This is a genomic window from Lacibacter cauensis (assembly GCF_007830055.1).
Lineage (GTDB): Bacteria > Bacteroidota > Bacteroidia > Chitinophagales > Chitinophagaceae > Lacibacter > Lacibacter cauensis.
The window spans coordinates 712668-770338 of record NZ_VLLE01000002.1 but is presented as its reverse complement, the minus strand read 5'-3'; the positions used below and the strand labels follow the sequence as shown (position 1 = coordinate 770338).

Here is a 57671-nt window from a genome sequence, read left to right as displayed (position 1 = left end):
TCCTGATCGATACCAAGGCTAGGTTTGGCGGCAATGTACCAACCACATTCGGACAGAAGAAATATATCAGAAATACATCGGTTTCTGCCAATGGCATTGCTGCGTTTAATCCCGGCGGACAGGACTTTATTGTAATTCGTTATGCAGATATTTTACTGATGCGTGCAGAAGCGTTGGTTGAACTGAATCAATTAACCGAAGTCTATTCACTGGTTAACCAGGTAAGGCAGCGGGTAAGCATGCCAACCGTACAAGCAGTAGAAGGCGCATCGTTAACACAGGCAGCATTGAGAGATATTGTACGACATGAAAGACGTGTGGAGCTGGCCTTTGAAGGTTTACGCTATTTCGATCTGAAACGTTGGGGCGATGTACAGAACGCTTTTAACAGAGCAAAAGCTGATAATGTTACAGGTTACTCACCAATTTATCTTACAGGTAAATCGGAAATATTCCCGATTCCTCTTGGTGAATTGAATGTAAACTCAAACCTTGTACAGAATCCTGTTTGGCAATAAAAAATATTTGATTAAAAAGGGGATAGGAATAGTTTCCGTACCCTTTTTAACTGTGAGAACTTAAAAGAAAGAACATGAGCTGGAGATTACTTTTACTTTTCGTTACACTTGCAGGTATCAGTTCGTGTAAAAAAGGCGCCGGGCCTGCAAACAATAGTCCCACGAATCCTCCCGTAGTGGATAATACTCCTTTTCAACCGGGTGCAACACTGGTTGTATCAAAAACAACTGCCATGGGTAACCCAAGAGTGGCATTGGGTGCAGATACGGTGTTTACAGATTCAAACAGAGGCATCAGTAAGTTTAAAGCGTTGCCTTCCGGTTTCGACAATGCAATTGTTTCGTTTTATTTACCCAAGGGCTTTATTGTGGTATTTGCCGAAAACAATGACGGCACAGGCGAGTCGGTTTGTTATGTGTCTGCAAAAGCATCTATTACAGCCAGTCTGCCCGATGCATTAAAAAACAGGGTTTCCTTTGTTCGCTACATACCGCTTGCAAACACTGCAAAAAAAGGATTTGCGGCAACTGACAGTAACGCCGTTAAATTATTCAATACATCGTGGTATTATGGATGGAGTATCGATCGTCCATCGTTTGGCGCACAACAATTTGTACCCATGACATGGGGAAAAGGAACTGCAACGGTTGATTATATGGCAAGTCTTGTTAATCGCAAAGATGTAGATCATTTGCTTTCGTTTAATGAGCCAGACAATATTGACCAATCAAATATTCCAATTATTGATACGGCTATTGCACGGTATAAAGTAATGATGCAATCGGGTTTGCGTTTGGGTTCGCCAGCCGTTACACAAGACCAGGCTTTTGGTGCCAACAAATGGCTTACGAAATTTATGGATGCCGCTAAACTGCAGAAAGTAAGGGTTGATTTTGTTGCACTGCATTGGTACGATTGGGGGAATCAAACCAACAACCAGGCAACCGATTCGCTTACTGCACAGGCGGTATTTAACCGTTTCAAAACATACATTGAGCGGGTGCACACCGATTATCCGAATCAGAAAATATGGATCACAGAATACAATGCCAACCGCAACAGGAGTTCGAATATTGTACACAAATATTTCATGAAGCTGTCTGTTGACTGGTTGAACACGGTTCCGTATGTTGAGCGGTTTGCTTATTTTTTCCCGCCCGATTTACCTGCTGTTGATACAAACGGTGCCCTGACCGACGCAGGTAGTTACTGGAACAGTCTTACTTCTACCGAAGCCTTTGCTGCTAATATTGAGTAGAACGTTGAACGAATAATGAATCCGTGCTCTAAAGTTTCATAGCATAGTTATACGTTTTATTGAAGCCCCGAACCATTGCAATTGCAACGGTTTGGGGCTTTCATTTTACAGAAACCCAACCAGGTAACAACCCATAGCCAAGCAAACCGACAGGGCAGGATGGTACAGCACGAATGTTCTTTCAGAAATGCATTGCTTCTATTGTTGAAATCAGGATATTTGAGAAACAACCAATCGTTGCTCTGCCATCATGCCATCTGTTTTAAGTAAAAAATATTGGGTGATTACCGCCGTTCTGGTGGTACTGATTTCTGTTGTTGCCTTCCTGTTTAAAGACAATCGTCGAATCGATTACAATGTTGATGTAAAACCCATCCTCAATAAAAAATGTATTTCCTGCCACGGTGGTGTAAAGAAGCAGGGCGGTTTCAGTTTACTCTTCAGGGAAGAAGCATTGGCCGAAACAAAAAGCGGTAAGCCGGCGATTATTCCCGGCGATCCGGATGCCAGTGAAATGATCAGGCGCTTGACATTGAAAGATGAAGAGGAGCGTATGCCGTATAAAGAACATCCGCTTGCAGAAGAAGAAATCAATGTGCTGCGTACATGGATTAAACAGGGAGCCAAGTGGGGAACGCATTGGGCTTATACTACGATTGAAGAACAGGAAGTACCAAAAGGCAAACGACGTTTCTTTGGTCTATTACCTGCTAAGAAAAACGAATGGGTGCGTAACGATGTTGATCATTTCGTTTACGATAAACTTACTCAGCAAAAGCTTCTACCGTCAACAGAAGCAGATAAAGCAACGTTACTTCGTCGTATAAGTTTAGATATTACAGGATTACCTCCATCAGCATCAATTGCACAACAATTTTTAAATGATAATACAGCCGGTGCGTATGAGCGCTTAGTGGATAGTTTATTGGCATCGCCACAATATGGCGAACGCTGGACAGCGATGTGGCTCGATATGGCACGTTATGCTGATACCAAAGGATATGAACGTGATGGCTATCGTTCCATCTGGCGTTACCGAGATTGGCTCATTCAATCGTTCAATGAAGACAAGCCGTACAATACATTTTTAGTTGAACAGGTGGCGGGTGATCTTTTGCCCGACCCAACCGATGCACAATACATTGCTACCGCTTTTCACCGTAACACCATGACGAATGATGAAGGTGGTACCGATAATGAAGAGTACCGCACTGCTGCAGTAATGGATCGGGTGAACACTACCTGGGAAACATTGATGGGTACAACGTTTGCCTGTGTGCAATGTCATAGTCATCCGTACGATCCGTTTAAGCATGAAGAGTATTACCAGTTTCTTGCGTTCTTCAACAACACACGTGATGAAGACACGTATGAAGAATATCCTGTGTTACGTGAATATAAAAATGCTGACAGTGTAAAATTTGAAAAGCTGAGTGCATGGCTGCAGCAACATGTATCGAAAGTGAAGAAAGCAGAGATCATCCGCTTTCTTAAAACAGGACAACCGGTGATCAACTCTGTAGTGTGCGATGCATTTACCAACAGTGCATTGGCCGATACGAAATGGCTTTCCTTAAGAAATAACGGAAGTACTCGCATTAAAAAAGTTGATCTGCAGACAAAAGATCAATTGCTGTTTCGTTATGCAACAGGTGTTGAAGGGGGAGTGTGGACAATTCATCTGGACAGCATTAATGGAAAAGAGTTAACGAGTATTCCGCTGAAAACAACCAAAGGTTGGGCTGTTGCAACAGCTTCTATTCCTGTTGTTGAAGGTGTGCATGATCTTTGGTTGACGTATAAAAATCCCAACCTGAAAAAGCCGGAAGATAACGGTGCAAACTTCAGCTGGTTTTATTTCACACAAACATTTCCCGGTAAAGAGCAACCCGGCTATGATTCTGCAAAGCAACAGTACATCGATCTGATCGGTTCAACGCAATACACTTCTACACCCATCATGGTTGATGGCACAAACAGTTTTGCACGAACAACACATGTATTTGAACGGGGCAATTGGATGGTGAAAGGAGCAGAAGTAAAACCCGGTGTACCACACACATTGAATGCAATGCCTGCCAATGCACCTGCAAACCGTTTAGGCTTAGCGATGTGGCTGACAGATAAAAAGAATCCGTTGGTATCACGCACCATAGTAAACCGCATCTGGGAACAGTTATTTGGTCATGGACTTGCAGAAACATTGGAAGATCTCGGTACGCAGGGTATTCCGCCCACACATCAGCAATTGCTCGATCATTTATCGTGGCAGTTGATGCACAAGTATAACTGGAGTTTAAAAACACTCATCAAAGAAATTGTTTTGTCTGCTACGTACAGGCAATCATCTGTTGCAACAAAAGAACAGATCGAAAAAGATCCAACGAATAAATGGTATGCAAGAGGTCCACGTGTGCGACTTTCTGCAGAACAATTACGAGATCAGGCATTGGCCGTAAGTGGTCTGTTAAGTACAAAAATGTTCGGCAGAAGTGTCATGCCTTATCAACCCGATGGCATCTGGCTTACCCCTTACAATGGAGAAAAATGGAAGATGAGCGATGGAGAAGATAAATACCGCCGTGCAGTATACACCTTCTGGAAACGCAGTGCACCTTATCCGTTTATGATGATGTTTGATGGTGCAGCCCGCAATGTTTGTGTGGCAAGACGTATCAATACCAATACCCCCTTACAGGCGCTCGTTACGTTGAACGATTCTTCTTATCTGGATATGGCAAGAAACTTTGCGTATGAGTTAAAGCAAAAAGGAGTGAGCGATGCAACGCAACAGATCAGAAAAGGATATGAACAGATGATGTACAAACCCATCAGCAAAGAAAAATTAAAAGCGTTAAATGATCTGTACACACAAGCATTGCAAACATTCAATAAAGATAAACTGAAGGCTTGTGAAGTGATTGGTATGGACAGTAAACATAATAATCCTGAAACAGCTGCATTGGTTGTGGTGATGAATGCCATGCTGAACCTGGATGAATGGATAACAAAAAACTAATGTGCTAATTTGAAAATGAGCAAATGTGCTGATGAATTATGACACAGAAAGAATTAAATAATGAACGTCTTGCTACCGAAGCAAAACAAAAAGAACTGCAGTTCTTTACCCGCAGGCATTTTTTAAAAGAAAGTGCCATGGGTTTTGGTGCTTTGGCGCTGGGATCATTGCTCGGCAGTTGTGGCAACAATATGGGTATGGCTTCATCGCCTGTGTTTGATGCGGCACATCCATTGGCTCCACGCATGCCGTTCTTTCCTGCAAAAGCAAGATCGGTTATTTACCTGCACATGGCAGGCGCACCATCGCAACTGGAGTTATTTGATTATAAACCGGAGCTGGCGAAACTGAACGGACAAGATTGTCCGCCTTCTTTACTCGAAGGAAAAAAGTTTGCGTTCATTCGTGGTGTACCAAAAATGTTAGGGCCGCAGGCAAACTTTAAACAGCATGGAAAAAGTGGATTGTGGGTGAGTGATTACTTACCTCATTTTTCTACCATTGTTGATGATGTGTCGATCATTAAATCAGTAACAACCGATCAGTTTAATCATGCACCTGCACAATTACTGATGCATACCGGCAGTGCACGTTTAGGCAGACCAAGTATTGGCAGTTGGGTGACGTATGGCTTAGGTACAGAAAATCAAAATCTGCCCGGCTTTGTGGTGTTGACTTCGGGCGGTAATAATCCTGATGCAGGCAAGAGTGTTTGGGGCAGTGGATTTTTGCCGAGTGTCTACCAAGGTGTACAATGCAGAAGCGAAGGTGATCCGGTTTTGTTCATTAACGATCCGCAAGGAATGGACAGAGATTTACGCAAAGCTTCTATTGATGCCATTAATAAAGTAAACCAGGAACAATACAAAGAGTTTAATGATCCGGAAATTCTCTCCCGTATTTCGCAATACGAAATGGCGTATAAGATGCAGATCTCTGTTCCGGAAGTGATGAATATTAATGATGAGCCGGAATACATTCGTGAAATGTATGGCGCACAACCCGGCAAAGGAAGTTTTGCCAACAATGTATTGCTTGCACGAAAACTTGTTGAGAAGGGAGTGCGTTTTGTGCAGTTGTTCGATTGGGGATGGGATACGCATGGAACAAGTGCCGATGGTGCTGTGGATATTGGTTTGATCAATAAATGCAGACAAGTAGATAAAGCCATGACAGCATTGATCCTTGATTTAAAACAACGGGGACTGTTAGACGAAACACTGGTGATCTGGGGAGGAGAATTTGGCCGCACACCCATGCAGGAAAACCGTGATGGAAAAGAAATGCCGTTTAAAGGAAGAGATCATCATGCAGAAGCATTTAGTATGTGGATGGCCGGTGGCGGCATTAAAGGCGGCACCACCTACGGCGAAACAGATGAGATCGGTTACAGTATTACAAGTGGTAAAACAGAAGCATTCGATATACAGGCAACGATCTTAAATCAACTTGGTTTCGACCATGAAAAATTTACGTATGATTTCCAAGGTCGGCCATTCCGCTTAACAGATGTGAGCGGAAAAGTCATCACCGATATTCTTGCTTAATCACATTCAAGACAACCCATTATTACAATGAATCAAGACCGACGCAACTTCATTAAATCAACTTCATCTGCAACTGCTGCAGCAATGCTGGCGCCTTTTGCAGCAATAGCTGAAACACAAAAGCCATTGTTCCCTGCAAACAATCAATTTAAATTACTGTTCATGCAAACAAGCTGGGGCTTTGCAGGTAATATTGAAGCATTTTGTGCAGCAACAAAAAAAGAAGGCTATAATGGCATAGAAGTATGGTGGCCTGCTGATGATCAAAAAGCACAGGATGAATTATTTGCCGCATTAAAGAAATACAATTTGGAAGTTGGATTTTTATGCGGTGGTTCACAAAGCAACTGGCAGGAACATCTGGCAACATTCAAAAAAAATCTGGATGCAGCAACAAGTAATACCATTCAAAAACCGGTGTATATCAACTGTCATTCGGGCAGAGATTATTTTACGTTCGATCAGAACCAGCAATTCATTAGTTATACCACGCTGAAGAATAAAGAAACGGGTATTCCCATTTATCATGAAACACATCGTGGCAGAATGCTGTTTGCTGCACACATCACAAGACAGTTCATTGAAAAGAATCCTGCGTTGCAGTTAACACTCGATATATCGCATTGGTGCAATGTACACGAAAGTTTATTGGCCGATCAGAAAGAGACAGTTGACCTGGCATTGAGCAGAGTGGGGCATATCCATTCACGTATTGGTCACCAGGAAGGGCCGCAGGTAAACGACCCACGTGCACCGGAATGGGAAGCAACCGTCAAACAACATCTGGCCTGGTGGGATGAAGTGATCAAACGCAAGAAAGCAAACGGCGAACAAATGACGATCCTGACAGAGTTTGGTCCGCCGAATTATATGCCAATATTAGCTTACACCCGACAGCCGCTGGCAGACCAATGGGCAATTAATGTGTACATGATGCAGATGCTGAAAAAGAGATATGAAGGATGAGTAATGCGTGGTGAATGATGAGTGCGCTTCGTCAGACGTCCTCGTCGGACGAATAATTTTAAAAATAAACGAATAAACAGCTTTAGTTAAAAAGCAACATACTTGCAGCTTAAAGCTACTAGCTTATCGCTTTATATGGTTCTAACAGTTTCAGAATTTCTTGGTCGCTTTCATCCGGTGCTGGTGCATTTACCAATCGGCATTTTATTGATGGCAGCTGTATTTTATGTACTGTCGTTACGTGAACAATACAAGGCATTGCACCAGGCAACAACAGTTGCATTGTTGCTGGGCATGTTGAGTGCAATTGGTTCCAGTATTAGTGGTTACCTGTTATCCATCAGCGGCGATTATGAAGCCGATATGGTGAGCACACATAAATGGATGGGCTTTGCTGTTGCTGCTGTTGCCGTTGTTTCTTATTTCCTTCATACAAAAAAGAACAATGCAGTAAAGTGGACGATCGGTTTAATGACACTGTTGATCTTTATTACAGGACATACAGGTGGCTCACTTACACATGGTTCCGATTATCTTACTAAATCAATCACCACTCCTGCAGCAAAAACCGAACGTAAACCCATTGCCAATGTACAAGAAGCCGTAGTGTACAAAGATGTGGTGCAACCAATTTTGGAAGAAAAATGTTACAGCTGTCACAATGCAGCCAAACAAAAAGGAAAGCTCCGGCTCGATGGTCCTGAATGGATCAGCAAAGGAGGGAAGCAGGGTGAAGTTGTTATCAGCCGTAATGCCGATGAAAGTGAGCTCATCAAACGGCTACTGCTGCCCAAGCAACACGAAGACCACATGCCGCCAAAAGAAAAACCACAGCTGAATGAAAAAGAAATAGCATTATTGCATTGGTGGATCAACTCCGGGTTATCATTCGATAAAAAAGTAAAAGACCTTGCACAACCAGAAAAAATAAAACCATTGCTGTTGAGTCTGCAATCTGCAGTAAGCAATGAAATAAAAACAAAACCACAAATCCCTGATGCAGCTGTTGAACAGGCCGATGCTGCAGCCATCAAAAAACTTACTGACAGGGGAGTGGTGGTATTACCTGTTGCACAAAACAGCAATTACCTGCTGGTGAATTTTGTAACAGTACAGGGATTAAGTGAAGGCGATATCAAACTATTGCTGTCAGTAAAAAAGCAACTTGTTTGGGTAAAGTTCGCTAACCAACCGGTGAACGATGCTATGCTGGCAATCCTTGCCGAATGCAAAGCGATTACCCGTTTAGATATCAGTTATACCAAAATCACCGATAAAGGATTTGTTCATCTGCAACAGCTGCCCAAGCTGCAAACACTTAACCTGGTTGGTACAGCCGTTACTACAAACGGATTGATGCAATTAAAGAATAATCAAAACTTACAGGCGGTGTATATTTATCAATCGGCAGTTCCTAAAAAAGACTATGCAGCCCTAAAGACTGCATTGCCTAAAACAACAATTGATACCGGTGGTTATACAGTGCCTATGCTGCAAAGCGATACAACCGTATTTACAAAACCGAAAGCATAAGCGTTGTCATCAATTGAAACCGAGCATCGTTTTATAAAACGTATATTTTCATTAATACGTAATTGTCAAACCTGCACCCAATCCCATATCACTGTCGTAATGTGTAGATAATGATACATACTTGGTGAGAATATAACGGAAGCCAGCCATGTATTCCTTGTCTGTATTTGCCATAAAGTTGAAACGCAGTCTGCTGCTTACAGGAATATCTTCCCTTCCTAACTGCACACGCAATTTTCCTTCTGTATCAATTCGTGCATCTGCACGTACCAACATCGGCAACGTATATTGAAAACCGAAACAAACAACGCCACGTTTATCTTTTGTATTCACCTGTCCGAACAGATTTTTCTCTGCTTCTCCATGTGTACGGTAACGCCAGTCGAAGCCAACGTAAGGCATCAGCCATTGATTAGGGCCAATCAACCGACCGATATGCAACTCATTTTCAAATCCTTTTTCTGCATTCAACCCAAGCCGCCATTCGTTCTGCAGCATCCACCGTGTATTGGAGTACATCAGTTCGCCATCGCTGCCGGTACTTTCTAGGCCGATCTGTGCAGCAAAGTAAAACCGGCGATCATCATGATATACTTTTCGTATTGCTTTCTGTGGATCGGGCAATTGCGGATTAGGAGGCGTGTTCTCATAGCTGAAAATACGTCCCATGCCACTCATCATGTGGTAAAGAATGTGACAATGAAAATACCAGTCACCATATTTTTCCGATGCATGAAACTCGATGGTATCAGTTTCCATGGGCATAATGTCGAGTACAGTTTTCAACGGAGAGTATTCGCCTTGTCCGTTTAAGGTGCGGAAGAAATGACCATGCAAATGCATCGGGTGGCGCATCATGGAATTATTGGTTAAAATAATCCGGATGTTCTCTCCCTGTTTAATCAATATCTTATCCGACTCAGAAATCGTTTTGTTATCCATCGTCCAAACATACCTGGTCATATTACCTGTCAATTCAAACTTCAATTCACGAACCGGCCCCTCGGGTAAGGTTGTTTTCCGTGGAGCTTTCAGCATGGCATAGTTGAGCGTGATAATGGATTTGTTACTGTCTACAATTTCAGGATACATCACTGTGTTCATATCCATCTGCTGCAGACTCATGTTCATACCCATATCGTTCATGCTGCCATCCATGTTCATCATGTCGTTCATCATCTTCATGCCTTCAAAATATTTCAGACGGGGCATGGCGCCTGCAGCATGTTTCGCTCCATCGCTTAGCCAAAGCGAAGTACTTCTTGTACGATCTTCGGAAGTTGATAATAATTCGTAACTACCATCACCGGGAATTGTAACCATCACATCATAGGTTTCTGATACACCGATAATAAAACGATCTACTTCAACAGGTTCTACTTCCGCACCATCATTTGCCACCACACTCATTTTACCACCTGCAAACTGCAGCCAGAAATACGTAGACGAACTTCCGTTGATGATCCGCAACCGCACTTTATCACCCGCTTTGTACTGTTTCTTTTCTTCAGCAATTTTTCCATTGGTAAAAAGCGCATCGTAATACACATCGCTTACGTCCATTGCCAGCATGCGTTTCCACTCGTTGGTCATTTTTACACCCAGTCTTTTTTCTTTTACTGCCTGCAGGTAATCCTGTGTCGCTTTCTTTTTAATCGCATACCAATCGGTAGCATAATGCAACGAGCGTTCTACCTGGTTGGGATTTTCATTCGTCCAATCACTGAGCAAAACAACTTCTTCGGCAACAGGTTGCTTATCTTTTTCATGAATAACTATAGCACCATACATACCGCTTTGTTCCTGTAACATCGTATGCGAATGATACCAGTAAGTACCATGCTGCACAATAGGAAAACGAAACACATGTGTGCTGTGTCCTTTTATAGGTGCAGTGGTTAAATACGGAACGCCGTCCTGTTCGTTCGGCAGGATCAATCCATGCCAATGGATTGAGGTTTCCATATGCATTGTATTATGTACATGAATTTCTGCGGTATCACCTTCCATAAAATACAGGGTAGGTGCCGGGATACTTCCATTAATGGCCACGCCCTTTGCTTTTTTACCGGTGTAGTTGACCGTTGTATCGGTAACATACAAGTGATACACAATTTTATTACCTGTTCTTGTAACAAACGGCTCTTTTACAGATATGCTTTTTTGCATGTTATGCTGAGCATACACCGGCAACGCACCTGCAAGAAACAGCAACACACTATAGATCAGCTTTATCCTATTCATTGTTTAATCGTTTCTTTTACGTTTCCGCAGGTGAGCATTTTGTTGCCGTAATATGGATTCTTGATTGCTTTTTCAGCGCTCAGCCAGGAAGCTTTTTTCATCGGGCAGTAATCAACATAAATCTCTTTATCCGATAAGGAGATTGATTTTGCAAGACTGATCATATTCGTTGACAGTGTACCAAAAAACTCTCTTTGTTTGTCGATATCATTTGCTCCGGTAATTGCTGCTGCATCTGTCTGCAGTTTTTGTTTTACCGGCTCAAACGCTTTTACTTCGGCAGCAGAAGCTGTTGAACTATTTACAGCCGCAACAGCTAATTTAAAATCAGCAGCAGCAGTAGATGCTGCTGAACTGTTACCGGCAACAAGTTCATTCTTCAGCTTATAATAGGTATTCAATACTGTACCAACAGATTTACTTTGAGCAGTTGCAGTAGAAAAAAGCAAAGTTGCAAGAGGAATAAATAATGCTTTCATGATCGTTTGATTTAACGTAAAAGAATAATGTATAGCCGGCAAGCGTACTTACCAGCTATACGTTTTACTGTTGAAGTGGTTCGGCTTTGTAACCGGCATCGGTTACGGCTTTAATAATATCACTGCTGCTCACCGCTTCATCCGTTTCAATACGAAGTATCTTATCGGGATTGGCTATATCAACTTCCCAGTTATCCTTACCGGCAACCTTGTCGAGAAAAGGAGTTGCTTTTGCAATACAGCCGGAGCACTTAATGTTTGTTTTGAATGTTAATGCGTCCATCTTTCTAAAATTTAATCGTTCAATCATTTCACCGGTTTCGTACCGGTTTGTTTACAATGTAAAATTAGAAAGGGCAGAAGGGATGAGTGTTATACAATAAGAATCGAAATGTATATAATTTCAGGTCCGGACGGGTTAGTCAATAATCTTATCAAGTGGCTTACGCTTATTTTCTTTCAGCTGTTTGAAATGTGACGGCGTTAACCCTGTTGTTTTTTTAAACTGTTGCGAAAGATGCTGTGTGCTGCTGTACCCCATTTCAAAAGCTATTTCGCTGAGGCTTTTTTCATCGTACATCAGCAATTCTTTCACTTTTTCAATACGCTGCAGAATAGCATATTTTTCAACAGTAATCCCTTCGACAGAAGAAAATAAGCTGCTGAGGTAATGATAATCCAATCCCAGTTTTTCTTCCAGCATCGCCGATAGCTTCAGGTTAAACTCATCCGCATCTTTACCATGTATCAGCGACACGATCGTGGTTTTGATGCGTTCTACAATCTTTGCTTTTTTATCATCCAGCAATTCAAAACCATGTTGCTCCAGCAGGTAACGCAATTGCTCCAGCTGTTCTAAACTTGGTTGCTCTTTCAGTTCTACCTGCCCTAACTGGATGTTGTTATAAGCCAGCTGCAGCTGATCGAACTGCTGACGAACAACCATCACACAACGGTCGCAAACCATGTTTTTAATATGCAGTATTTCCGCCATCGTACAACAAAGATACTTATATAAAAGTAAAAGCAATCGGCTTACATCTTCATCAAAACCGGAGATTATATACATTTTAATCGAAATGATATAACAGGGCAGCGATTACCCGGTATTTATTTTGTTGCACCAAATCAAATGCTATGCAACAATCTGTTTTTATTAAAGGAATGGTTTGCCATCGCTGTATTACAACCGTAACAAAGGAACTGCAGCAACTAGGTATCGAACTGGATGAAGTTTTGCTGGGCGAAGTAAGGTTTGCTGTGAATGCTCCATTTACCGATTTTGATGTATTGAACAAAACACTAGCGCCACTCGGATTTAGTGTAATTGAAAATAAACGCAGCAAACTTGTACGACAGGTAAAGCAAATTGTAGCAGATGTCTATTCCGGCGACTATGATTTTCCCTACCAGTTCAGGCTATCGGATCTGCTTGCACAAAAACTGGAAAAAGAACATGATTTTATCAGTCAGCAATTCTCTGCAGAGGAGGGCATTACCATCGAGAAGTTCGTAATTGATTTTCGTATTGAAAAAATTAAAGAAATGCTTGTTTACACAACACTTAGTCTTGCCGACATATCGTTTCAGCTTGGTTTCAGCAGTGTTGCACACTTATCCCGTCAGTTTAAACAACAAACCGGGCTCACACTTTCACATTTTAAAGTTCTGCGGCAAACCCATCATTAAGCAGCTGCCAAAGGAAATTATATACAACAACCAGCTAATTGTATAACAATAAAAGCAGTAACTGAAACTAGCTTTGTACAAAGAAATTTTATGAAACAGGAAGCATTACTAACAAAGCACAATGCAGACAACAGTAAAAAGCACAAGCTTATCAAAGAAACTTTTCCCGTGCTTGAAATGACCTGTGCTGCCTGCGCAGTAAGTGTAGAATCAATGTTGAAATCGGTAGAAGGTGTAAAAGATGCAGGTGTAAATTTTGCCAACCAGGATGCCTGGGTGGAGTATGACCCTGCAGTTGCAACGCCTGAACAGTTCCAGGAAACAGTACGCTCAATCGGGTACGATATTGTTATAGAAAAAGAAAATAAAGAAGAGATCAAAGAAGCTGCACAGCAAAAACAATACGAAGCAATAAAGCAACGCACTATCTGGTCGTCCTTTTTGTCGGTGCCCGTTGTTATCATTGGTATGTTTTTTATGGACATGCCGTTTGGCAATTACATCATGATGGCACTTGCAACACCGGTTGTGTTTTATTTTGGTCGCAGCTTTTTCATCAATGCATGGAAACAGGCCCGCCACCGGAAAGCAAACATGGACACGCTGGTTGCATTGAGTACCGGTATTGCCTGGCTATTCAGTGCTTTTAATACATTCTTTCCAGAATTCTGGCATGCTCGTGGTTTACATGCGCATGTATATTTTGAAGCTGCAGCAGTAGTGATAGCATTTATATCGTTGGGTAAAATGCTCGAAGAAAAGGCGAAATCAAATACCTCATCTGCCATTAAAAAATTAATGGGACTGCAGCCGAAAACCGTAACACTGATTTTGGAAAATGGACAATCACAGGAATTGCCGGTGAGCCAGGTAAAACAAAATTATGTTCTGCTTGTAAAACCGGGCGAGAAGATCCCTGTTGACGGAATGGTAACCGTAGGAGAATCGTTTGTGGATGAAAGTATGATTACCGGGGAACCCATACCCGTGGAAAAGAAAACAGGCGACAAAGTATTTGCAGGAACGATCAATCAAAAAGGAAGTTTCCGTTTTCGTGCAGAAAAAGTAGGCGCAGAAACCTTGCTTTCGCAAATTATAAAAATGGTGCAGGAAGCACAGGGCAGTAAAGCCCCGGTGCAAAAGCTGGTTGATAAAATTGCCGGCATCTTCGTACCAATCGTAATCGGCATTTCAATTCTCACTTTTATTGCCTGGATGTTGTTTGGCGGTGAGAACGCTTTTACTCATGCACTTTTAACAGCCGTTACAGTATTGGTTATTGCTTGTCCTTGCGCATTAGGCTTGGCTACACCAACAGCCATTATGGTTGGAGTAGGTAAAGGCGCCGAACATAACATTCTTATCAAAGATGCAGAAAGCCTGGAGCTGGCACATAAAGTGGATGCTGTAATTCTCGATAAAACCGGAACTATTACAGAAGGCAAACCGGAAGTAAGTGATATGCTGTTTGATGCTGCAGTTGATCAGGCAACATTGAAATCAATTTTATTGGCAATCGAAATGCAATCAGAACATCCGCTTGCAGAAGCAGTAGTACGTTCACTGCAAATCGAACAAATAAATCCTGCTGCTGTACAACAAATTAATAGTATTACGGGAAAAGGAATTGCAGCAAAGCATGAAGGCAGAGACTACCTTGTTGGTAATGCAAGACTTTTATCAGATAAAGGAATAAAAATCAGCAAAGAGTTTCTGCAGAAAACCAGTCAACTGCAGGAGCAGGCTAAAACAGTCATTGCCTTTGCAGAAGATAAGGCCGTTGTAGCTGTTATTGCAATCGCAGATAAAATTAAAGCAAGCTCAAAAGCTGCTATTGATAGTTTGCAGAAAAAGGGGATTGAAGTATACATGCTTACCGGCGACAATAAACAAACCGCAGCTGCAATTGCCAGAGAGGTTGGTTTAAAAGAATATCAAGCAGAGGTAATGCCGGCCGATAAAGCAGCATTTGTTCAACACTTACAACAGCAAGGAAAAGTAGTGGCGATGGTGGGCGATGGTATCAACGACAGTCATGCATTGGCCCAGGCCGATGTAAGTATTGCTATGGGTAAAGGCAGCGACATAGCAATGGATGTTGCTAAGATGACTTTGATTACATCCGATCTCAGCAGTATATCGAAAGCTTTGGATCTTTCAAAGAAAACAGTCAACACCATTAAGCAGAATTTATTCTGGGCCTTTATTTATAACCTCATCGGCATTCCGATCGCTGCAGGTGTATTATATCCAATTAATGGCTTCCTCCTTGATCCAATGATTGCAGGTGCAGCCATGGCACTGAGCAGTGTAAGCGTAGTAAGTAATAGTCTTCGTTTAAAATATTCATCGTTGAAATAAAGTAGAAGCAGGTTTAGAGCAGTTGATTTTTGGATGGTAACCCGGTATTCGTACCGGGTTTTCTTTTTTTACTGCCTGATCGAATTATGTACAAGAGCAGGCCTATAGTATAACAGCAACACGTTAATGCCATCGTAGCTTTGAATAGCCCCCTTAAACAAGGAAAAACTTAAGCCAGTTCATTTTTTTTGAGCAACTGCAGAACAAAATTTGTACAACAAAAATCGAAAGGCTGGGGCAGCAAGAATTTAAACAGCATTCTTCAGTTTATTTAGCCAGATAAGACAGACAGCTGAAAATCTTGGTAAACACCAAGAACCAGCTTCCGGGTAATTTCGATTTTTGTGTTCTGATAAAAATTGACTAGAGAGCTAAGGCGAGTAAATTTTGAGCAATTATTGGGTGAAGAGACAAAAACCAGCGTTTTAATTATCTAATAACGAATATATGGAGCTGATTACATTCAAAACAAACATCAACAATGCATCAGCATTGCAACGAGTTACGCCTTTGCTCAATGCAACAATCGGTTCAACCAACTGGCAACTCGATATTGCAGGAGCAGAGAATACACTAAAGGTATACGCACCAGGCATTGTTAACGAAACCCAGGTGCTCGATGCCATTCACAAAGCAGGTTTCATGGCCGTTAACATCGAAGACTTCTACGCAATTTATTAACATCATTAACTTATCATTATGTACACAACTATTACCGTTTCTCTGCTATTCATCTGTTCAGTTACATTAACTGCAATGGTTGTTCACACAAGTACAAACCGTTGGGTAAAACAGCAACAGGTACAGCGTGCACATATACGAACAGCTCCTGCTGCTTCAACAAAAACAGGCATCTATTCGGTTGCAGTTGAAGATTATTATCTCGTTCATTAACCAATTTAACCAATACACATTCATCATTAAACCTTATCACATGTATTTAAAGTACATTTCTTTTATCACTGTCGTTTACCTTATGCTTGCGACAGGATGCCGTAAAACGGTTGACACCGTTATGCCAAGCCCCGAGCCCATCGACACGACTTCGTACCTGCAACTGAACTTCGCCGGTATTCCATCATCGCAGGGCGGCATGTATGCCATTTTGAGCATTACGAACGAGAATGGTGACTCAATTATTACCAACCGGAAAGTAGCAATTACAACAAGCAACCAGCAATATATCAGCGAAAAGATTAAGCTGGAAAAGAAAAGTTATAAGCTGAGTAAACTGATCGTCGTAAAATCGACTGACACAGCATTGTTTGCAACACCTCAGGCCCAATCGGCCAAAGCTGTACTTGTAAATGCAACACTGCCTTTACCAGTATCCATTACAGCGAAAGGAACAAACCCGTTAACGGTTTCGGTATTGCCGGTTATTCAATCCGAATCACCAATATTATTTGGCTATACCGGCACCGATTTTGGTTTTGAAGCTTTTCTTACACTCAAAACACATCTGCAGGTTACAGTTGGAGCAGTTGTATACGACAGCTTACCGGGTACACTTAAACTGGAAGCAGTAAAAGCAAATGGCGAGCGCTGGTTACGTGAAATTAATCTGCGGCAAGGACTCACCAATGTACAGGTACCACAGGAATATGCTTCCTATACTTTTAGTATAAACAAATGGAATACCAGCATACAAAAACAATACACCCGTGCAGCGTTAAATGATAATATGCTGATTACATTCAGTAGTAGCAGACCTGCCAAACGTTTAATGGAAGAGTCGGTTTTTATTGACAATGCTTACGCCGTTACAGCGGAGAGTCGTTCAGAATATGTTTATAATCAACATAACAAACTGCAGACGATACGCTATTATCAAAAGTCGTTGCAGGTATCAGGATTGCCGCTCACATTTGTATACCAGTTTCATTATTCACAAATGGATGCATGGGATACTGTTTATCGCTACGATGCCGTTCAGGCGCTTACCGGCTATACAGCAATGACAAGAACGAATGGGGAAATTCGTTCGATCTACAACAAAAGCTACGATCAACAAACCGGTGCAGCTGTTAACTATGGCACTGCAAATGGCGACAAAGAAATTCGTGTAGATTATCTCTTTAGTAATAACAACAGCATGCTGTATACGATGAAAATTGTTAACGGTAACAGGGTAGAAGATCGGGCACAATCGTCAACCGGTGGTGCCGAAGCTGGAAGTTATGCCTATGATGTATTTATTAACCCTTACCATCAGTTAGGTTACGATGATTTGTATTTCAGTAACATCTCAAAAAACAATTTGCTGGTTACCTCGAAGAACTATGCAGGTGCAATTCCTTCAAATATACCTTACAAATACGAATATGTGTACGATGCAGATGGTTATCCGGCAGAAGCATATATCAGTTATAAAGGATATTCATCACAGCAACATCTGTTCAGAATAAAAAAAGTTTTCCGTTATCAGTAAGTTTTGGATTGATCGCTGATGTTTCATCGGCATGCAAAGGGATTGTTTTCAATCCCTTTTTTTATTTGCTGAAATGTTACACGTCATAGAATGTATCGGAAACTGGCAAAACAAAAGAATATGAGAATTATCAGGTGAAGCAAAATCATTGGATCATGTTTTGATTATTTTCACTTTGCCACGAATAATACAATCATTTGGCGGCTTAAAAGATATTACTCATTTGGAGGATAGTAGAAAAGTCATTGTGCATTACTATATTTAAGTCATGAATACAGATCTGCTGCTTTCAAACATCAAGCAATACGTTCATCTAACTGCAGAGGAGGAGCGGGAAATACTGCAGTATGTCATTAAACGTCCGTTTAAACGGGGAGATTTTATTAATACAGAAGGAGAAGTAAACCGGTATACCAATTTTATTGCTGAAGGAAGTGCCAGGGTTTATTTTATTGATGCAGAGGGATATGAACATGTGGTGCAACTGGGCATCAGCCGATGGTGGGTGGGCGATTTTCCCAGCTTTATTACACAAACACCCGCAACCATGTACACCGAAGCGCTGGAGAAAACAAACACACTCTCTTTTTCGTATGATGATCTGCAAACGCTGTATGATACAGTGCCCAAGATGGAGCGCTTTTTTCGTTTGCTGATTCAACGGGCCTATGCAGCATTTCATAAACGAACTCTGCAAACATTAAGCATGGATGCCGAGCAACGTTACCTTGCTTTTGCAACGGCTTATCCCAACATGGATCAACAGATTTCAGCCAAACACATTGCATCTTATATTGGTATTTCACCGGAGTTTCTGAGTACCATCAAAAAAAGAATTGTTCTGAAACAACGTGAGCAACGAAAAAATATTAACTGATATCCCTACGCAAGAAGATACCCGTGTTCACATGTACTTTTGTTTGCCTGCCATATTCATCAAGGTTCATTCCTACGCCAACCTGTGTTCCTTTAATTGTGATGCCTAACCGCACACGCTGGTAGCTGCGGTTATGATGATAAGGTCCAACATTGCTCATCGCCTGTATGCGGAAATATAGCTTTGTGTGTTCTTTTATTGCCGGCTGCAGTTCCAGCACGCTCATCAATTCTGCAGATCCCCCGTTCATAATATCTACTCTCGGCACCGTTACCCATAAACCATTTTTAAACGGAACAGCATATTGCAAACCGGCAGCAACCCTAATACCGGTAGCATTACTGTAAAAAATGCCTGTGAGTAGCGTTAAGGATTTGTTGAGCTTTGCAGTCAGGTATGCCTGGTTCATTACCTCGGGAGCTTTCGCTTCTTTGTTTTTATTGGATGTGTAAAAACTGCTGACATTCGCAATATGCATAACACCAAAAGCCGATTCAGCCGAAAAATTTTTAGCAATCAAATGTTGATAGAATAAATAGTGATCGCCAGCCAAACCTTCCAGAATCAAAGGCTGCGTTTTAGCTATAGCTGCTGCAAACATTACTGAAAGAGAAAGTAAAAATCGTTTCATAAAAGTCTGTAAAGCTTTTTTAATTATCCTGCGTGTACAACTTTTTGCATGAAAGAAAAATGCCTGATAGGTTATTCCCGACAGCGTCAAAACTTTACAGTACAAAAATGATCGCTGTTGCAAACCTGAAAAATAAACTGGTTTAAGAAATCAGATTTCTTCTTAAAAGAAAGGCAGTTCGTTTGCAAAAACTTAATCCAGTTAATTTTTATCGGTAATGGGACGTGCCAAATTTGTGATCTAAAAAATACAGGTATGAAATTTTTACAAACAATTACAAACACAAATGATCATGTGAGCGGTCTGCTGATGCGCCTTACATTAGGCGGTGTTATTTTACCACACGGTTTACAGTTATTGTTAGGCTGGTTTGGTGGTTATGGTTTTAACGGAAGTATGCAATATTTTAAAGGCGTTGCTGGTCTTCCCTGGATTGTAGCTTTCGCTGTTATTATGCTGCAATCTGTAGGAGCTGTATTATTACTTACAGGTACGGGAGCAAGATTGCTGGCAATTTCGTACATCATTATGTTTATCGGGATGATTGAAACGGCACATGCTGATTATGGTTTCTTTATGAACTGGAATGGCAACCAGAAAGGCGAAGGATTTGAATATCATTTACTGGTGATTGGGTTAGCATTGCTTTTAGTAATCAATGGTGCCGGAAAATTTTCTTTTGACTATGTTGCATCAAAATCATGGTTGAAACAACCAAAATAAAGAACAGCTTATGATAAAGGGTTTATATGAAACACATGTTTATGTAAAAGATCTGGCAAGGTCAATTGTATTTTATCAGCAATTACCCGGTTTGCAGTTATGCCATTATGAAAAGGAGCGGAAGATCGCTTTCTTTTGGATAGGTGCTCCGCAAAAATTTATGCTTGGGCTTTGGGAAAAGCCCGAAGCAGAATTTAGTCCCAGGCATTTTGCATTTGCATGTGACAAGAACTGGATACTGCATGAATCAGTATCATTCCTTCACGCAAACAATATTCGTTGTTATAATTTTTTAAATGATGGCACGGAACGGCCCATGGTGTTTTGCTGGATGCCTGCTGTTGCCATTTATTTTGATGACCCTGATGGTAACGTGCTTGAGTTTATCAGTATACTGGAAGGTGAAGCAAGACCCGAGGCCGGCGTATTGCCTTATGATGAGTGGCTCAGGATGGGTGACAAAGCATGATTAAGCTGTCAAAGGTAAATTATATACAAACCGGTGGTAAAAGTGTAACATCATCAATTTCATGAACGATTAGATTTGTTTAAAAAAAGTGAAACAACAGTATTTCTGGAAAACGGTCTGTATCATCAGGGAAACAGTACAGGCAGTTACCATCATCTTTGATACGCAGGGCGATTCGTTTTCTTTTAAAGCCGGACAGTTTATTAATCTTACGCTTTCTATAAATGGCGAAAGAATCAGCCGCTCATATTCGTTAAGCAGCGCCCCGGAACATGATGAACATCCTGCCATAACGGTGAAGGCTGTAGCGGGTGGAATTATGAGTAATTATATTCTCAGCCATGCGGAAGAAATTATGGAATGGGAAATAGATGGTCCGCATGGATTGTTTCATGTAACAACTGAAGCTGAAAGCGGAGAGTGGGTTGTGCTGATCGGAGGAGGAAGTGGGGTTACGCCACTTTACTCTATGTTGAAATATCTACTGCTATCAACAAAAGTGAATATCCTGCTCATTAATTCAAACAAAACAGCAGCAGATGTCATTTTCGGGAAAGCCCTGATGCATATTCGTCAAGCGTATCCACAACGTTTCCATCTTATAAACGTATTTACAAGAGAAATTTCTGCAAATGATTCTTTTGGGGAAAATAGTTTACAAGGTAGACTGAGCAGAATTCGTTTGAAAAAAATAATTAAACAGTTCGCAGGTGAAGCCTACCGTGATGCACAATACTTTATTTGCGGTCCGAACGGATTAATGCAGTTGGCTGTTGAGTCGTTACAATCGGCAGGAATCGAACAGGCACAAATTTTTACTGAAACATTCCATCCTATAAACGAAGAAAAGGCAGAGCTACCAACAATGATGCAGGAAGTATTACTGCATCATTACGAGCAAACCAATTTACTGCAAATAGAACCGGGTAAAACAATTCTGGAGGTTGCACTGGAAGATCATGTGCCGGTACAATACTCCTGTAAAAACGGAACGTGTGGAATTTGCATCGGCAAATTATTACAGGGCAATGTGTACATGCGGCAGAATTATGCATTGCAAGCAGAACAGGTAAGCAAAGGCTATATTCTGCTTTGCCAGAGTTATCCGTTAGATAGTGCTGTTACCGTCGAAGTAAACGAATCCATCTGAAAAAGCAGTCGAATCTTTAATAGCTAATAACGATATACAATTGGTGCGATTGGAATTTTTACAAAGAATCAGCAAGTTTCGGGTTTGTCAATGCAAAACTTCTCTCGACATTTACAGCAGCTAATTTTCAGGGTATGAAGCAGCAGCAAATCACATATGACCGGATTGCAGAAGCAATTGCATACATTCAGACAAACTTTAAAGCGCAACCCAATCTTGATGAAGTTGCTAAAAAAGTGCATTTAAGCCCGTTTCATTTTCAACGGCTGTTTAGTGAATGGGCAGGCACCAGTCCGAAAAAGTTTTTGCAGTACACCACATTGGAATATGCAAAATCACTTTTAAAAGAAAAGCAAGCCACATTATTTGATGCTGCCTACGAAACAGGTCTTTCAGGCACTGGAAGGTTGCATGATCTTTTTATAAACATAGAAGGAATGACGCCGGCTGAATTTAAACATGGGGGTAAAAATCTTGATATTAACTACAGCTTTGCTGAAAGTCCTTTCGGTCATATCCTGGTAGCATCAACACAAAAAGGCATTTGTCATATGGCCTTTGCAGATGATGAGCTGCTTGCATTTGATGCATTGAGGAACCATTTTCCCAACGCAAGGTTCAGGCAAATGGTTGATTTCATTCAGCAAAATGCATTACACATTTTCTCACAGGATTGGACAAAGCTCAATCAAATAAAATTGCATCTCAAAGGAACCGATTTCCAATTAAAGGTTTGGCAAACACTTTTAAAAATTCCAATGGGTAAGCTTACAACCTATGGAACAATTGCTGAACAAATTGAAAAACCCAATGCTTCAAGAGCAGTGGGTACAGCGATTGGCAGCAACCCGGTTGCATTCCTGATTCCCTGCCATCGTGTTATTCAATCCTCAGGATCAACAGGAGGCTACATGTGGGGAACTACGAGAAAAACGGCCATTATTGGTTGGGAGGGAGTGAAAACACATTTGGAACAATAACTCAGCAAGATTCGGGTTTTCTCACTTATCACGATCGAGGAATTTTGTACAGAATAAAAAACAAACGAATGAACACATTTATTCTGATACATGGCTCCTGGCATAGTTCATGGAACTGGCACAAAGTAATTCCCATTCTAGAAAAGTCTGGAAACAAAGTGTATGCAATTGATTTGCCCGGTATGGGCAGAGATAAAACACCCATCAGTGAGGTAAAGCTGCATTCCACTGTCCAAACAGTTATTGAATTAATCGATAGCATCGAAGGAAAAGTAATTCTCGTTGGACATAGCAAAAACGGAATTATCATTTCGCAGGTTGCAGAGCACCGTCCGCAGAAAATAGAAAAGCTGATTTACCTGGCAGCATATTTAATCCCAAACGGTAAAACACAGGCTGAATATTCCGCAATGGATGTAAATGGTGTTTTGAAACCGTATGTTACAAGGTATCCGGAGTTAAATGCCCATACGTTACAACCGGAAATTTATAAAGAAGGCTTGTATCATGATTGCGATGATTCGATTACTGAGTTGGCAAAACTACTGTTAAGTCACGAACCGATCGAATCGGCAGTTACGCATTTACAATTAACAGATGCAAACTTTGGATCGCTACGCAGGTTTTATATTGAATGTACCGAAGACCGTGCTGTAACGCCTTTCATTCAGCAGAAAATGTATACCGAAACTGTTTGCGAAAAAGTGTACCGGATGCAAACAAGTCACTCACCATTCTTCAGCAAACCGCAGGAGCTTTGTGCAATTTTTGAAGAAATAGCAGCGCTGTAGTGACAAAAGAACATCATATGAGTAATACGAAAAGCAGTTCGAATGAGCTGCTTTTTTATTTCCAAAAACCAAACAGGATGAAATTCATTCCATGAAAATGACGGCATTCCTTGAAACTTAGAATGAAAACTACGATCCTCGTCAAAATGACTATGGCGAATGCCTGCAACTGATCCCTTAAATTTGTGCAAACGATTGGTCTGGCTACATGCTTCAAAGTTTACTAGGTTTATTCAAGGTATGTACGTCAACAAAAGCTTCAAGCTTTTAGTTTTATAGACAGACTGATACCAATATGCAGTTTTAAGATAGCCGGTAACGTATAAAAAAATCATCAATGAAAAAGAGATTATTACCTGTACTTATTTTGCTAAATGTTGTGTTGCTTTTACAAGCACAAACTGCCGATTGGTTAGTAAAACCAATTGTACAGAAGGCCGATATAGCAATCAGTAAGAACGGGAAAGAAATCGCATTACAAAATGGTTTAGTCAAAAGAGTATTCACTGTATCGGCAAACCTGGTTTGCATTGATTACCGCAATCTTATTACCGGTCAGCAACTACTGCGTGCCGTTAGTCCGGAAGCCAAGCTGGTAATTAATGATATTGAATACAATGTAGGCGGTGTGTACGGGCAAAAAGAGAAAGCATACCTGTTATCCGAATGGCTGAACGGATTTACAACAAAAGATTCAGATTTTCAATACAAGGGTTTTCAAATTCAACCTATCTCAGCATTTGTTCGCTGGAGAGAAAAAATGACAACAGGAAATCTTGCACAGTGGGCAACCAATAAGCAGCAACCAAGGGGCAAGATGATCTCTTTTCAATACCAATCGGTACTACCTGCATTAAAAGATTTGAACGTGTATGTGCATTACGAAATATATGACGGGTTACCACTCATTACAAAATGGGTAACTGTACAAAATACAGGCAGTACCGTTTTTAAGTTAAACAGAGTGGTGAATGAATTATTGAGTGTGGTAGAAGAAGAAAGTGCTGTTGTCGGCAAACCTGAAGTAATGAAAAAGCCACAGGGAATTTATATTGAAACCAATTATGCATTTAATAATGCAATGCGTTACGACATCAGTGACCAGACATTACATTGGAAAACCGATAGAACCTATACATCACAGGTAAACTATAATTATGAAACGCCTTGTATCCTTGAAGTATATCCCGAGAAAGCACCGGGCATTGAATTAAAACAAAATGAGCTGTTCACGTCTGTACGATCGTATGAATTGCTCATGGATAGTTACGACCGTGAGCGACGTGGACTTGCAATCAGAAAAATGTACAGAGTTATTGCACCGTGGACAACAGCTAACCCCATTTTTATGCATTTAGTAAGCCGTAATGATGAGGAAGTGAAAACTGCCATTGATCAATGCGCTGCAACCGGATATGAAGCGTTGATACTAAGTTTTGGAAGCCACCTGAACATGGAAGATTCTTCTGCCGCAAATATTTACAAATGGAAAACACTGGCACAATATGCACACGAAAAGAATGTACAAATAGGAGGGTATTCCTTATTCAGTTCACGAAGGATAAGCGACGAAGATGATGTGATTGATCCGAAAACCGGAAAACCCGGCGGAGCATTTTTTGGAAATGCTCCTTGCTTTGGCAGTACATGGGGACTTGCTTATCGTGAGAAAATAAAATACTTCTTTACGCAAACAGGTTTTGACATTTGGGAAAATGATGGTCCATATCCCGGCGATGTATGCGCATCAACTGTACATCCCGGGCATAAGGGGCTCGACGATTCTCAATGGAAGCAGATGGAAATTCAAAAAGAATTATACCGCTGGTTAAATGAAAGAGGCGTATACATTAATGCTCCTGACTGGTACTTCCTTGATGGTACACATAAGATCGCAATAGGTTACAGAGAGGTGAATTTTTCGTTATCGAGAGCACAACAGAAAATTTTAAACCGGCAGAATATTTATGATGGAACATGGGAAAAAACGCCCTCGATGGGCTGGGGATTTGTACCATTAACGAAATACCAGGGAGGAGATGCAGAGGCAGTTCTTGAACCGCTGAACGATCATTTAGATGACTATGAACAATTGATGATGCAATACTATGGAGCAGGCGTGCAGGCTTGTTACAGAGGCCCGAGATTGTATGATACAGAAAAAACAAAGCACACTGTGATTGCCGTTATTAATTGGTATAAAAAATACAGGGAAATACTCAACAGCGATATTATTCATTTGCGACGTGCCGACGGAAGAGATTGGGATGGAATACTACACGTTAATCCACAATTAAAACAAAAAGGATTGATGATGCTGTACAACCCAGCTGTAACACCGGTGGTACGAACAATAAAAGTACCGCTTTACTATACAGGCTTAAGCAGCACCGCAAAAATCAGGGAGAAAGAAGGGGCTTTTAAAACCTATAATTTAGACAGAGGGTATAATGTAGAAATAAAGGTAACAATACCAGCAAACAGCTATACCTGGTTTGTTATTGAGTGATGATAGACGTTTGTTAACACTTACAGAAAAACAAATAATCGCTGACAGCGTTTTTTGTTTCTTATCATTTAAAATTATTCCTGTTATATCTTTAGTGTATGAACTGCCTGATCGTTGATGATAACATAATTGCAAGAACTACCATGGCGCAGCTGGCAACACAGGTGAAAGATCTTGTGGTAACTGCAGAATGTGCAACAGCAGTAGAAGCGTATAATTTTCTGCAGGAACAAACTGTTGATTTGTTATTACTGGATATTGAAATGCCCGGCATGAGCGGTTTGGAGCTAACACGCAATCTTGCAAAGAGCAGCCCGGTAATTATATTCACCACCTCTAAAAAGGAATATGCAGCCGAAGCATTTGAACTGAATGTTGCAGATTACCTGGTAAAGCCTGTAACAGTTTCCCGTTTTATACAGGCAATTGACAGAGCAAGAGAAGTAATTAACAGCAAGAAGGAAGATGTGAAGGTGGAGGATCAGGAATTTGTGTTTATCAGAGATTCTAATATTATCCGCCGGTTAAAAATTGATGATATTCTCTTTGCTGAAGCAATGGGCGACTATGTTAAACTTCACACAGCACAGAAATTTTATGCCGTTCACAGTACTTTAAAAACGGTGGAAGAACGGTTACCGGCTTCTAAATTTGTGCGTGTTCACCGTTCGTATATTGCTGCACTGAACAAGATTGACAGCATACAGGATGGTGCATTGGTCATTCAGGGAAAGCCTATACCCGTGGCCGATGCTTACCGGGCAGCCCTCAACAGGCGCATGAACATCCTGTAACCAACTGCCTTTTTTGCCCTTTCACCGATTCATTTTACGTTTCCGTCGTATCCTCTCTTCGTTTCCGGGCGCCCGGCAGTAGGTTTGCTTTTGAATACAGTATATGAATTTCAAAAAGCAAATAATCGTTCTTTTCTTGTTGAACAGTCTGTTCGAAGGACAGGTTGCTGCACAAACTGTATTACCGGCAACAACAGTTGAGGCCACTACAGAGCCGACTCATCTCCGGAAAATTCCCGCCGCTTACAAAACAGAAATTCTTGCAGCGTATGCGCATTTTCCGGAACTGAAAGATGTGCCTGTTTCGTTCAGGCTTCGCAAATCGGCCTGCACACTCAAAACAAAGCCTTCGTTTTTCAGCATGTTTCGTTCGAAAGAACACCGCAGTTATGTCATCATCATCAGTAACAAAACAGCAAAAGCAATTGAACCCATCAGTTTAAACAAACTTCCGGAGGAAGCACGAATTGGTGTACTAGGGCATGAGCTGAGCCATGTTGCAGACTTTTCAACAAAATCGTTTGCCCAATCGGCTCGTTGTTTAATTGGTCACTTGTCGCCCACATATCTTGATCGGTTTGAATTTCATACCGACGAGTTGTGCATCCGGCATGGACTTGGTAAAGAGCTTGAAGCATGGAGTGCATATGTGCGGCAAACAATGCATACGGCCAATTGGCGAGGGTCGAAGTATGCCAAAAAAGGGGAGAGTACTACCGAACGTTACATGAACCCCGAAACAATTGAAACATACATCAAACATGAAGCCGGGAACAATACGGTTAGCCAATAATGCTGCAGCCGAATAGTAAACGTTGCTTTTTGATTGAATAATACAGCATTGAAGAATGTTTAGTTTTTCTCACAACTAGGTTTTGGTTACAGGGCTGTATATCTATATGGCCCTTTTATTTTAACTATGAATGTAAAACAGATTATATTATTTGTACTTCTCACCATCCTGTTGGTGGTGCTGTCCTACCTGTTTCTAGACAGCATCGACAGGCATAAAGGCATTTGGCTAACCATCGTATCAGCCGTGCTTGTAATTGTTGATATCAAGTGGATGGCAAATCTTCTGCAACGAGTTATGCGTTCACATTCATCACATTGATGAATGATTTATTGTAATTTAGGATAACAGTTACATGAAGCACAGTTTCCGATATTTTTTATTGTCGATTTTCGTAGTAGCAATACTGCTGATTGTTTTTCTGCAATTCAATTCCAATCGCAGCATCGACCGTTTAATTAACGGAAACGAAAATATGCTCAACGGCTTTGAAGTAAAAGCGAATCTTCAACGCCTGCAAACAGATATAGCTGCATTGGAGAGCAAGGCCCGAGGCACCGTTATCAGTGATGCTGGAATATCTCCGGCTCATCTTGATACCGAAATAAAGGCAATTACAACTTCGCTTCAAAAAGTAACAACACTTACTGCAGACAGCTCTGTGCAGCCTTTGTTGAACAGGCTCAACCAGCTTGTAACATCCAGGATTCGATTCCATCGGTCACTTCTCGATACATTTCGTTTACAAGGCAAGATTGCTGCAGAACGCATGATCAACAACCAGGATAGCAAATTGATCACTGACGCTATCAAAAACACCTGTTCACAAATTGATGGTTTACACCAGCTGGCTATCACATCTTTTACCTTACAAGCCGATCGTAATGGCCGAAGAGCAAAAACACTTGGCGTAATCATTGCATTGATTGCCGTTGCTTCAGTATTCTTCATATTTACGTATATCACTTACAAGGTAAGACAGCAACAGGCGCTTATTGAGCGGTTGAATATATCGGAAAAAAAAGCAAGAGATGCAGCTGCAGTGAAAGAAAACTTTCTTGCAAACATGAGCCATGAAATACGAACGCCACTCAACGCAGTGCTTGGTTTTACGCATCTGCTGCAACGTAAACAACTCGATGCAGAATCGGCAGCTTATGTGCAAACCATTCAGCATTCAGGTGAAAATTTGCTGCATGTGGTCAACGATATTCTTGATTTGTCGAAAATTGAAGCGGGGATGTTACGAATTGAAGCTGCTCCGTTTAGTTTGCGATTGGTTGTGCATTCTGTTGAAGCTATGTTTCAGCCAAGGCTTGCAGAAAAAAATGTGCAGATGCATGTAACAATCGATGATCGATTGCCTGATTTACTCGAAGGAGATGCAACCAGGCTTACACAGGCATTGGTGAACCTTGCAGGCAATGCCGCTAAGTTTACAGAAAAAGGAATAATTACAATTGACGTAAGCGGAAAAGAAACATCACCTACTACTGTTAACGTGGTTATTACTGTGAAAGATACCGGTATTGGTATTGAAGAAGAAAAACTGAAAACAATTTTTGAACGTTTTGAGCAGGCTGAAGATTCAGTAACACGCAAATATGGAGGAACAGGATTAGGGCTGGCAATTGTGAAAGACCTGGTGGAACTTCAAAACGGCTCCATTACCGTTAAAAGTAAACCAGGCGAAGGCACCATGTTTACAATTGAACTTCCTTTCCGGATTGTTACAGACAACCGTTCTGCAACTGTTCTGCCTGAACAAAAACAGTTGTTACCGGATGAAATGAAACAGGTAAAACTACTGGTGGCAGAAGATAATGTAATGAACCAGCTATTACTGCGGTATTTGTTTGATGAAAAAAAGATTGCGTACGATGTAGCTGCAAACGGCAAAGAAGTAATTGAGCTATTGAAAAAGAACAGCTACGATCTTGTGCTGATGGACATACAAATGCCCGAAATGGATGGCTATACCACAACACAGGAAATACGAAACACATTGCACCTGCAGTTGCCGGTTATTGCAATGACTGCACACGCAATGACGGGTGAACGGGAGAAATGCCTGGAGTACGGAATGAACGAGTACATCTCCAAGCCAATCCGTGAAGAGCTGCTGTTTGATCTCATTAAAAAGTTTGTTCCAACAAACAATAACAATCCAACTGCACGCAATACGTTAACGGGTACTACCACAAATTATACGTACATTAATCTCGACTATCTGAAAGAAGTGGGGATGGGTAATCGTACGTACGAGAAAAAAATTACAGAACAGTTTATGAGCCTGTTACCCGATCAATTGCTGCAACTGGAAATGTTGTATAACCAAGGTAAAACAAATGAAGTACAGCAAACTGCGCATAGTTTGAAAACAACCATCGCCGCTATGGGCCTTAACCCGTTGCTCGACCCGCTACTCGACAAGCTGGAATATAATCTCCTCGATGAAAAAGAGTTTACCGAAACTTATACAGCCCTGCAATTAGTATGTAAGCATTCTCTGCAGGAGGTACAACTGTTTTACCAAAGTATAGCAAACAGCTGACCGACAGTTTCTGCCCGTTCAACGATTGAAAAAGTACATCCTGTTAAGCTGTAATAGCTTTATGGTTCAATGTACAGCAATGCAGAACTTCATCAGCGACATTTCGCACAAAACCTTTTCAGTAACGGAACGTGTATCCGGTAAATCGATCAGAAACGGGGTGCTAAAAGAAATCCAGAAAGATCATCCGGAGTTTAACGAGAGCCATTTTATAGCAGTTGCAGAACTCAATTACTACCGGCAATTGTATATTCAAAATCTTTTGGCAAAAGAAGTTGGCACCTTAACCGAACTGGAGCATACAGTTTTGGATAATATTAACCAAAACCACCTTATTGCCGACGAAGCAAGCGATGTAAAGAACGAAGCTACACGGGGTCAACGCTGGGCCGATCGTATTGCAAGTTTTGGCGGCAGCTGGCGGTTCATCGGTTTCTTCGGTTTATTTCTTATAAGCTGGATGATCCTGAACATTGTTGCACTTCACAACAAAGGATTTGATCCCTATCCGTTTATTCTGCTCAACTTACTTCTTTCCTGTCTTGCAGCTATCCAGGCTCCTGTAATTATGATGAGCCAAAACAGACAGGAGGAAAAAGACCGTGACCGTGCAAAAAACGATTACATGGTCAATCTTAAAAGTGAGCTGGAAATACGCATGCTACACGAAAAAATTGATCACCTCATTATTCATCAGCAGGAAAGTTTAATTGAAATTCAACAAATGCAGGCCGATGCAATGCGGGATTTTATAGATGAACTCAATGCACGCAGTAATGCCGCCTGATAATCAAACCATGTGTTTATGAGTCAGACTAAACAGGTATTCGAAACAAGATCAACATTCAGATGGAAAGCGGTTTTGTGGACATCACGTGGTGCGATGTTCATTGTATTGTTAATGATCTGCTCCTTGATCATTTCCTATCTATTGCAAAAAAAACCAGCACTACCGGAGCTTAGCAGTCAATCAGCAGAACATAAATTAATAAAACCGTCGGCTCCCGCCGGGCTTACAAAAAAAGAGCTTCAAAAATATAAAGGTTTCGACGCATTTCTGAAAGCGAAGGAATACAATGAACAACTGATGCGTGAACCTGCAGCAACATCACAGGAAAATATACGTGCCGCATTTTATGTAGACTGGGATCCGCAATCGTTTTACTCACTTCAGAAAAACATCAGCAACCTCAACATGGTTTTTCCGGAATGGTTTTTTATTGATCCGGTTACCGATACGCTTCGCCCATCAATTGACTACTCAGCTTTAAAACTGATGCAGCAAGCGCATGTAAAAATCATTCCGCTCATAAACAATACCAACGATCAAAAAGGAGAAGGCGTATTCGATGGCGATCTGCTCCACCGTATACTTACAGACAGGAAAAAAAGAGAACGCCTGATTAACGATATTGTTAAGTATTGCAGGCAGTATAACTTACAAGGTATCAATATTGATTTTGAAGAATACAAAGAAGTGTCAGATATGATCGCTGTATCGTTTCAGAAAGAACTGTACAGCAAACTGCACAAATTGGGTTTACTGGTAACGCAGGATATTATGCCGGATAACAATGATTTCAATCTTTCCCTCCTTGCAACATACAACGATTACCTGGTGTTGATGGCTTACGATGAGCATTACAGCAGCAGTGTACCCGGCGCAGTAAGCAGTCAGCGCTGGATTGAAAAAATGCTTGACAAAACAGCAGCAGAAGTATCGCCTCAAAAAATAATACTGGGCATAGCTGGTTATGGCTACGATTGGAAAGAGCAACAGGAAGCGGCTACCATCACCTATCAGCAGGCATTAGCTACAGCAAAACAATACAATGCAGTTATTGATTTTAATAACGACACGTATAATAATGAGTACAGCTATACCGATGCAGACAATCAACCGCATAAAGTTTATTTTACTGACGCTGCAACAAACTTTAATACACTACGGTTTGCAGATGAATATAAAACCGCAGGTACGGCGTTGTGGCGTTTAGGAAGTGAGGACGAAAGATTGTGGAAGTTTTATGGTCGCAACCTCGATGATGCAGCATTGAAACTTCATCCTTTCGATATAAAACAGTTGGCATTTGTTGCTGCGGCTACAGAACACCCCGACTATGTAGGCGATGGAGAAGTATTGAATGTGATTACTACACCACAGCCGGGAAAAATTAAACTTGAAGCAGACAGTGCAGAAGGAATTATTGCAGAGCAACAATATGTGCAGCTGCCAACAAGGTATGTGATACGAAAATATGGGAACGTTCATAACCAGGTTGTACTTACGTTTGATGACGGTCCTGATCCTTTATACACTCCGCAGATAATCGATATACTGAAAAAAGAAAAAGTACCTGCCGCCTTTTTTGTTGTAGGATTACAGGCCGAAAATAATTTGCCGTTATTAAAACAGTTAGCAGCCGATGGTTATGAAATCGGCAATCATACGTTCACACATCCCAATATTGCAGAAGTAAGTACAGAACGTGCGGTAGCCGAAATGGAAGCAACACGCTTATTGATTGAAGCTGTTACAGGCAGAAGTACCGTGCTTTTCAGACCGCCTTTTAATGCAGATGCAGAACCAACAAAGGAAGTAGAATTAAAGCCGATTGCAATAAGCAAACAAAAAAGTTATTACGCTGTAGGTGAAAGTATTGATCCGAATGATTGGGAAGATCATATTACAGCTGACAGTATTTACAACAGAGTTATCCATCAGTACGAAGCAAATCCGGAGAAAGGAATTATACTGCTGCACGATGCGGGCGGAAACAGACAGGCAACTGTAGATGCATTACCACGCATCATCCATTACTTTAAAAAACGAGGAGTCGCCTTCACCTCAATTGCTTCGCTGCTGCATACAAATCATGATCAATTGATGCCTTCTGTTCAAAGTGGGTTAATACAAATTGACAACCGTGTTGCAGGCGCAGGATATTGGCTGCAGCGGATACTGACAGGTGCATTCTGGCTGGCGATCATTCTCGGCATAGTTAAGATTGTGATGATGGGTGTAATGGCCATACTTAAAAGAAAGCAGGAAGAAAAAAGCCCTGTTGATGTTGACAGCAAACAATATCCTCCCGTAAGCATCATCGTACCTGCGTATAATGAGGAAGTAAATGCTGTACGCACAATCAATAATCTGCTGTTGCAGGATTATCCGCATTTCAAGATTGTGTTTATCGACGACGGATCGAAAGACAGTACACTGCAACGGGTTACAGAAGCATTTCAGCATAACGAAAAAGTTACAATTCTTACAAAAGAAAACGGCGGTAAAGCTTCGGCACTCAATAAAGGCATTCGTTTTGCTGAAAGTGAGTATGTTGTGTGTATTGATGCCGATACACAGTTAAAAACTGATGCATTGCTTCATTTGATGAAGCCTTTCACGACACAAAAAACGGTTGGTGCTGCAAAAACAATAGGAGCTGTAGCCGGAAATGTAAGAGTAGGCAACCAACATACGTTACTCACAAAATGGCAAAGCATTGAATACACTACTGCACAAAATTTCGACAGGAGAGCGCTTGATCTCATCAATGGTATTACAGTAGTACCTGGTGCTATAGGTGCGTTTAGCAAAGAAGCCATTGAGCTGGCAGGAGGTTTTACTACCGATACGTTGGCAGAAGATTGCGATCTTACTATCCGTATTCTGCGTAAAGGCTACCGTGTGGTCAATTGTACAACTGCCATCGCAATCACAGAAGCACCGGAAACATTAAACCAGTTTATGAAACAACGGTTTCGCTGGAGCTACGGCATTATGCAGGCTTTTTGGAAAAACAGGGATGCTTGTTTTCGCCCCAAATACAAAGGTTTAGGCTTAATGGCATTGCCCAACATTTTGCTGTTCCAGATATTGTTGCCGGTACTTGCGCCACTTGCAGACCTGATGTTGCTAATAAGTCTTATATGGAACAGGCATGATACAAATAGTCTTGGCAAAATTGGCACCTTTTATCTCTTGTTTTTGCTCATTGATGTAGTGGTAGGCGCCATCGCATTTGCATTTGAAAAGGAAAAAATGTCAAAGCTTGTTTGGCTTATTCCGCAACGGTTGGTATACCGGCAATTGATGTACATCATACTTTTCAGAGCAATAAAAAAAGCAATAAAAGGCGAGAGCCAACAGTGGGGTGTCTTAAAACGAACAGGCCATGTTGCTGCAGTTACAGCGGCAACCTGATACCCACTTTTATACAATGAGAGGCAGCTGTAAAGCTGCTTTTTTATTAAGTGAAATGTGATTGATCTAAAGATCAACTTTTGTTTTATTGTTTTCATCGACAGGTTTTGCCTGATGGTCTATTTGCGATTCGCACACGGTAAATACAGTTGTAGGTTTATATCAACAAAACGCAAATTACATGAATCAGCAAACAACACTTTACTCTTATGCATGTACTGTTCCTGCGGCAATTTCAGTAACAGCCGGTTGGAAAGCAGCAGGCATTTTGTTTCAGGAGCACTTGCCCTTGCTGGATGTGTTGATTGATTTCGAAACCGGACGGTTTAGTTTGAAGGGTTGCAGAACATACATCAACAGCGGTGTAAAACAAAAGGAAGCAGGTTCGCATAATGGTTATGCAGATTGGGTGGTTATTGATGCACAGATGGATTGTACAAGTCCCGTACAGTTGAATAGACTTTCTCCGGCCGGGCTTGTGATAGCAGTAGAAGGCAACATCACAAAAAACGGACTGACGAGTTGTTGCACCGGTGTGATGCTGCTTAGTAAACCCGGCAGCAAGAACAAGGCACATCGGAACGATTGGCGAATTACGGGCTACCTCTACGATGTTTGGCTTGGCGAATCTGAAGTTAAATTCAATCTGCCAATGTTTACTAATGAAACTGAAGAGAAGTTTTATCAATCATATATGTTCAACTAAAATTTAAAAAAATGAAAAAGTTAATTCTTGCAGCAATTACCCTGTTGGGTATCAGTGCAGCTGCGGTTGCACAAACAACAACTAATCAGTCAAAAACTAAAGATGCAAAAATGCAGCTCACTAAAACTGCAGCATCCAAAAAACAAACACAATCGTCTGCCGCCGTTGCTACGCAAAAGCCTGTTGTTACAGCAACCGTTAAAAAAGAAGAGAGAAAGCAGCCGATAACAACTTCCACTGCAGCGGCAAAAAACACAAACACCGCAGTAAAAAAAACAAGTTCGTCAACAACCATGCAAACAAAAGCAAACAGTAACATGGCAGGCCATACCGCTTTGCAGCATGCAAAAAAAGACGGTACACCCGACAAAAGGTATAAAGAAAATAAAAAGCATAGTTAATGCAATATGCTGTTGCAACGCTCCGCATCATGAAGTGCGGAGTGTTGTGCAGCAAACCGGTAACGCCGGTATCGCTTGTGAACAAATGGGGTTGGCGTTAAAGAGAACAGATACCAGGCCGGTAAAACAAAATCAGGCTGAGAACAGTTGCTATCAATTCATTCATCAAAAAAAAGAAAATGAAAAAGTCAATTACAATCACCGCAGCAATTTTACTTGTTGGAATAAGCAGCCATGCACAAAACAACATAGCAGTATTAAAAGCAGATCAAAAACAACTGCATGCACAGGAGAAGAGCATCCGACATGAAATGAAAGAAGAGAAAGCTGCCTTACGAAAGCAACAGGATAATGAGGTTGCCTATTCGTCGAAAGAACAATTCGCTAAAGACTTTGGAAACACCACAGCTATTGCCTGGAGACGGGAAGGCGATTTTGATGTAGCGGAATTTGTAAACGACGGAGTAAAGCAATCCGCTTTTTATGATCCTGAAAGTAAACTAATTGGCATAACAAGCAGGAAAGCATTCACAGATTTACCGCTTCAGGCGCAGTCATTGATCAATACCAAATACAAAGACTATACAAAAGAAGCGGTTATTCTATTTGACGATAACCAGGAAAATCAAACAGACATGATCCTGTTCGGACATTCTTTTGAAGATGCAGATAATTACTTTGTTGAACTCTCAAAAGATAATAAACGCATTGTACTGAAATGTGATATGGAAGGCAGAGTGAGCTATTTCTGTGCAATGAAATAGTACACTGTTTTGTTGTTTAGTGGTTTATGGGGGTAAGGCCCGGAGCTATTCCGGGCCTTTGTATTTTACGCTGTTTGTTGAGATTGTTGTGAAAAGCCTAATAACTGTATCGCAGTTTTCTGCAAATTGATGTACGATGAAAGTGGGAGACTGCTAAGAAGAGACAACCAAAAAAAAGGCGATCCTTAAAAGAATCGCCTGCTCGTTAAATTTTGTGCCCAGAACTGGATTCGAACCAGCACATCCTTGCGGACGCTGCGACCTGAACACAGTGCGTCTACCAATTTCGCCATCTGGGCATTCAGGGGTGCAAATGTAAAAGGGATTCAGGAAAGTAAAAAATTAAAAATCATTCTTCAGGCCGATTGCTTTTTTAAACCCAGTATCAGGATGCCGCCAATAACCAGTACCGTACCTGCCAGTTGCGACCAGTGAATTGTTTCGCCCAAAAACCACCATGCCTGTAAAATGGTTGATACCGGCCCGATACTGGAAATAATGGCGACGTTGTTACTGCCAATGCGCTTGGTACCACCCGCAATTAAATAGGAGGGCAGAACAGTGGCAATAATACCCAGCAGCAAACCATACTCCCAATGCTCTTTTGCTACGGTAACAATCGCAGAAGCTTCATGCTTCAGCAAAAAATGAATAAAAATTCCTGCCGTTGCTGCAAGCATGGCGTACGATGTAAACTTGGTTGCACCGGTTAATGGAATCAAACGGCCGCTGCCAACAATATAAAAGGCATAGGTAATCGAACAAAGAAAGATCAGCAACCCTCCTATGAAAAAGCCGGGTTCGAGATGGTATAAATTAAATTCTCCTGCATAGGCCAAGCCAATGCCACTGTATGTAAGCAACAGTGCTATCCGTTGGTTCTTTTGAATGTGCTGACGAAACACAAACGCATTAATCAACACTACAAAGCTGGGATACAGGAAAAGAATCAAGCGTTCCAATCCTGCCGATATATAACGGAGTCCTTCAAAATCGAGATAACTACTTACATAATAACCAAGCAACCCAACTGCAATCAGCTGCAGCCATTGCTTTACACGTAATGCGGCATTTCTTTGTTTGCTAACAAAAAGTACCACTATATAAAAAGGCAACGCAAACAACATCCGTAGCGTAAGCAGCGACAAGGCATCAATTTCAATATTGGCAAATGCTTTTTTTACAATAATGGCTTTGGTAGAAAACATGATGGAGCCAACAAACGTCAGCACAAAACCAATAAACGATAAGGAATATTTCTTAGGCATATACTTGAATAAAAAAAGTCCTGTTGATGTACAACAGGACTTTTGAATATGATCATAAACAACTACCTGTATTAAACACTTACATTAAAATCACGCAGCGCATCGTTCAGGCTGGTTTTTAAATCGGTGCTTGGTTTACGTTGACCAATGATCAATGCACAACCCACACCGTACTCACCTGCAGGGAATTTCTTGGTATAAGAACCTGGTATCACAACACTACGTGCAGGAACTCGGCCTTTCATTTCAATGGGTTCAGGTCCGCTTACATCAATAATTTTTGTTGATTGTGTCAGCACTACGTTTGCACCGAGTACCGCTTCTTTCTCAACACGTACACCTTCTACCACAATACAGCGGCTGCCAACAAACACACCATCTTCAATAATTACCGGGCTTGCCTGCAAAGGTTCCAGTACACCACCAATACCAACACCACCGCTCAGGTGTACGCCTTTACCAATTTGTGCACAGCTACCAACAGTGGCCCATGTATCAACCATGGTACCTTCATCAACATACGCACCAATATTTACATAACTTGGCATTAATACCACGTTCTTTGCCAGGTATGCACCATAACGGGCTACGGCATGTGGCACAGCACGCACACCAAGATCTTTGTAATTTTTCTTCAACAGCATTTTGTCGTAAAACTCAAACGGCTCCACATCCCATGTCTGCATTTGCTGAATACCAAAGTACATCAGGATGGCCTGCTTCACCCACTCGTTTACCTGCCAGCCATCGGCTACAGGTTCAGCCGTACGTAAACGGCCTTTATCCACTTCTTCAATCACCGCACGAACAGCATCGCTGTACTTATTATCCTTCAAAAGTTCACGGTTACTCCATGCTTCAAGAATCAAATCTTTCATTGTTATTTCAAATTTGCTGCGAAAATAGTCAATAGTGAATTGTGAATGGTCAATGGATGCATTTAAAATTATCAACTCATTTGTAGGTAATATTTTGATACCAACAACGGTTTTTCATAGCATCGCCTGTTGCCACGCAAGCTCTTGTACGTTCGGGAATACTACTCATCAGGAACCCACCCCTGCAATCGTTGCCTATGTTTAACTTGCTGCCGCCCCTCCGAGGAGGGATAGGTACTTTGCCAATTAGCATACAATTCAAAACTTCGAGAAGCCATGCACAACTCACCATTCAGCATTGACCACTCCCGACTTATATTTGCGCCATGAATATCGGTTTCGACGCAAAACGGGCATACCACAATCAAACGGGCTTAGGCCATTACAGTCGCACATTGATTCGTTCGCTGGCAACCGGTTTTCCGCAGCATCAATATTTCCTGTTCAATCCCAAACCCTCCAGCCTGTTTTTCTTTGATGCGTTGACGAACGTGCAGGAAGTACAGCCGCATACATTCATTAGTAAAAAATTATCGTCGCTGTGGCGCAGCAATTTGGTGAAGTCGGATCTGAAACGATTAAAGATCGATCTCTACCACGGGCTCAGTCATGAAATACCTGTGGACATTAAACGCACCGGCATTAAATCGGTGGTAACCATGCACGATTTAATTCATGAACGTTACCCCGAACAGTACAAAGCCATCGACCGGAAAATATACACGAAGAAGTTCAGGTATGCCTGCGAACATGCAGATCGCATCATCGCCATCAGTGAACAAACAAAAAGTGATCTCATTGCTTTTTACCAAACACCGGCCGATAAAATTGATGTATGTTACCAAAGTTGCAACCCCGCATTTGGTGAAACACATTCAACAGATTTTAAAGAACGTATTCGCCAGCATTACCAATTGCCCGAACACTATTTCCTGTACGTTGGCTCTATTATTGAACGGAAGAACCTGCTGAATCTTTGCAAAGCAATCCTCTTAATGGGTAATGAAAATCCGTTGCCATTAGTTGTTATTGGCAATGGTGGCGATTACAAGCAAAAAGTAAAAGACTTTGTAACGTTGAACAAACTCGACGACAAGATCATTTTTCTTTCCGATACAAAAACTGCAAAGTACTCGCCGGGCTTTCAATCTGCAGAAGACTTTCCGGCTATTTATCAAATGGCAACTGCCATGATTTATCCAAGCGTGTTTGAAGGTTTTGGCATCCCGGTGCTGGAAGCATTGTGGAGCCGTATTCCGGTAATTACTTCTAATGTTTCCTGTTTACCCGAAGCAGGAGGCGAGGGTGCGTTTTATGTTGATCCAACGAGTCCTGAAGAAATTGCTACCCAGATGAAACGTATTTTAAATGATCCTGCATTTGCAGCACAACAGGTTGAAAAAGGATGGCAACATGCACAACGTTTTACCAACAACGCAACAGCAGCGAAAGTAATGGAAGTGTACAATAAACTATTCTAACTTATCTTACTTCAAACCCCGTTCTTGTACTTGTTCTCTCTTTCTTACTTTTGCAGCTTATGATGATTGATTGTACCGATAAGGAATTAGCATTATTAAAATTGATTGGCAGTTGTGCACAACAGTTACAATTGCCCTGTTACCTTGTTGGTGGTTTTGTGCGGGATAAGTTATTGCAACGTCCTTGTAAAGATCTTGACTTTGTGTGTGTAGGTGATGGTATTGCGCTGGCACATGCTGTGGCCGAGAAATTTCAGCCGCAACCACAGGTAGCCGTTTTTAAAACCTTTGGTACAGCGAATATTAAAGTAGATGGATTTGAAGTTGAGTTTGTTGGCGCACGCAAAGAAAGTTATGCAGCACATTCACGCAAACCCGAAGTAGAGCCCGGCACATTGGAAGATGATCAGCGACGCAGAGATTTTACCATCAACGCCCTTGCTATCAGTTTAAACAAAGAAGATTTTGGCACACTGGTCGATCCGTTTAATGGAGTAGAAGATCTGAAGTTGCAACTTATTCGTACACCATTAGAGCCAGGCACAACCTTTAGCGACGATCCTTTGCGGATGATGCGAGCCATTCGTTTTGCGTCGCAATTAAATTTCAGCATTGTACCAGAAACATGGCTGGGTATTATGGAAAATGCACATCGTCTGCATATCATTTCAAAAGAACGTATTGCAGATGAACTCAATAAAATTGTGTTGAGTAAAAAGCCATCTGTTGGTTTCGATCTTTTGTACAAAAGCGGTTTACTGAAATTATTCTTTCCACAAATGGTTGATCTTGCCGGAGCAGAATACATTGATGGCAAAGGGCACAAAGACAATTTCTATCACACTTTACAGGTATTAGATAACATTTCCGAAAACACAAACGATCTGTGGTTGCGTTGGGCCGCTATCCTGCACGATATTGCCAAGCCTGCCACCAAGCGTTTTGAAAAAGGACATGGCTGGACATTTCATGGACATGAAGTAGTGGGCGGCAGAATGGTGCCGAAAATTTTTGCGCAGCTGAAACTACCTGCGAATGAAAAAATGAAGTTTGTGAAGAAGTTGGTAGAACTGCATTTGCGTCCCATCAGCCTCACCAAAGAAAATATAACGGACAGCGCCATACGCCGTTTGTTGTTTGATGCAGGTGAAGACTTTGATGCATTAATGACCTTGTGCAACGCCGATATTACTTCTAAAAATCAACAGAAGGTACAACGCTACCTGCAAAACTTTGAACTGGTTCGCCAGCGCTGCAAAGAGGTAGAAGAAAAAGATCATATCCGTACCTGGCAACCACCCATTACCGGCGAATTGATTATGCAAACCTTCAATGTGCCGCCATCACGCATCGTGGGCGATTTAAAAACGGCCATTAAAGATGCTATTCTGGATGGAGCAATTGAAAACACCTACGAAGCTGCATATGCGTTCATGCTGCAAAAGGCAAGGGAAGTAAATCTTGTTCCTGTGAATGAATAAATTTACATTTGTAACAGACTTTTGATGCGGAACTGTTTGCATTCCATTTTCAAATTTTCAAATTCCTTCATTTTCAAATTGCGTTATGGCTGTTTTACGATTCAGAATTTATTGGGAAGAAGATGATGCCATTTACCGTGATGTTGCTATTAAACACACGCAGAATTTTAAAGAACTGCACGAGATTATTCTCAAGGCATACGAATTCGATAATAAGCATAAAGCTACTTTTCATCGTAGTAACGATCTCTGGCAAAAGGGTCGTGAAATAACGCTTGAGAAGTACGAGAAAAACTACAAGGCAGAACCTTTGCTGATGGAAGAAACTGCAGTTGGTACCGAAATCCGTGAGCCCAACCAGAAGTTCATTTACATTTACGATTTCAATAAAAACTGGACTTTTCTTGTAGAACTGATCAATGTAAGTAAGGAAGAAAATCCAAAGCTTACCTATCCCTGTGTTGTTCGCAGCGAAGGCATTGCTCCAAGTCAGTATGGTACCAAAGGTTTGGTAGGCGATAAGCTGGCCGAAATGGAAGAGAAATACGATTTGAGTGCAGTAGGTGAAGGCTTTGGTGAAGAAGGCGAAGAAAGTGAAGGAGCGGAGGAGGAAGATACAACCACAGAGGAAGACGATACTGCATTTTAATCCGTCTGACGTCCTCGTCTGACGGAGATCCATCTACGATTTTCATTTGTTTAAATAATGTGTCAAACGTTCTTCGGGACATACGGCACCTGTTGAGTTCTGTACAAACTCATCAAACCCATGCACAAAACAGTTATTCTTATTGCAGGCCCAACAGCAGTTGGCAAAACAGCACTAGCTATTGAGCTGGCGCAACATTTCAACAGCAGCATTATCTCCGCCGATTCCAGACAGTGTTACAAAGAAATTACCATTGGCGTAGCCAAACCTTCTGTTGACGAATTACAGGCTGTAAAGCATTATTTCATCAACTCGCATTCCATTGCAGAAGAAGTAACAGCAGCTTCCTACGAGCAATATGCGTTGAAGGCGGCTGATGAACTATTTGCAAGCAATGATATGGCAGTAATGGTAGGTGGCACAGGCTTATACATCAAAGCTTTTTGCGAAGGCATGGATCATATTCCGGATGTTCCTGATGCGTTACGTACGCAGCTGCAACAAAACTATCAGCAAAAAGGAATGGCATGGCTGCAGCAAGAACTGCAGCTGCACGATCCATTGTTTGCAGAACAGGGCGAAATGCACAATCCGCAACGGATGTTGCGAGCATTGGAAGTTGTTATGGCAAGTGGCAAATCGATCATCACATTCAGAAAAGGAGCAAAGCAGCAACGACCATTTAATGTAATTAAGATAGGATTAGAGCTTCCGAGAGAAGAATTATATGCACGCATCAACCTGCGTGTAGACCTGATGATGAAAGAAGGCCTGCTCGAAGAAGCAAAAGCTGTTTACCCGCAACGAAACTTAAATGCATTGCAAACGGTTGGCTACAGAGAGTTGTTTGATTATTTCGACGGAAAAATTTCTTTAGAACAGGCCATCGAAAAAATAAAACAGAACAGCAGGCATTATGCCAAACGACAGCTTACCTGGTTTAAACGGGATGCAGCGATGAAATGGTTTCATCCTGCAGACAAAACAGCAATCATTGCATACATTGATCTCATAAAAAAAGAGCTTTCGAATTGAAAGCTCTTTTTTTATGATCATTTATTTTCCTCAGAACTTAAACCCAACAGTTGCAACAACCTGTCCGTTTGAGATTTTATTCTTTGCAAACGGGTATGATGCATCCTGCAAAGTATAAGGCACATGAAAATCTCTGCCAAAGGCTTGCGCATAAGTTAAATCGAAAAAGATACCTCTGTCTCTGTAACCAAGACCAAGACTTGGCGTCATTCTCCAGCCAGGCAAATCTTCTCCAAATACATCATTCAGAAAATTACGTTTATAAGGGCTGCCCATAAAGTTAAAACCGGCACGCACCATCAATGTTTTAAACTTCAACTCTCCACCTATACGTGCATTAATCGCCATTTTGTACATTTCATCAATTGAGCTGTTCAATCCTTTAAAGTAATTGGTCTCACTAACATCGTTGCCTGAGCTGCTGCTGTAATTCATGGCTTTGTAGTTGATTACTTCAACATCACCGGTAATAAATGCTTTTTGTTTTGTTACATCACTTATTTCACGAAATACATACGACAAGCCTAAACCCGCACGCCAAGGTGTAACCAGTTGGTACGAATACCTGTTTTCATTGCCACCGCCAGTAAGTTCATTCACATCTTTTGTACTATAAGTATAAGAAGTAGGTTTGCTGGGATCGTTGTTCAACCTGCGTGAATAGTTTTCGATATTACTTGTGATGGTTGCATTCGCATAATCGGTAAGCGCCATTACAGAAGGGCTGTGAAAAGTTAAACCAATGCGGAAATACTCCACAGGTTTAAACAATATACCCAGCTTGGCATTAATACCGCCTCCACGGGTAGCCAGGTTTTCGGTAAACGTAAAACTTTCAAAATCGTTATCAGTGTTACCGGTACCGTCTTTTTCTGTTACAACCGTTTGCCTGTCGTACTGAACAATGGGAATACCAATGGTAAAACCATAAAGTACTTTGTCGTTACTGTTCCATGCAAGAGCAAGAGCAGCCTCTGTCATACCACCTTTTGATTCGTAAGCGAAATGCTGGGTGATGTTTTTGCTGATGTCTGCATTGGTAATCAATTCATCGCCGTTAGGTGTATTCACAATATCGATGAGATACGATTCGTAAGCCTGGCTTGCACCCAAAGGGAAACTGCTGCGAACACCATCAATTGTTGTTACATTACTGTATTTGATTTCTTCTAACCACTTTTCAGTGTATGAACTGTTTAAATTGCGTCCGCCATAAGAAAAGCGGGTATTGAAGTTGGCTGTTTGATTAACTGCCAGTGCAAGGGTAGTGTTGTTTCTTGAACGCCCGTATCTTCCTCCGCCAAAGCTAAATATTACACCACTGGTACCACCATTCAATTTACTTTTATTGCCTTTAGTAGTAGTGTCGTTATAATTGATCTTATATCTGTTGAAATTAAAACCGGGTGAAAGCACCAGTTCATTGGTTTTAAACTGAGCAATACCTGCAGGGTTAATAAAAGTAGAACTGATATCACCACCAAGCGAAATATTCGCTCCACCAATAGCCTGGGTACGGGCCGTTCCTGAACTGATCGGGTAAGAGTAGCGTAACGCATCAAAAACGTCCTGGGCATATGTGCTTTGCAGAAGGCATACGGCTATCCCTGTTATGAAAATTCTTTTCATATTCATTGTTTAATTCCTGGTATCGTCTTGTGAACCTGTATTTAGTTACGGCGTCCTCCGGCTGAGCTTCCACTAGAGCTGCCAGATGAAGAAGAACTGCTGCCAGATGATGATGAGCCCGAACTAAAGCTTCTGCTGCTGCTGCCAGAGGAGCTGTTGTTGTTGCTTGATCCCCATGAACGGCTGCTTGAAGTTCTTTCGCTGCTCCAATTGCTGTTGTTATTGTTTCCGCCAAAATAACTGTTTCTTGTACTGTTGGTATTGTTACCGAAGTAACGGCTGCCCGAACCGTTGCCGGTTGGTTTACCGTACGTAAAGTTTGTTCCGGAATTAGGGAAACGCTGAATAGGAGCAGAGTAACGGATACCTGTGCTGTATTTGGGAGCACCGGGGCCTGCAATTACAATCAGGTTATTTCCGCCGGGTATGCAGATGTAAGGAGAACTCCATTTGTTGTAGAAACCGGTATTCCAGCCACTGTTCCATGCCCATGAATTGTAAGGACTGTTCCAGCTGTTCCAACCCCAGGTGTTGTAAGGATTATTCCATGTATTCCAGCCCCAGCTGTTATAGCGTGGCGTATTCCAGTAAATATCATCATCAAAACGGAAACGGGGATCACGGATCTGCTGACGCAAACGACGGTCGTCTAAATTACGGTCGTTGTACGAGTAGCGATCATCTTCATCACGATTGATCTGTACGTATTCTTCCCTTGGTCGCTCGGGTGAATAATAAACGTCATCAGGAGTTTGTCCTGTACGATAGGTGGCGCAGGAGGTCAGCCCTGCTGTTATCAAACCAACGAGTAAAATTCTGGTTACCATGATGTTTTGAATTTGAGGTTTGTACTGTGAAGTTACTACTTTTGCAACTCCTTGGATGGGTCATTTAATATTTTAACAAATAGCAAGCCATGGCGCATTTTTCGTGTTCAGGGCTTGTTCAACTAACTGTAAACTTTTATAAAGGATTTTCAACAATGGCAGCGGCAATTACATCTCGTGAGCAGGATTATTCGCAATGGTACAACGATCTTATTTTGAAAGGCGGACTGGCAGACTACTCAGCCGTACGTGGCTGTATGGTGATTAAACCGTATGGCTTTGCCCTATGGGAAAACATGCGAGATCAATTGGACAGGATGTTTAAAGAAACCGGCCATGTTAATGCTTACTTTCCCTTGTTTATTCCCAAAAGCTTCCTGAGTAAAGAAGCAGCACACGTGGAAGGCTTTGCCAAAGAATGTGCGGTGGTTACCCATTATCGTTTAAAGAACGATCCGAATGGTGGCGGTGTGGTAGTTGATCCTGAAGCAAAACTTGAAGAAGAACTCATCGTTCGTCCAACGTCTGAAACAATAATCTGGAATACGTACAAAGACTGGATCCAGTCGTACCGTGATTTGCCAATTCTGGTAAACCAATGGGCCAACGTGGTTCGTTGGGAAATGCGTACACGTTTGTTTCTGCGTACGGCGGAGTTCCTTTGGCAAGAGGGTCATACAGCGCATGCAACTGCCCAGGAAGCTGTTGAAGAAACCAGGAAAATGCTGGATGTATATGCCCAGTTTGCAGAAGAATGGATGGCGGTGCCGGTTATTAAAGGTGTAAAAACAGCCAACGAACGTTTTGCGGGTGCAGAAGATACCTATTGCATTGAAGCGTTGATGCAGGATGGTAAAGCATTGCAGGCAGGAACTTCGCATTTCCTCGGACAGAATTTTGCTAAGGCGTTTGATGTAAAATTCAGTAATAAAGAAAACGAACTCGAATACGTTTGGGCTACCAGCTGGGGTGTAAGTACACGCCTCATTGGTGGTTTGGTGATGGCGCACAGCGATGACCAGGGTTTGATCCTTCCTCCAAAAATTGCGCCGTTGCAGGTGGTGATTGTTCCCATTCATAAAGGAGAAGAACAATTGAACGCCATTACAGAAAAAGTAAATGTGCTGATGAGCGAATTGAAAGCTTTGGGTGTTCGGGTAAAGTATGACAACAGCGACAATGCAAGACCGGGCTGGAAGTTTGCCGAGCATGAATTAAAAGGTGTGCCTGTACGTATTGCTATTGGCGGTCGTGATTTGGAGAATGGTACAGCCGAAGTTGCACGCCGGGATGAAAAAACAAAAGCTACCCTAAGCATGGATGGTTTGGCACAGCATATTCATCAACTGCTCAGCGATATTCAGCAGAACATGTTTAACAAAGCAAAGGCTTACCGTGACAGCCACATTACCAAAGTTGATACTTGGGAAGAATTTGTTGAAGCACTTGAAACCAAAGGCGGTTTTGTATCAGCTCATTGGGATGGAACAGCAGAAACAGAAGAAGAGATCAAAACAAAAACCAAAGCAACCATCCGCTGCATTCCGTTAAACAACGAACAGGAAGAAGGCAAGTGTGTGCTTACAGGCAAACCGTCGAAAGAAAGAGTCTTGTTTGCATTAGCTTATTAAACCTGTACAGCATAACGCATATTTTCAAGGCCGGTGTTACACCGGCCTTTTATTTTGTAAACAGGAGCAGGGCGTGTATGTTTGGAGTATGCAACTGTTGCTGAGCGTATTTGCCGATATCGTTTTATGGCTGGAAAAGCATTTGCTCACCTGTCCAAGCAGGAAGTTGCTGCATATCGATTGCCCGGGTTGTGGTTTACAACGCAGTTATATTGCTTTGCTAAAAGGAAATGTTGCTGAAAGCTTACGCTTGTACCCGGCAGCAATCCCTATATTTTTCCTTCTCCTGTTCCTCGTAGTGCACTTGTTTGTCCGGTTTAAAAACGGAGCCCGGATACTTACAGCAGGCTATATTTTTTGTGCAGTAATTATTGTGGTACATTATATTTACAAAGTACTAACAAACCAAATACTGCATTAATGGAACAAAATCAACAACAGGATTACTTATCCAGTCAACAATCGCAACAACCCCTACCAAACGCTACAGCTGTATTGGTGTTGGGCATTCTATCTATTGTTATTTGCTTTATTACCGGCATCATTGCACTGGTACTGGCAAATAAAGACATAGCCTTGTACCGGGCAAACCCAGGTGCATACACTTCACAGTCGTACAGCAACATTAAAACTGGTCGTATTTGCGCTATCATTGGTATTGCACTACAACTGATCGGCTTACTGGTGTACGTTGTATTTATTGTATTCCTTGTTACAGCTGCCGGTGCCGCCGGCGGATTCAATTAATCACAGCAAACAATTCCACTCATCAAAACCAACTTTATCATGGATCAATTTCAACAGCAACGTCCTTTACCCAACGCCACAATTGTGTTGGTTTTAGGTATTCTCTCCATTGTAGCCTGCTGCTTTTATGGCCTGGGCATTATTCTCGGCATTGTAGCCATTGTTTTAGCTGCAAAAGACAAAAAGCTTTTTGCGGCAGAACCCGAACTGTATACTGCTTCCAGTTTAAAGAACTTAAACGCAGGCCGGGTTTGCGGTATTATCGGTTTAAGTCTTTCGGCATTGTACCTTATTCTGATTATTGTAATGATCGCCACTTTCGGTATTGAAGCCATGCGCAATCCGGATGAAATGATGCGCCGTATGCAGGAATTGCAAGGAAAGTAATCAACGTCTTCCTTATATAACAAAGCCGCTTCAACCGAAGCGGCTTTATGTTTTATTCTTTTGTTGCGAGGTAATTGTAATCGGCAATCATCCGTTCGAGAAACGCATCCACTTCCAGATCGCTTTCTATTTGCAGAACAGACTTTATACGTCCGGCAATACGATGAGCTGTTTCAAAATTGCCCCGTTTGTACGAATCGTTTAAAACGGTTTTGATGGTATTAATATCTCTGTCGCTTAGTTTTAATACCTGCGGAAACAATACCTTGTAATCTTTCTGGTTAATTTCCATAAACACCGTATCGTGTATGGAACGGTTGATGCGTGTACTTACAACAGCAGTATTGGCAGCAAGATCGCCAAGCCGCTGATTGTTTTTTGTTACAGCAACAATAATCACCACAACAATTCCGAATACACAAACGATAATAATCTGGTAAAGGATTAACAAACCCGGCAACACAAATGCAAAGACCAATGGCCACTCCCACACCCTGAAGAACCAACGTAGTAAATATTGACTGATGGCAGGATCGCCGCCATCCAAACTCATAACCCGAATACCCATGGCCATCTTACCAAGACTTTGTCCGTGAAACAGAATTTCAAAAACCAAATGATACAACAGCAGGGGAATGGATACAGCCAGGATATCGATGCCGGTTGCTTTTTCGCCACTGAGCAATAACAGATCGTACAACAGAAAACGCATGAGCGATGCGTATACTACCATCAACGTAAGATCGAGCAAACTGGCAACAAGCCGTTTGAAAAAGGGTGCTATTTCAAAGTCGAGCGCTATATTAAACGGTGTACTGATTTGTACGTTGGGCATAGAACTGTTTATGCTTGTAAAATAAAGGAATAATTTATTGCACAGATGGCCGTAATTAAAAATTACTTGCTATTTTCAATTCCCGACTCACCATGAGAGAAGCACTCTTTATTAAAAAAAATGCGCAGAAATGGAACGAATACCAGTATCTGCAAACCGAAGACCCTGATCAGATGGCCGACAGGTTTATTACCCTGCTCGACGATTTGAGTTATGCCAAAACATTTTATCCGCACAGTAAGGTTACACAATGGATCAACAGTTTGGCTGTAAGTATCTATCAAACCATTTACCAGAATAAGAAACAACGGTTTTCCCGTTTAATCACTTTTTGGCGTTATGAACTGCCGCTGATGTTCCGCAAGTACCACAAAACATTTCTGTATACGTTCCTGTTGTTTCTGCTATTGTGTTCAATAGCTGTGCTTTCATCAATGAAAGATGATGGCTTTGTAAAAGGTGTGTTAGGTGAGAACTATGTTGCCATGACGGAGGAGAATATTGAAAAAGGCGATCCTTTTGGTGTGTACAGCGATGAAAGCCGGTTTTCTATGTGGGTACGCATTGCGTTCAACAATATCAAAGTTGGTTTCCTCATTGTTGTAAGCGGCATCATGTTCGGCTTTGGTACGTTGTATTTCTTTTTTCAAAACAGCATCATGGTCGGCAGTTTCCAGTATATGTTTTTTGCAAAAGGACTGGGCTGGCAAAGTGTACTGGTTATCTGGATACACGGCACACTTGAAATTTCGGGGATGATCATTGAAGCATGCGCCGGTTTTATTTTAGGAGCAAGCATCATTTTTCCCGGTACTTACTCCCGTTGGGTTTCGTTTAAACGGGGTGTAAAAGATGCGATGAAGATTTGTGTTAGCCTTGTGCCCATCACTATTCTTGCTGCTTTCCTCGAAAGTTATATTACACGTTTAAGTTCGAATGCTTTTGATAAAACAACCAACACATCCTTACCTGTTGCTGCAAGCATCAGCATACTGGCAGTTTCGTTGCTGTTCATCATCTGGTATTTTGTTATTTATCCCATCCGTTTAGAAAGAAAATTGCAGAACAATCCGGCCTTTGCAGAAAAAATAAACGCATGAGATATCCTTTGTATTTACTGTTGTTATTCTTCGTTCTGTTTGCTGTTAACGCAGTTGCACAGGAGAATGATACTGTTATGGTGCAGGCTCCGGTTGCTGACACAACGATGGTTGTTGAAGATGAAGATTATGAGGAGTCGGCCGATGATACAAAAACGTACGACACAACGTTGTTGTTTCAGCAATGGTATTATCCAAACGACAGCATTAACCACCTGCGCAGGCAAAAAGATTTCAGCTACACCAATAACTTAGACAGTTTATTAAAAATACGGCAGGACGAATTAAACAAACAGCAGAAGGAAATAACAGAAAGCACTTCAACCACAACCTCTGTTGATATCGGAGGCATATTCCAGGTGCTGCTTTGGGGAATCATCATTGCAGCAGTACTGTTTGTGTTATACCGTGTATTCTTAAGCGATAAAGGCTTGTTTACTTCGCCTACAAAAAACAAATCGGTAGAAATAGAAGAAGAACAGTTGACCGACGAGGCTTATATCGATCAGCAATTAAAGCAGGCTGTTCAGGAACAGAATTACCGTTTGGCTATTCGTTATTTATACCTGCAAACATTAAACGGGCTTAGTCAACGCAACTGGTTGCATCTGTCGCCCGATAAAACCAACTATCAATATGTACGGGAACTTGCAAAACCACAGTTGAGGAATGCTTTTTCAAGAGTTACGCTGCACTATGAATATGCATGGTATGGCGATTTTGCCATTGATGCCATGGTTTATCAACAGGTGAAAAACGATTTTGACTTATTCAATCAATCAGTGAAACAACTTTGACAAAACTGCTACGATATTGTTTCATTCTTTCAGCACTTTTTGCTTTTGCATCCTGCGGTAGCAAAAGCAAAGTAAAGCTGCCCGATATGACACGCAATTATTCCAAAAGAAGTAAAAAGCCTTTTGGTACATACGTAGCCTACAGCATGCTTACAACAAAGTATAGACTTACATCTGTGCTTACTATGTCGAAGCCTTTCTCCGAAACATTTGCCTTTCATAACGAACGGGTAAACAGCCTTTACGTAATTATTGCAAAGCGGGTATTAATGGCAGAGAAAGATGTTGATCTGCTGCTCGAATATGTAAGCAACGGTAACCAATTATTTATCGCAGCAGAATACATCGATGAACAGCTGCTAAACAAGTTGGAAATAGAGCCGCAATACTATACAGTTAAAAGTATATTTCAGCAACAGGCCGACACTGCCGGCCCCATGCGTTACACATCCGTTTCTATCAAACGTACCGATTCGTTACAACCCAAGCAATACCGTTTCTTTTATTTTCCGTTCGACGCACACTTTGTACATCCCGAAGAAAAAGGAGCTGTGGTGCTTGGCCAGAACGATGAAACTTCGCCCAACTATATTTCATTACAACATGGCAACGGACGGATATTCCTGCATCTGAATCCCGAAGCTTTCAGTAATTATTTTTTACTGCAGCAACAAAACAAGGCTTATGCAGAAGAGGCATTTGCGTACCTGCCCGGTTCGAGAACTACGGTTTACTGGGATGATTATTACCGCATAGGCAGTACCCCCAACGAAAGCTTTTCGATGTTTGATGTGTTCCTGAAAAACGAAATGCTCAAATGGTCTTTGCTGCTTACTATGGCATTACTTATTTTTTATGTTGCATTTGCAAGTAAACGCAGGCAACGTTTAATTCCGTTGAAAACAGTAAACAGTAACGACAGTATTTCGTTTGTGGAAACCATTGGCCGCTTGTACCTGCAGAAGAAAGACAATGTGAATATTGCGCATAAAATGACGACGTATTTCCTCGAGTATATCCGTACGCATTACTATCTTAACACCAGTCAGCTCAGCGCAGAGTTTATGTCGTCGTTAGCAAGAAAGAGTGGTGTAGCAGAAACAGAAGTAAAAGATTTTTTCAAATTTATTCAGCAACTACAGGAATCGTATAAAGTAACCGATGAAGAGTTACTGGAGTATAATAACCGAATGCAACAATTTTTAAAATAAAGCAGGCATGGAACAATCATTTTTTGAACAACGTACAGATCTTACACAGCTTAACAATGCAATTGCAACCATCAGGGAAGCTGTAGGTAAAATAATTGTAGGGCAGGAGCAGATGCTGGAACTGATGATAGCAGGTATTTTAGCCGACGGGCATATTCTTATTGAAGGCGTACCCGGCGTTGCCAAAACACTTTCGGCCAAACTAATGGCCAAGCTGATTGATGCAGATTTTTCACGCATTCAGTTTACACCCGATCTGATGCCGAGTGATGTATTAGGCACATCTGTGTTTAATCCAAAGGAAGCGAGCTTTCAGTTTAAAGCCGGTCCGCTGTTCAGCAATATTGTCTTGATTGACGAAATTAACCGTGCCCCTGCAAAAACACAATCGGCATTGTTTGAAGTAATGGAAGAACGGCAGGTAACGGTTGACGGAACAACCTATACCATGAATACACCTTTCATGGTGCTGGCAACACAAAACCCCATCGACCAGGAAGGAACCTATCGGTTGCCCGAAGCACAGCTCGATCGCTTTCTGTTTAAAATAGAAGTAGGCTATCCAACGCTTGAAGAAGAAGTGATCATTCTCAGCAATCAACACCAGGCCGATAACAGAAACCTGCTGAACGAAGTAGCAAAAGTTTTATCGGCGAATGATATCGCACAATACAGAGAGACGATCCGCAAAATTGTTGTTGACCAGAAATTGCTGGAGTTTATTGCACGCATTGTGTACGAAACAAGAAATAATCCTTCACTGTTCCTTGGTGCATCGCCAAGAGCATCACTTGCCATTGTAAAAGCATCGAAAGCTTTTGCAGCAATGCGTGGCCGTGATTTTATTACACCGGAAGATATTATTGAAGTGGCTCCGCATGTGTTGCGTCATCGCATCATCCTCACACCCGAGAAGGAAATGGAAGGATTGACTGCCGACGAATTAATTGATCGCATTATTAAATCGCTGGAGGTACCACGTTAATATGTTCTGGTTGTTATTACTTTCAGGAGGTTTATTGTATGTACTGTCGCACTTTGTAGTGAAGGCAGTCTATCTCAGCAATCGTTTTTATGTGTTGCTGGCAGTAACCATTGTGTTGTTTCTGCTTGCATACTTTATTCCTGAAATGGAAACGACCGCCCGTATTGCTTTTGTATTGCTGTCGGTTTTATTTGCAGCCGATTTATTTTTCTTATTTGCCATTAACCGGAAGCCCGTTGTTGAACGGATTGTTCCGGAACGGTTAAGTAATGGCGATGCTAACCACATAACAATTACGGTACAAAACAGGTACCCATTTAAAATACATGCAGTACTGATTGATGAATTACCTGAACAATTTGAAGAACGGAATTTTAAACGCAGCCTTTACTTAAAACCGGGCGAAACCAAAGAGGAACATTACAGTTTACGTCCACTCGAAAGAGGTGAATATAAATTCGGCGCTGTACAGTTCTTTGCATCTTCGTTGCTTGGTTTGGTTGAACGGAAATTTGCCGGAGCACAGGAACAAATGGTGCCGGTGTATCCTTCATTCATTCGTATGCGGCAGTACCAGCTACATGCCGAAGCTGCACAAACAAAAGAAGCCGGTAACAGACGCTTGCGCAAGATTGGTCACAGTATGGAGTTTGAACAGGTGAAAGAGTATGTGCAAGGCGATGATGTACGCAATATTAATTGGAAAGCAACGGCACGCAAAGCATCGCTGATGGTAAACTCGTATACTGAAGAAAAAAGCCAGCAGGTATATTGCATCGTTGATAAAGGCCGACTGATGAAAATGCCTTTCCAGGGATTAACCTTGCTCGATCATGCCATTAACGCAAGTCTTGTAATGTGCAACGTAGCATTGAACAAACAGGATCGGTTTGGATTAATGACCTTCAGCAACAAAGCAGGCTCCATGCTGGCGGCCGACCGCAAACCGGTACAGCTGGAAAAAGTGTTGCAGCTGTTGTACAATCAACAAACAGCTTTTCTGGAATCCGATTTTGAATTACTCTACACCCGTATCCGTGCAAGCATTAAACAACGGAGTTTAATTATTCTCTTTACTAATTTTGAATCATTAACGGGTATGCAACGGCAAATGCAATACCTCAAGCGCATTGCCAAATACCATCTGCTGCTGGTTGTGTTTTTCGAAAATACCGAACTGAAACAGGTAAGTCAACAGGAGGTAAAAGATCTTGAAGACCTGTATGTAAAAACCATCGCCGGTAAATACATGCACGAAAAGCAACTGATCGTGAAAGAACTGCAAAACGCCGGCATTCTCAGTATTCTTTCCGCACCGGAAAATGTAACGGTAAACACCATCAACAAATACATTGAGATCAAGACAAGGCAGGCGATATAGCCTTCTTTTCATAAGCGCAATCAACCATTGCTCTGACCTGCATCATTGCAAACGCATCGTCTCCGTTACTACATTGCAAAAAACACAAACGTGCTTGCTGCCAGATCATATGGTTTGCTTGTCATCTGCTTTTTTCTCTTGACACCATTGGTTATAACCGCACAAATAAGCAGTACTGATTCTGCTAATGCTTACCGTTTAAAAACGACAGCAGTTTACCTTCTCCACGAGAAGCGTTATGAAGAAGCCATTCTTTGTTTTGATTCAGTTTTGAAACTCATTCCCGGAAACAGAGCTGCACAAATAGGCATTGCTGAGGGAAATTTCCATTTAGGTAATTATAATTTTGCCTTAAGCTATTTAAACCGCTTACTCGAAATGAATGCCAATGATACAGATGCTGTTTTCAGGAAAGCATTAGTATTGTTGAGTCTGGAAAATTATAAAGAAGCATTAACCGTAATTGATCATTACATTCAACTGTCGCCAAAAGATCCGGAAGGATGGTATTATAAAGGCTATTGTCAAAAAAATGAAGCCACACACAGTTACGGAACATTTGGAGATAAATCTAATTACCGAAAGGCAATTAAGAGTTTAAATAATGCAATAGAACTGGCAGGGGGCAGTCACTACAAATCATTTGTTGTATTGGGGAACATTTATAAAAACATGGATGATTTAAACACCGCTGTTTCTTTCTATCAAAAAGCAATTGAAGCCGATTCAACACAAGGACTGCCGTACATCAATATCGGCGATGTGAAATTGCTGCAGCACGATACAACAGCGGCAGTAAATTATTTCAACCGGGCAATCGAACAGAATCCTGCAGACGAATACAATCTCTCACTTGTAAATTCACGATTATTAAAGCTTGGCATGATGGAAAAAGTGTACAGGCAAACCGAAGCGCTTTTAGCGGATGACTCTACTTCGTTAAACGGACTCCTTGTTATGGGCTCGTTGTTGTTACGGGAAAAGAAATACAAAGAAGCGCTTACTTTTTTCGACAAAGCATTGTACTATCATCCCGGCTCTTCCACAGCATATTATTACCGTGGCATTAGCCTTATTTGTCTGGAGGATAAAAAGGCAGGTAAAAAAGATATTCAACAGGCAGCCGTAATGGGCAATGTCATGGCCAAACATTTCTTAGAAACCGATCCGGGCAATATCCGTAACTGGTTGCCAAGTGTGTACAATGTTTTGCGGATGTTTACCTATTGAGTAGTGAGAGAAACAGAACCAATCTCGTAACATACGTGCGCCAATCCCTACCTTTGCCCACGCATGAAACAGGAAGAGCAAACCATTTTTACCGAAGGACAAGTGATCTTAGTAGATAAACCACTTGAATGGACATCGCATGATGTGGTGGCAAAAGTGCGCAGCACCATCCGCATAAAAAAGGTGGGGCATGCAGGCACGCTTGATCCTTTGGCAACAGGTTTACTTATCCTTTGCACCGGTAAATTTACCAAACGCATCAACGAATACCAGGCCCGTGAAAAAGAATACACCGGCACCTTTACCATTGGCGCCGTAACACCAACGTACGATCTGGAAAGCGAACCCGAACAGCAGAAAGATTATTCGTTTGTTACAGAAGAACTCATTCACGCAACAACGAAACAATTCATCGGCGATATTATGCAGGTGCCGCCAACACATTCTGCTATTAAACAAAAAGGGAAACCTGTTTACCTGATGGCAAGAAAAGGAGTAGAAGTGGTACTGGAGCCAAGACCCTTGCACATTGCTGCGTTTGAAATAACAAAGATTGAATTACCGGTGTTGCATTTTCGTGTGGTTTGCTCTACGGGAACCTACATCCGCAGTCTTGCACACGACTATGGTAAAGCATTGGGTTGCGGAGCTTATCTCAGCAGCCTGCGTCGTACACGCATCGGTGAGTTTACAACCGAACAAGCAAGAACATTGCCCGATACATTAGCCTGGATAAAAGAAGTGAAAGCGGGAATGGAGTCCTGAGCAAAGTCGAGAGTGACGTTTAAGGATTAGATTAAACGATCATCAGAACTGGAACGGCAAACCAATCCCCAATGAAATATTGATATTGTCGTAGCGCCAGCTTCGTGCAGCATCCGAACCGCTGAAAAGATTGGCAGCATCACTGAATTTAGGAATACGCCACCCATCGTTGGTGAGCACAAACGGATAAGCCGGGTTTTTTAAACGATACCCAACATCCACACGTATCAGGAACAGGCCAACAAAATCCAGACGGAAACCGGTACCCACACTTACACTTAAATCTCTGTACAGGTTCTTCAGTTGGAAGACAACAGTATCGTTGCCGATATTACTTTGGTTACGGAAGTTCCACACGTTACCGATATCGGTAAAGAGTGCACCTCGTAAAATAAGAGTGTTGGGCCAAATACTCCAGATATTGTAACGGTATTCAATGTTTCCTTCCAGTAACATATCGCCCGAACGACTGAAAAACTGGTTACGTCCGGTACGTGGATCGTTACGGCTGGCACCCGGTCCTAAACTACGCAATGGCCATGCACGCATACTGTTAGGGCCACCACCTGCAAACTGTTTAAAGAACGGCATGTTCGATGTATCGTTATCGTAGAGATAACCCGCACCAACTGCTGCACGGAAAACCAACTCCCGGTTACGTGCAGGATTCGCAATAGCATAACGGAATTCGGCATCGGCTTTCACATACTCAAACAATTGCTCATCGAACAACGTCACCGATTTTTTAAAGCGGCCAAACAACGCACCCGATTCTTCAAAATTTACACGCAGAGCCGCCGAATGATTATCGTGTTTCTTGATACGGAATGGTTGTTTGTAACCTGCATTTACAACACCTAATACAAAACCCTGGTTAAAAGAGTTACGCAGAAACGGATTGTTGTTCAGCTGCTCCCTGAAGTTGTTAGAGATATCGTAAAGGTTTACATACTCAACATTTA

52 protein-coding genes and 1 tRNA gene (2 of these 53 cut by a window edge) are annotated in these 57671 nt (G+C 41.7%); 41 read left to right on the top strand and 12 right to left on the bottom strand.

Annotation, left to right across the window (positions count from 1 at the left end; translation table 11 throughout):
* From IQ13_RS03330 to IQ13_RS03305, 6 genes are all read left to right on the top strand, one after another.
* A protein-coding gene (locus tag IQ13_RS03330) for a RagB/SusD family nutrient uptake outer membrane protein (protein ID WP_158637290.1) crosses the window boundary here: on the top strand, positions 1-518 show its end. Its footprint begins 1045 nt before the window's first position; 518 of the gene's 1563 nt are visible here — the last part of the coding sequence; its start codon lies beyond the left edge, outside the window; the stop codon is at positions 516-518.
* Between the two features lie 74 nt (positions 519-592).
* Complete coding sequence (locus IQ13_RS03325) at positions 593-1777, top strand: glycosyl hydrolase (protein ID WP_144884475.1); 1185 nt, start codon at positions 593-595, stop codon at positions 1775-1777.
* A gap of 250 nt (positions 1778-2027) precedes the next feature.
* Complete coding sequence (locus IQ13_RS03320) at positions 2028-4796, top strand: DUF1553 domain-containing protein (RefSeq protein WP_144884473.1); 2769 nt, start codon at positions 2028-2030, stop codon at positions 4794-4796.
* A gap of 38 nt (positions 4797-4834) precedes the next feature.
* Positions 4835-6343, top strand: a complete 1509-nt coding sequence (locus IQ13_RS03315) for a DUF1501 domain-containing protein (protein ID WP_144884471.1) — start codon at positions 4835-4837, stop codon at positions 6341-6343.
* 27 nt (positions 6344-6370) lie between these two features.
* A complete protein-coding gene (locus tag IQ13_RS03310; RefSeq protein ID WP_144884469.1) occupies positions 6371-7309 on the top strand; it encodes a sugar phosphate isomerase/epimerase family protein in 939 nt (312 codons plus the stop codon).
* Between the two features lie 135 nt (positions 7310-7444).
* Complete coding sequence (locus IQ13_RS03305) at positions 7445-8842, top strand: c-type cytochrome domain-containing protein (RefSeq protein ID WP_144884467.1); 1398 nt, start codon at positions 7445-7447, stop codon at positions 8840-8842.
* Between the two features lie 51 nt (positions 8843-8893).
* Here the strand turns inward: IQ13_RS03305 and IQ13_RS03300 are convergent, their stop codons facing one another.
* The 4 genes from IQ13_RS03300 to IQ13_RS03285 form a co-directional block, all read right to left on the bottom strand.
* Positions 8894-11086, bottom strand: coding sequence for a multicopper oxidase domain-containing protein (locus IQ13_RS03300; protein ID WP_242009469.1), 2193 nt, complete (start codon positions 11084-11086; stop codon positions 8894-8896).
* Positions 11083-11565 carry a DUF3347 domain-containing protein gene (locus IQ13_RS03295; protein ID WP_144884465.1) on the bottom strand — a complete coding sequence of 161 codons (483 nt, stop codon included), beginning with the start codon at positions 11563-11565 and terminating at the stop codon, positions 11083-11085. The genes IQ13_RS03300 and IQ13_RS03295 overlap by 4 nt, the downstream gene beginning before the upstream one ends.
* Positions 11566-11629: 64 nt before the next feature.
* Positions 11630-11848 (bottom strand): heavy-metal-associated domain-containing protein, encoded by a 219-nt coding sequence (locus IQ13_RS03290; protein ID WP_144884463.1) that lies wholly within the window; start codon positions 11846-11848, stop codon positions 11630-11632.
* Between the two features lie 135 nt (positions 11849-11983).
* Positions 11984-12559, bottom strand: a complete 576-nt coding sequence (locus IQ13_RS03285) for an AraC family transcriptional regulator (protein WP_144884461.1) — start codon at positions 12557-12559, stop codon at positions 11984-11986.
* 143 nt (positions 12560-12702) lie between these two features.
* On the opposite strand from IQ13_RS03285, the gene IQ13_RS03280 reads away from it, so the two are divergent.
* From IQ13_RS03280 to IQ13_RS03255, 6 genes are all read left to right on the top strand, one after another.
* On the top strand, positions 12703-13254 hold the full coding sequence (locus IQ13_RS03280; RefSeq protein WP_144884459.1) for an AraC family transcriptional regulator: 552 nt from the start codon (positions 12703-12705) through the stop codon (positions 13252-13254).
* 90 nt (positions 13255-13344) lie between these two features.
* Positions 13345-15615 carry a heavy metal translocating P-type ATPase gene (locus IQ13_RS03275; protein WP_144884458.1) on the top strand — a complete coding sequence of 757 codons (2271 nt, stop codon included), beginning with the start codon at positions 13345-13347 and terminating at the stop codon, positions 15613-15615.
* A gap of 447 nt (positions 15616-16062) precedes the next feature.
* Positions 16063-16296 carry a heavy metal transport/detoxification protein gene (locus tag IQ13_RS03270; protein ID WP_144884456.1) on the top strand — a complete coding sequence of 78 codons (234 nt, stop codon included), beginning with the start codon at positions 16063-16065 and terminating at the stop codon, positions 16294-16296.
* Positions 16297-16314: 18 nt separating this feature from the next.
* Positions 16315-16509 carry a hypothetical protein gene (locus IQ13_RS03265; RefSeq protein ID WP_144884454.1) on the top strand — a complete coding sequence of 65 codons (195 nt, stop codon included), beginning with the start codon at positions 16315-16317 and terminating at the stop codon, positions 16507-16509.
* Between the two features lie 121 nt (positions 16510-16630).
* Positions 16631-18046, top strand: a complete 1416-nt coding sequence (locus IQ13_RS03260; protein WP_144884451.1) for a hypothetical protein — start codon at positions 16631-16633, stop codon at positions 18044-18046.
* Between the two features lie 268 nt (positions 18047-18314).
* On the top strand, positions 18315-18923 hold the full coding sequence (locus IQ13_RS03255; protein WP_144884449.1) for a Crp/Fnr family transcriptional regulator: 609 nt from the start codon (positions 18315-18317) through the stop codon (positions 18921-18923).
* Here IQ13_RS03255 and IQ13_RS03250 read toward each other — a convergent pair.
* Positions 18916-19554 (bottom strand): hypothetical protein, encoded by a 639-nt coding sequence (locus tag IQ13_RS03250; protein ID WP_144884447.1) that lies wholly within the window; start codon positions 19552-19554, stop codon positions 18916-18918. The two genes, IQ13_RS03255 and IQ13_RS03250, sit on opposite strands and share 8 nt — an antisense overlap.
* A gap of 255 nt (positions 19555-19809) precedes the next feature.
* Here IQ13_RS03250 and IQ13_RS03245 point away from each other — a divergent pair, with 255 nt between their 5' ends.
* From IQ13_RS03245 to IQ13_RS03180, 14 genes are all read left to right on the top strand, one after another.
* A complete protein-coding gene (locus tag IQ13_RS03245; protein WP_144884445.1) occupies positions 19810-20277 on the top strand; it encodes a DoxX family protein in 468 nt (155 codons plus the stop codon).
* Positions 20278-20287: 10 nt separating this feature from the next.
* Complete coding sequence (locus IQ13_RS03240; RefSeq protein WP_144884443.1) at positions 20288-20746, top strand: VOC family protein; 459 nt, start codon at positions 20288-20290, stop codon at positions 20744-20746.
* An 88-nt stretch (positions 20747-20834) separates the two neighbouring features.
* A complete protein-coding gene (locus IQ13_RS03235) occupies positions 20835-21896 on the top strand; it encodes a flavin reductase family protein (protein WP_144884442.1) in 1062 nt (353 codons plus the stop codon).
* 134 nt (positions 21897-22030) lie between these two features.
* Entirely contained in the window at positions 22031-22876 is an 846-nt protein-coding gene (locus IQ13_RS03230; RefSeq protein WP_144884440.1) for a bifunctional helix-turn-helix domain-containing protein/methylated-DNA--[protein]-cysteine S-methyltransferase, read from the top strand.
* Positions 22877-22944: 68 nt separating this feature from the next.
* Positions 22945-23667, top strand: coding sequence for an alpha/beta fold hydrolase (locus tag IQ13_RS03225; RefSeq protein ID WP_144884438.1), 723 nt, complete (start codon positions 22945-22947; stop codon positions 23665-23667).
* A gap of 337 nt (positions 23668-24004) precedes the next feature.
* Positions 24005-26176: an alpha-galactosidase gene (locus tag IQ13_RS03220; RefSeq protein WP_144884436.1), complete on the top strand. Its 2172-nt coding sequence runs from the start codon at positions 24005-24007 to the stop codon at positions 26174-26176.
* 98 nt (positions 26177-26274) lie between these two features.
* Positions 26275-26970: a LytR/AlgR family response regulator transcription factor gene (locus IQ13_RS03215; protein ID WP_144884434.1), complete on the top strand. Its 696-nt coding sequence runs from the start codon at positions 26275-26277 to the stop codon at positions 26968-26970.
* A 103-nt stretch (positions 26971-27073) separates the two neighbouring features.
* Positions 27074-27763, top strand: coding sequence for a hypothetical protein (locus IQ13_RS03210; protein ID WP_144884432.1), 690 nt, complete (start codon positions 27074-27076; stop codon positions 27761-27763).
* A 355-nt stretch (positions 27764-28118) separates the two neighbouring features.
* A complete protein-coding gene (locus IQ13_RS03205) occupies positions 28119-30317 on the top strand; it encodes an ATP-binding protein (RefSeq protein WP_144884430.1) in 2199 nt (732 codons plus the stop codon).
* Positions 30318-30396: 79 nt separating this feature from the next.
* Positions 30397-31104, top strand: a complete 708-nt coding sequence (locus tag IQ13_RS03200) for a DUF1003 domain-containing protein (RefSeq protein ID WP_144884428.1) — start codon at positions 30397-30399, stop codon at positions 31102-31104.
* An 18-nt stretch (positions 31105-31122) separates the two neighbouring features.
* Positions 31123-34521, top strand: coding sequence for a trifunctional glycoside hydrolase family 18/polysaccharide deacetylase/glycosyltransferase family 2 protein (locus IQ13_RS03195; RefSeq protein WP_144884426.1), 3399 nt, complete (start codon positions 31123-31125; stop codon positions 34519-34521).
* 181 nt (positions 34522-34702) lie between these two features.
* Positions 34703-35227, top strand: coding sequence for a hypothetical protein (locus IQ13_RS03190; protein WP_144884424.1), 525 nt, complete (start codon positions 34703-34705; stop codon positions 35225-35227).
* An 11-nt stretch (positions 35228-35238) separates the two neighbouring features.
* Entirely contained in the window at positions 35239-35628 is a 390-nt protein-coding gene (locus IQ13_RS03185; RefSeq protein WP_144884422.1) for a hypothetical protein, read from the top strand.
* Between the two features lie 179 nt (positions 35629-35807).
* Positions 35808-36392 (top strand): hypothetical protein, encoded by a 585-nt coding sequence (locus tag IQ13_RS03180; RefSeq protein WP_144884420.1) that lies wholly within the window; start codon positions 35808-35810, stop codon positions 36390-36392.
* Between the two features lie 215 nt (positions 36393-36607).
* On the opposite strand, the gene IQ13_RS03175 is transcribed toward IQ13_RS03180, so the two are convergent.
* The 3 genes from IQ13_RS03175 to IQ13_RS03165 form a co-directional block, all read right to left on the bottom strand.
* A tRNA-Leu gene (locus IQ13_RS03175) sits at positions 36608-36691 on the bottom strand.
* A gap of 57 nt (positions 36692-36748) precedes the next feature.
* Complete coding sequence (locus IQ13_RS03170; protein ID WP_144884418.1) at positions 36749-37660, bottom strand: DMT family transporter; 912 nt, start codon at positions 37658-37660, stop codon at positions 36749-36751.
* A gap of 71 nt (positions 37661-37731) precedes the next feature.
* On the bottom strand, positions 37732-38538 hold the full coding sequence (locus tag IQ13_RS03165; RefSeq protein ID WP_144884416.1) for a 2,3,4,5-tetrahydropyridine-2,6-dicarboxylate N-succinyltransferase: 807 nt from the start codon (positions 38536-38538) through the stop codon (positions 37732-37734).
* A 326-nt stretch (positions 38539-38864) separates the two neighbouring features.
* On the opposite strand from IQ13_RS03165, the gene IQ13_RS03160 reads away from it, so the two are divergent.
* The 4 genes from IQ13_RS03160 (at position 38865) to miaA (ending at position 43184) form a co-directional block, all read left to right on the top strand.
* Entirely contained in the window at positions 38865-40019 is a 1155-nt protein-coding gene (locus IQ13_RS03160) for a glycosyltransferase family 4 protein (RefSeq protein ID WP_144884414.1), read from the top strand.
* A gap of 59 nt (positions 40020-40078) precedes the next feature.
* Positions 40079-41500, top strand: a complete 1422-nt coding sequence (locus tag IQ13_RS03155; RefSeq protein ID WP_144884412.1) for a CCA tRNA nucleotidyltransferase — start codon at positions 40079-40081, stop codon at positions 41498-41500.
* 85 nt (positions 41501-41585) lie between these two features.
* Entirely contained in the window at positions 41586-42149 is a 564-nt protein-coding gene (locus tag IQ13_RS03150) for an IS1096 element passenger TnpR family protein (RefSeq protein ID WP_144884410.1), read from the top strand.
* Positions 42150-42269: 120 nt separating this feature from the next.
* Positions 42270-43184 carry a tRNA (adenosine(37)-N6)-dimethylallyltransferase MiaA gene (gene miaA, locus IQ13_RS03145; RefSeq protein WP_144884408.1) on the top strand — a complete coding sequence of 305 codons (915 nt, stop codon included), beginning with the start codon at positions 42270-42272 and terminating at the stop codon, positions 43182-43184.
* 30 nt (positions 43185-43214) lie between these two features.
* On the opposite strand, the gene IQ13_RS03140 is transcribed toward miaA, so the two are convergent.
* Positions 43215-44813 carry an OmpP1/FadL family transporter gene (locus tag IQ13_RS03140; protein ID WP_144884407.1) on the bottom strand — a complete coding sequence of 533 codons (1599 nt, stop codon included), beginning with the start codon at positions 44811-44813 and terminating at the stop codon, positions 43215-43217.
* Between the two features lie 41 nt (positions 44814-44854).
* Entirely contained in the window at positions 44855-45640 is a 786-nt protein-coding gene (locus IQ13_RS03135; protein ID WP_144884405.1) for a hypothetical protein, read from the bottom strand.
* Positions 45641-45795: 155 nt separating this feature from the next.
* Here IQ13_RS03135 and proS point away from each other — a divergent pair, with 155 nt between their 5' ends.
* From proS to IQ13_RS03115, 4 genes are all read left to right on the top strand, one after another.
* Entirely contained in the window at positions 45796-47271 is a 1476-nt protein-coding gene (gene proS, locus IQ13_RS03130; protein ID WP_144884403.1) for a proline--tRNA ligase, read from the top strand.
* Positions 47272-47359: 88 nt separating this feature from the next.
* Positions 47360-47692: a DUF2752 domain-containing protein gene (locus IQ13_RS21690; RefSeq protein WP_144884401.1), complete on the top strand. Its 333-nt coding sequence runs from the start codon at positions 47360-47362 to the stop codon at positions 47690-47692.
* Entirely contained in the window at positions 47692-48018 is a 327-nt protein-coding gene (locus IQ13_RS03120) for a CCC motif membrane protein (RefSeq protein WP_144884399.1), read from the top strand. Before IQ13_RS21690 ends, IQ13_RS03120 begins: the two co-directional genes overlap by 1 nt.
* 39 nt (positions 48019-48057) lie before the next feature.
* Positions 48058-48405: a CCC motif membrane protein gene (locus tag IQ13_RS03115; protein ID WP_144884397.1), complete on the top strand. Its 348-nt coding sequence runs from the start codon at positions 48058-48060 to the stop codon at positions 48403-48405.
* Positions 48406-48457: 52 nt separating this feature from the next.
* On the opposite strand, the gene IQ13_RS03110 is transcribed toward IQ13_RS03115, so the two are convergent.
* Positions 48458-49240 (bottom strand): RDD family protein, encoded by a 783-nt coding sequence (locus tag IQ13_RS03110; RefSeq protein ID WP_144884395.1) that lies wholly within the window; start codon positions 49238-49240, stop codon positions 48458-48460.
* 92 nt (positions 49241-49332) lie between these two features.
* On the opposite strand from IQ13_RS03110, the gene IQ13_RS03105 reads away from it, so the two are divergent.
* The 7 genes from IQ13_RS03105 to truB all read left to right on the top strand — a co-directional run bounded on the left by IQ13_RS03105 (position 49333) and on the right by truB (position 56709).
* The gene (locus tag IQ13_RS03105; protein WP_144884393.1) at positions 49333-50340 is read left to right on the top strand and encodes a stage II sporulation protein M; all 1008 of its coding nucleotides are present in this window, start codon (positions 49333-49335) and stop codon (positions 50338-50340) included.
* Positions 50337-51137, top strand: a complete 801-nt coding sequence (locus IQ13_RS03100) for a DUF4129 domain-containing protein (RefSeq protein ID WP_144884391.1) — start codon at positions 50337-50339, stop codon at positions 51135-51137. The genes IQ13_RS03105 and IQ13_RS03100 overlap by 4 nt, the downstream gene beginning before the upstream one ends.
* 86 nt (positions 51138-51223) lie before the next feature.
* Positions 51224-52348 carry a DUF4350 domain-containing protein gene (locus IQ13_RS03095; protein ID WP_144884389.1) on the top strand — a complete coding sequence of 375 codons (1125 nt, stop codon included), beginning with the start codon at positions 51224-51226 and terminating at the stop codon, positions 52346-52348.
* Between the two features lie 7 nt (positions 52349-52355).
* Positions 52356-53333, top strand: a complete 978-nt coding sequence (locus tag IQ13_RS03090) for an AAA family ATPase (RefSeq protein WP_144884387.1) — start codon at positions 52356-52358, stop codon at positions 53331-53333.
* A 1-nt stretch (position 53334) separates the two neighbouring features.
* On the top strand, positions 53335-54714 hold the full coding sequence (locus tag IQ13_RS03085) for a DUF58 domain-containing protein (protein WP_144884385.1): 1380 nt from the start codon (positions 53335-53337) through the stop codon (positions 54712-54714).
* Positions 54715-54804: 90 nt separating this feature from the next.
* On the top strand, positions 54805-55944 hold the full coding sequence (locus tag IQ13_RS03080) for a tetratricopeptide repeat protein (RefSeq protein ID WP_158637289.1): 1140 nt from the start codon (positions 54805-54807) through the stop codon (positions 55942-55944).
* A gap of 63 nt (positions 55945-56007) precedes the next feature.
* A complete protein-coding gene (truB, locus tag IQ13_RS03075) occupies positions 56008-56709 on the top strand; it encodes a tRNA pseudouridine(55) synthase TruB (protein WP_144884381.1) in 702 nt (233 codons plus the stop codon).
* A gap of 42 nt (positions 56710-56751) precedes the next feature.
* Here truB and IQ13_RS03070 read toward each other — a convergent pair whose 3' ends face one another.
* Positions 56752-57671, bottom strand: the end of a protein-coding gene (locus IQ13_RS03070; protein WP_144884379.1) for a BamA/TamA family outer membrane protein. The gene runs 1582 nt beyond the window's last position; the window shows 920 of its 2502 coding nt (coding positions 1583-2502); its start codon lies beyond the right edge, outside the window; the stop codon is at positions 56752-56754.

Excerpts from the sequence above, each read along its gene's own strand:
- IQ13_RS03305 (WP_144884467.1), top strand. The coding sequence starts at position 7,445 with ATGGTTCTAACAGTTTCAGAATTTCTTGGTCGCTTTCATCCGGTGCTG.
- IQ13_RS03300 (WP_242009469.1), bottom strand. The coding sequence starts at position 11,086 with ATGAATAGGATAAAGCTGATCTATAGTGTGTTGCTGTTTCTTGCAGGT.
- IQ13_RS03280 (WP_144884459.1), top strand. The coding sequence starts at position 12,703 with ATGCAACAATCTGTTTTTATTAAAGGAATGGTTTGCCATCGCTGTATT.
- IQ13_RS03240 (WP_144884443.1), top strand. The coding sequence starts at position 20,288 with ATGATAAAGGGTTTATATGAAACACATGTTTATGTAAAAGATCTGGCA.
- IQ13_RS03315 (WP_144884471.1), top strand. The coding sequence starts at position 4,835 with ATGACACAGAAAGAATTAAATAATGAACGTCTTGCTACCGAAGCAAAA.
- miaA (WP_144884408.1), top strand. The coding sequence starts at position 42,270 with ATGCACAAAACAGTTATTCTTATTGCAGGCCCAACAGCAGTTGGCAAA.
- IQ13_RS03185 (WP_144884422.1), top strand. The coding sequence starts at position 35,239 with ATGAAAAAGTTAATTCTTGCAGCAATTACCCTGTTGGGTATCAGTGCA.
- proS (WP_144884403.1), top strand. The coding sequence starts at position 45,796 with ATGGCAGCGGCAATTACATCTCGTGAGCAGGATTATTCGCAATGGTAC.
- IQ13_RS03195 (WP_144884426.1), top strand. The coding sequence starts at position 31,123 with ATGAGTCAGACTAAACAGGTATTCGAAACAAGATCAACATTCAGATGG.
- IQ13_RS03210 (WP_144884432.1), top strand. The coding sequence starts at position 27,074 with ATGAATTTCAAAAAGCAAATAATCGTTCTTTTCTTGTTGAACAGTCTG.
- IQ13_RS03180 (WP_144884420.1), top strand. The coding sequence starts at position 35,808 with ATGAAAAAGTCAATTACAATCACCGCAGCAATTTTACTTGTTGGAATA.
- IQ13_RS03135 (WP_144884405.1), bottom strand. The coding sequence starts at position 45,640 with ATGGTAACCAGAATTTTACTCGTTGGTTTGATAACAGCAGGGCTGACC.
- IQ13_RS03095 (WP_144884389.1), top strand. The coding sequence starts at position 51,224 with ATGACACGCAATTATTCCAAAAGAAGTAAAAAGCCTTTTGGTACATAC.
- IQ13_RS03165 (WP_144884416.1), bottom strand. The coding sequence starts at position 38,538 with ATGAAAGATTTGATTCTTGAAGCATGGAGTAACCGTGAACTTTTGAAG.
- IQ13_RS03215 (WP_144884434.1), top strand. The coding sequence starts at position 26,275 with ATGAACTGCCTGATCGTTGATGATAACATAATTGCAAGAACTACCATG.
- IQ13_RS03250 (WP_144884447.1), bottom strand. The coding sequence starts at position 19,554 with ATGAAACGATTTTTACTTTCTCTTTCAGTAATGTTTGCAGCAGCTATA.
- IQ13_RS03320 (WP_144884473.1), top strand. The coding sequence starts at position 2,028 with ATGCCATCTGTTTTAAGTAAAAAATATTGGGTGATTACCGCCGTTCTG.
- IQ13_RS03290 (WP_144884463.1), bottom strand. The coding sequence starts at position 11,848 with ATGGACGCATTAACATTCAAAACAAACATTAAGTGCTCCGGCTGTATT.
- IQ13_RS21690 (WP_144884401.1), top strand. The coding sequence starts at position 47,360 with ATGCAACTGTTGCTGAGCGTATTTGCCGATATCGTTTTATGGCTGGAA.
- IQ13_RS03255 (WP_144884449.1), top strand. The coding sequence starts at position 18,315 with ATGAATACAGATCTGCTGCTTTCAAACATCAAGCAATACGTTCATCTA.
- IQ13_RS03085 (WP_144884385.1), top strand. The coding sequence starts at position 53,335 with ATGTTCTGGTTGTTATTACTTTCAGGAGGTTTATTGTATGTACTGTCG.
- IQ13_RS03260 (WP_144884451.1), top strand. The coding sequence starts at position 16,631 with ATGCCAAGCCCCGAGCCCATCGACACGACTTCGTACCTGCAACTGAAC.
- IQ13_RS03120 (WP_144884399.1), top strand. The coding sequence starts at position 47,692 with ATGGAACAAAATCAACAACAGGATTACTTATCCAGTCAACAATCGCAA.
- IQ13_RS03150 (WP_144884410.1), top strand. The coding sequence starts at position 41,586 with ATGGCTGTTTTACGATTCAGAATTTATTGGGAAGAAGATGATGCCATT.
- IQ13_RS03245 (WP_144884445.1), top strand. The coding sequence starts at position 19,810 with ATGAAATTTTTACAAACAATTACAAACACAAATGATCATGTGAGCGGT.
- IQ13_RS03230 (WP_144884440.1), top strand. The coding sequence starts at position 22,031 with ATGAAGCAGCAGCAAATCACATATGACCGGATTGCAGAAGCAATTGCA.
- IQ13_RS03115 (WP_144884397.1), top strand. The coding sequence starts at position 48,058 with ATGGATCAATTTCAACAGCAACGTCCTTTACCCAACGCCACAATTGTG.
- IQ13_RS03100 (WP_144884391.1), top strand. The coding sequence starts at position 50,337 with ATGAGATATCCTTTGTATTTACTGTTGTTATTCTTCGTTCTGTTTGCT.
- IQ13_RS03090 (WP_144884387.1), top strand. The coding sequence starts at position 52,356 with ATGGAACAATCATTTTTTGAACAACGTACAGATCTTACACAGCTTAAC.
- IQ13_RS03225 (WP_144884438.1), top strand. The coding sequence starts at position 22,945 with ATGAACACATTTATTCTGATACATGGCTCCTGGCATAGTTCATGGAAC.
- IQ13_RS03105 (WP_144884393.1), top strand. The coding sequence starts at position 49,333 with ATGAGAGAAGCACTCTTTATTAAAAAAAATGCGCAGAAATGGAACGAA.
- IQ13_RS03140 (WP_144884407.1), bottom strand. The coding sequence starts at position 44,813 with ATGAAAAGAATTTTCATAACAGGGATAGCCGTATGCCTTCTGCAAAGC.
- IQ13_RS03110 (WP_144884395.1), bottom strand. The coding sequence starts at position 49,240 with ATGCCCAACGTACAAATCAGTACACCGTTTAATATAGCGCTCGACTTT.
- IQ13_RS03265 (WP_144884454.1), top strand. The coding sequence starts at position 16,315 with ATGTACACAACTATTACCGTTTCTCTGCTATTCATCTGTTCAGTTACA.
- IQ13_RS03205 (WP_144884430.1), top strand. The coding sequence starts at position 28,119 with ATGAAGCACAGTTTCCGATATTTTTTATTGTCGATTTTCGTAGTAGCA.
- IQ13_RS03200 (WP_144884428.1), top strand. The coding sequence starts at position 30,397 with ATGCAGAACTTCATCAGCGACATTTCGCACAAAACCTTTTCAGTAACG.
- IQ13_RS03220 (WP_144884436.1), top strand. The coding sequence starts at position 24,005 with ATGAAAAAGAGATTATTACCTGTACTTATTTTGCTAAATGTTGTGTTG.
- IQ13_RS03275 (WP_144884458.1), top strand. The coding sequence starts at position 13,345 with ATGAAACAGGAAGCATTACTAACAAAGCACAATGCAGACAACAGTAAA.
- IQ13_RS03170 (WP_144884418.1), bottom strand. The coding sequence starts at position 37,660 with ATGCCTAAGAAATATTCCTTATCGTTTATTGGTTTTGTGCTGACGTTT.
- truB (WP_144884381.1), top strand. The coding sequence starts at position 56,008 with ATGAAACAGGAAGAGCAAACCATTTTTACCGAAGGACAAGTGATCTTA.
- IQ13_RS03190 (WP_144884424.1), top strand. The coding sequence starts at position 34,703 with ATGAATCAGCAAACAACACTTTACTCTTATGCATGTACTGTTCCTGCG.
- IQ13_RS03325 (WP_144884475.1), top strand. The coding sequence starts at position 593 with ATGAGCTGGAGATTACTTTTACTTTTCGTTACACTTGCAGGTATCAGT.
- IQ13_RS03160 (WP_144884414.1), top strand. The coding sequence starts at position 38,865 with ATGAATATCGGTTTCGACGCAAAACGGGCATACCACAATCAAACGGGC.
- IQ13_RS03295 (WP_144884465.1), bottom strand. The coding sequence starts at position 11,565 with ATGAAAGCATTATTTATTCCTCTTGCAACTTTGCTTTTTTCTACTGCA.
- IQ13_RS03285 (WP_144884461.1), bottom strand. The coding sequence starts at position 12,559 with ATGGCGGAAATACTGCATATTAAAAACATGGTTTGCGACCGTTGTGTG.
- IQ13_RS03270 (WP_144884456.1), top strand. The coding sequence starts at position 16,063 with ATGGAGCTGATTACATTCAAAACAAACATCAACAATGCATCAGCATTG.
- IQ13_RS03155 (WP_144884412.1), top strand. The coding sequence starts at position 40,079 with ATGATGATTGATTGTACCGATAAGGAATTAGCATTATTAAAATTGATT.
- IQ13_RS03310 (WP_144884469.1), top strand. The coding sequence starts at position 6,371 with ATGAATCAAGACCGACGCAACTTCATTAAATCAACTTCATCTGCAACT.